At 62.5% G+C, this 55,752-nt stretch carries 55 protein-coding genes and 1 pseudogene (2 of these 56 only partly in view); 28 read left to right on the forward strand and 28 right to left on the reverse strand.

The genetic code is table 11. The features are described 5' to 3' along the window. Window positions 1-269: the beginning of a ribokinase gene (locus ASD01_RS21440; protein ID WP_060529095.1), read on the reverse strand. The gene continues 631 nt to the left of window position 1, outside the view; 269 of the gene's 900 nt are visible here — the first part of the coding sequence; it begins with the start codon at window positions 267-269; the stop codon falls past the left edge of the window. Window positions 270-294: 25 nt separating this feature from the next. On the opposite strand from ASD01_RS21440, the gene ASD01_RS21445 reads away from it, so the two are divergent. From ASD01_RS21445 to ASD01_RS21480, 8 genes and pseudogenes are all read left to right on the forward strand, one after another. Continuing rightward, on the forward strand, window positions 295-1,137 hold the full coding sequence (locus ASD01_RS21445) for a BtpA/SgcQ family protein (RefSeq protein WP_060529062.1): 843 nt from the start codon (window positions 295-297) through the stop codon (window positions 1,135-1,137). Between the two features lie 2 nt (window positions 1,138-1,139). Continuing rightward, window positions 1,140-1,787, forward strand: a complete 648-nt coding sequence (locus ASD01_RS21450) for a TenA family protein (RefSeq protein WP_060529061.1) — start codon at window positions 1,140-1,142, stop codon at window positions 1,785-1,787. A gap of 24 nt (window positions 1,788-1,811) precedes the next feature. Continuing rightward, window positions 1,812-3,062, forward strand: a complete 1,251-nt coding sequence (locus ASD01_RS21455; RefSeq protein ID WP_060529060.1) for a Zn-dependent hydrolase — start codon at window positions 1,812-1,814, stop codon at window positions 3,060-3,062. A 156-nt stretch (window positions 3,063-3,218) separates the two neighbouring features. After that, the gene (locus ASD01_RS21460) at window positions 3,219-3,749 is read left to right on the forward strand and encodes a sigma-70 family RNA polymerase sigma factor (RefSeq protein ID WP_060529059.1); all 531 of its coding nucleotides are present in this window, start codon (window positions 3,219-3,221) and stop codon (window positions 3,747-3,749) included. Beyond that, entirely contained in the window at window positions 3,742-4,503 is a 762-nt protein-coding gene (locus ASD01_RS21465; protein WP_060529058.1) for an anti-sigma factor family protein, read from the forward strand. Before ASD01_RS21460 ends, ASD01_RS21465 begins: the two co-directional genes overlap by 8 nt. Before the next feature lie 10 nt (window positions 4,504-4,513). Then, window positions 4,514-5,230 (forward strand): Bax inhibitor-1/YccA family protein, encoded by a 717-nt coding sequence (locus ASD01_RS21470; protein WP_034790478.1) that lies wholly within the window; start codon window positions 4,514-4,516, stop codon window positions 5,228-5,230. 27 nt (window positions 5,231-5,257) lie between these two features. Then, window positions 5,258-5,824: a DUF2076 domain-containing protein gene (locus ASD01_RS21475; protein ID WP_060529057.1), complete on the forward strand. Its 567-nt coding sequence runs from the start codon at window positions 5,258-5,260 to the stop codon at window positions 5,822-5,824. A gap of 401 nt (window positions 5,825-6,225) precedes the next feature. Then, window positions 6,226-7,107 (forward strand): annotated as a pseudogene (locus ASD01_RS21480) (TerC family protein); the annotation flags it as partial. A 43-nt stretch (window positions 7,108-7,150) separates the two neighbouring features. Here the strand turns inward: ASD01_RS21480 and ASD01_RS21485 are convergent. Continuing rightward, a complete protein-coding gene (locus tag ASD01_RS21485; protein WP_060521146.1) occupies window positions 7,151-8,164 on the reverse strand; it encodes a 2Fe-2S iron-sulfur cluster-binding protein in 1,014 nt (337 codons plus the stop codon). A 466-nt stretch (window positions 8,165-8,630) separates the two neighbouring features. Here ASD01_RS21485 and ASD01_RS21490 point away from each other — a divergent pair, with 466 nt between their 5' ends. The 3 genes from ASD01_RS21490 to ASD01_RS37300 all read left to right on the forward strand — a co-directional run bounded on the left by ASD01_RS21490 (window position 8,631) and on the right by ASD01_RS37300 (window position 13,597). After that, a complete protein-coding gene (locus tag ASD01_RS21490; protein WP_060529056.1) occupies window positions 8,631-9,893 on the forward strand; it encodes an efflux RND transporter periplasmic adaptor subunit in 1,263 nt (420 codons plus the stop codon). Further along, entirely contained in the window at window positions 9,890-13,069 is a 3,180-nt protein-coding gene (locus ASD01_RS21495; protein ID WP_060529055.1) for an efflux RND transporter permease subunit, read from the forward strand. The genes ASD01_RS21490 and ASD01_RS21495 overlap by 4 nt, the downstream gene beginning before the upstream one ends. Window positions 13,070-13,474: 405 nt before the next feature. Continuing rightward, entirely contained in the window at window positions 13,475-13,597 is a 123-nt protein-coding gene (locus tag ASD01_RS37300; protein ID WP_255380984.1) for a hypothetical protein, read from the forward strand. A gap of 53 nt (window positions 13,598-13,650) precedes the next feature. Here the strand turns inward: ASD01_RS37300 and ASD01_RS21500 are convergent, their stop codons facing one another. Both ASD01_RS21500 and ASD01_RS21505 read right to left on the reverse strand, forming a co-directional pair. Then, a complete protein-coding gene (locus ASD01_RS21500) occupies window positions 13,651-13,917 on the reverse strand; it encodes a hypothetical protein (protein WP_143106266.1) in 267 nt (88 codons plus the stop codon). A gap of 328 nt (window positions 13,918-14,245) precedes the next feature. Continuing rightward, the gene (locus ASD01_RS21505; protein WP_060529053.1) at window positions 14,246-15,136 is read right to left on the reverse strand and encodes a LysR family transcriptional regulator; all 891 of its coding nucleotides are present in this window, start codon (window positions 15,134-15,136) and stop codon (window positions 14,246-14,248) included. A gap of 98 nt (window positions 15,137-15,234) precedes the next feature. Here ASD01_RS21505 and ASD01_RS21510 point away from each other — a divergent pair, with 98 nt between their 5' ends. Then, window positions 15,235-15,984: a sulfite exporter TauE/SafE family protein gene (locus ASD01_RS21510; RefSeq protein ID WP_060529052.1), complete on the forward strand. Its 750-nt coding sequence runs from the start codon at window positions 15,235-15,237 to the stop codon at window positions 15,982-15,984. Between the two features lie 162 nt (window positions 15,985-16,146). Here the strand turns inward: ASD01_RS21510 and ASD01_RS21515 are convergent, their stop codons facing one another. Both ASD01_RS21515 and ASD01_RS21520 read right to left on the reverse strand, forming a co-directional pair. After that, a complete protein-coding gene (locus ASD01_RS21515; protein WP_060529051.1) occupies window positions 16,147-16,479 on the reverse strand; it encodes a DMT family transporter in 333 nt (110 codons plus the stop codon). 42 nt (window positions 16,480-16,521) lie between these two features. Then, window positions 16,522-17,445, reverse strand: coding sequence for a DMT family transporter (locus ASD01_RS21520; protein WP_060529050.1), 924 nt, complete (start codon window positions 17,443-17,445; stop codon window positions 16,522-16,524). A 392-nt stretch (window positions 17,446-17,837) separates the two neighbouring features. Here ASD01_RS21520 and ASD01_RS21525 point away from each other — a divergent pair, with 392 nt between their 5' ends. Further along, the gene (locus ASD01_RS21525) at window positions 17,838-18,755 is read left to right on the forward strand and encodes a LysR family transcriptional regulator (RefSeq protein ID WP_060529049.1); all 918 of its coding nucleotides are present in this window, start codon (window positions 17,838-17,840) and stop codon (window positions 18,753-18,755) included. A gap of 421 nt (window positions 18,756-19,176) precedes the next feature. Here the strand turns inward: ASD01_RS21525 and ASD01_RS21535 are convergent, their stop codons facing one another. From ASD01_RS21535 to nirK, 7 genes are all read right to left on the reverse strand, one after another. Further along, window positions 19,177-20,769: a TolC family protein gene (locus ASD01_RS21535; protein ID WP_082572820.1), complete on the reverse strand. Its 1,593-nt coding sequence runs from the start codon at window positions 20,767-20,769 to the stop codon at window positions 19,177-19,179. Next, window positions 20,766-22,826 carry an FUSC family protein gene (locus tag ASD01_RS21540; protein WP_060644369.1) on the reverse strand — a complete coding sequence of 687 codons (2,061 nt, stop codon included), beginning with the start codon at window positions 22,824-22,826 and terminating at the stop codon, window positions 20,766-20,768. The genes ASD01_RS21535 and ASD01_RS21540 overlap by 4 nt, the downstream gene beginning before the upstream one ends. Further along, window positions 22,804-23,868, reverse strand: coding sequence for a multidrug transporter subunit MdtN (gene mdtN / locus ASD01_RS21545; RefSeq protein WP_060529045.1), 1,065 nt, complete (start codon window positions 23,866-23,868; stop codon window positions 22,804-22,806). Before mdtN ends, ASD01_RS21540 begins: the two co-directional genes overlap by 23 nt. Next, window positions 23,865-24,179, reverse strand: a complete 315-nt coding sequence (locus ASD01_RS21550; protein ID WP_234824515.1) for a YtcA family lipoprotein — start codon at window positions 24,177-24,179, stop codon at window positions 23,865-23,867. Before ASD01_RS21550 ends, mdtN begins: the two co-directional genes overlap by 4 nt. 184 nt (window positions 24,180-24,363) lie before the next feature. Beyond that, complete coding sequence (locus tag ASD01_RS21555) at window positions 24,364-25,011, reverse strand: Crp/Fnr family transcriptional regulator (protein WP_082566519.1); 648 nt, start codon at window positions 25,009-25,011, stop codon at window positions 24,364-24,366. Window positions 25,012-25,186: 175 nt separating this feature from the next. Further along, on the reverse strand, window positions 25,187-26,104 hold the full coding sequence (locus tag ASD01_RS21560; RefSeq protein ID WP_060529043.1) for an SUMF1/EgtB/PvdO family nonheme iron enzyme: 918 nt from the start codon (window positions 26,102-26,104) through the stop codon (window positions 25,187-25,189). A gap of 102 nt (window positions 26,105-26,206) precedes the next feature. Next, a complete protein-coding gene (nirK, locus tag ASD01_RS21565; RefSeq protein WP_034790564.1) occupies window positions 26,207-27,343 on the reverse strand; it encodes a copper-containing nitrite reductase in 1,137 nt (378 codons plus the stop codon). 338 nt (window positions 27,344-27,681) lie between these two features. Here nirK and ASD01_RS21570 point away from each other — a divergent pair, with 338 nt between their 5' ends. Further along, entirely contained in the window at window positions 27,682-28,905 is a 1,224-nt protein-coding gene (locus tag ASD01_RS21570; RefSeq protein WP_060529042.1) for an NnrS family protein, read from the forward strand. Between the two features lie 68 nt (window positions 28,906-28,973). On the opposite strand, the gene ASD01_RS21575 is transcribed toward ASD01_RS21570, so the two are convergent. The 4 genes from ASD01_RS21575 to ASD01_RS21590 all read right to left on the reverse strand — a co-directional run bounded on the left by ASD01_RS21575 (window position 28,974) and on the right by ASD01_RS21590 (window position 31,591). Beyond that, the gene (locus tag ASD01_RS21575; RefSeq protein WP_034790566.1) at window positions 28,974-29,300 is read right to left on the reverse strand and encodes a metal-sulfur cluster assembly factor; all 327 of its coding nucleotides are present in this window, start codon (window positions 29,298-29,300) and stop codon (window positions 28,974-28,976) included. Then, window positions 29,287-29,817, reverse strand: coding sequence for a DUF2249 domain-containing protein (locus tag ASD01_RS21580; protein ID WP_034790568.1), 531 nt, complete (start codon window positions 29,815-29,817; stop codon window positions 29,287-29,289). Before ASD01_RS21580 ends, ASD01_RS21575 begins: the two co-directional genes overlap by 14 nt. Then, entirely contained in the window at window positions 29,798-31,177 is a 1,380-nt protein-coding gene (locus ASD01_RS21585) for a hypothetical protein (RefSeq protein WP_060529041.1), read from the reverse strand. The genes ASD01_RS21580 and ASD01_RS21585 overlap by 20 nt, the downstream gene beginning before the upstream one ends. A 135-nt stretch (window positions 31,178-31,312) precedes the next feature. After that, complete coding sequence (locus ASD01_RS21590; protein WP_034790571.1) at window positions 31,313-31,591, reverse strand: DUF2249 domain-containing protein; 279 nt, start codon at window positions 31,589-31,591, stop codon at window positions 31,313-31,315. A gap of 224 nt (window positions 31,592-31,815) precedes the next feature. Between ASD01_RS21590 and hemN the strand changes: the two genes are divergently transcribed. After that, window positions 31,816-33,168 (forward strand): oxygen-independent coproporphyrinogen III oxidase, encoded by a 1,353-nt coding sequence (gene hemN, locus ASD01_RS21595; RefSeq protein ID WP_060529040.1) that lies wholly within the window; start codon window positions 31,816-31,818, stop codon window positions 33,166-33,168. A gap of 472 nt (window positions 33,169-33,640) precedes the next feature. Here hemN and ASD01_RS21600 read toward each other — a convergent pair whose 3' ends face one another. The 6 genes from ASD01_RS21600 to ASD01_RS21625 form a co-directional block, all read right to left on the reverse strand. Next, a complete protein-coding gene (locus tag ASD01_RS21600) occupies window positions 33,641-35,542 on the reverse strand; it encodes a nitric oxide reductase activation protein NorD (protein WP_060521136.1) in 1,902 nt (633 codons plus the stop codon). An 8-nt stretch (window positions 35,543-35,550) separates the two neighbouring features. Beyond that, window positions 35,551-36,363, reverse strand: a complete 813-nt coding sequence (locus tag ASD01_RS21605; RefSeq protein ID WP_060521135.1) for a CbbQ/NirQ/NorQ/GpvN family protein — start codon at window positions 36,361-36,363, stop codon at window positions 35,551-35,553. A 65-nt stretch (window positions 36,364-36,428) separates the two neighbouring features. Continuing rightward, window positions 36,429-37,775, reverse strand: a complete 1,347-nt coding sequence (locus ASD01_RS21610) for a nitric-oxide reductase large subunit (protein WP_060529039.1) — start codon at window positions 37,773-37,775, stop codon at window positions 36,429-36,431. 24 nt (window positions 37,776-37,799) lie between these two features. Next, the gene (locus ASD01_RS21615) at window positions 37,800-38,252 is read right to left on the reverse strand and encodes a c-type cytochrome (RefSeq protein ID WP_060521133.1); all 453 of its coding nucleotides are present in this window, start codon (window positions 38,250-38,252) and stop codon (window positions 37,800-37,802) included. A 157-nt stretch (window positions 38,253-38,409) separates the two neighbouring features. Beyond that, window positions 38,410-38,688 (reverse strand): cytochrome C oxidase subunit IV family protein, encoded by a 279-nt coding sequence (locus tag ASD01_RS21620; protein WP_034790601.1) that lies wholly within the window; start codon window positions 38,686-38,688, stop codon window positions 38,410-38,412. A gap of 5 nt (window positions 38,689-38,693) precedes the next feature. Further along, window positions 38,694-39,251 carry a cytochrome c oxidase subunit 3 gene (locus ASD01_RS21625; protein ID WP_089044839.1) on the reverse strand — a complete coding sequence of 186 codons (558 nt, stop codon included), beginning with the start codon at window positions 39,249-39,251 and terminating at the stop codon, window positions 38,694-38,696. 122 nt (window positions 39,252-39,373) lie between these two features. Between ASD01_RS21625 and ASD01_RS36230 the strand changes: the two genes are divergently transcribed. The 3 genes from ASD01_RS36230 to ASD01_RS21635 all read left to right on the forward strand — a co-directional run bounded on the left by ASD01_RS36230 (window position 39,374) and on the right by ASD01_RS21635 (window position 40,736). Beyond that, window positions 39,374-39,529 carry a hypothetical protein gene (locus tag ASD01_RS36230; RefSeq protein WP_089044838.1) on the forward strand — a complete coding sequence of 52 codons (156 nt, stop codon included), beginning with the start codon at window positions 39,374-39,376 and terminating at the stop codon, window positions 39,527-39,529. A gap of 78 nt (window positions 39,530-39,607) precedes the next feature. Further along, entirely contained in the window at window positions 39,608-40,036 is a 429-nt protein-coding gene (locus ASD01_RS21630; protein ID WP_051659203.1) for a hemerythrin domain-containing protein, read from the forward strand. A 10-nt stretch (window positions 40,037-40,046) separates the two neighbouring features. After that, window positions 40,047-40,736: an NnrU family protein gene (locus ASD01_RS21635; protein WP_060529094.1), complete on the forward strand. Its 690-nt coding sequence runs from the start codon at window positions 40,047-40,049 to the stop codon at window positions 40,734-40,736. Window position 40,737: 1 nt separating this feature from the next. Here ASD01_RS21635 and ASD01_RS21640 read toward each other — a convergent pair whose 3' ends face one another. Further along, window positions 40,738-41,328 carry a UbiX family flavin prenyltransferase gene (locus ASD01_RS21640; RefSeq protein WP_060529038.1) on the reverse strand — a complete coding sequence of 197 codons (591 nt, stop codon included), beginning with the start codon at window positions 41,326-41,328 and terminating at the stop codon, window positions 40,738-40,740. Beyond that, complete coding sequence (locus ASD01_RS21645; RefSeq protein WP_060529037.1) at window positions 41,325-42,836, reverse strand: UbiD family decarboxylase; 1,512 nt, start codon at window positions 42,834-42,836, stop codon at window positions 41,325-41,327. The genes ASD01_RS21640 and ASD01_RS21645 overlap by 4 nt, the downstream gene beginning before the upstream one ends. A 115-nt stretch (window positions 42,837-42,951) precedes the next feature. Between ASD01_RS21645 and ubiT the strand changes: the two genes are divergently transcribed. From ubiT to ubiV, 3 genes are read left to right on the forward strand one after another with little or no spacing between them, the layout of a single operon-like run. Continuing rightward, window positions 42,952-43,470 (forward strand): ubiquinone anaerobic biosynthesis accessory factor UbiT, encoded by a 519-nt coding sequence (gene ubiT / locus ASD01_RS21650; protein ID WP_060529036.1) that lies wholly within the window; start codon window positions 42,952-42,954, stop codon window positions 43,468-43,470. After that, window positions 43,461-44,438 (forward strand): ubiquinone anaerobic biosynthesis protein UbiU, encoded by a 978-nt coding sequence (ubiU, locus tag ASD01_RS21655; RefSeq protein ID WP_060529035.1) that lies wholly within the window; start codon window positions 43,461-43,463, stop codon window positions 44,436-44,438. Before ubiT ends, ubiU begins: the two co-directional genes overlap by 10 nt. A 7-nt stretch (window positions 44,439-44,445) precedes the next feature. Continuing rightward, complete coding sequence (ubiV, locus tag ASD01_RS21660) at window positions 44,446-45,390, forward strand: ubiquinone anaerobic biosynthesis protein UbiV (protein WP_060529034.1); 945 nt, start codon at window positions 44,446-44,448, stop codon at window positions 45,388-45,390. A gap of 50 nt (window positions 45,391-45,440) precedes the next feature. Here the strand turns inward: ubiV and ASD01_RS21665 are convergent, their stop codons facing one another. Beyond that, window positions 45,441-46,052 carry an NUDIX domain-containing protein gene (locus ASD01_RS21665; RefSeq protein WP_060529033.1) on the reverse strand — a complete coding sequence of 204 codons (612 nt, stop codon included), beginning with the start codon at window positions 46,050-46,052 and terminating at the stop codon, window positions 45,441-45,443. Between the two features lie 192 nt (window positions 46,053-46,244). Continuing rightward, window positions 46,245-47,231, reverse strand: a complete 987-nt coding sequence (locus ASD01_RS21670) for a cyclase family protein (protein WP_060529093.1) — start codon at window positions 47,229-47,231, stop codon at window positions 46,245-46,247. Between the two features lie 116 nt (window positions 47,232-47,347). Between ASD01_RS21670 and ASD01_RS21675 the strand changes: the two genes are divergently transcribed. The 7 genes from ASD01_RS21675 (at window position 47,348) to ASD01_RS34880 (ending at window position 55,651) form a co-directional block, all read left to right on the forward strand. Then, a complete protein-coding gene (locus ASD01_RS21675; protein WP_060529032.1) occupies window positions 47,348-48,244 on the forward strand; it encodes a LysR family transcriptional regulator in 897 nt (298 codons plus the stop codon). A gap of 296 nt (window positions 48,245-48,540) precedes the next feature. Continuing rightward, window positions 48,541-49,743, forward strand: a complete 1,203-nt coding sequence (locus ASD01_RS21680) for an HlyD family secretion protein (protein ID WP_060529031.1) — start codon at window positions 48,541-48,543, stop codon at window positions 49,741-49,743. Window positions 49,744-49,813: 70 nt separating this feature from the next. Continuing rightward, window positions 49,814-51,406 (forward strand): DHA2 family efflux MFS transporter permease subunit, encoded by a 1,593-nt coding sequence (locus tag ASD01_RS21685; RefSeq protein ID WP_156623685.1) that lies wholly within the window; start codon window positions 49,814-49,816, stop codon window positions 51,404-51,406. Window positions 51,407-51,436: 30 nt separating this feature from the next. Then, window positions 51,437-51,898, forward strand: coding sequence for a MaoC family dehydratase (locus ASD01_RS21690; protein WP_060529029.1), 462 nt, complete (start codon window positions 51,437-51,439; stop codon window positions 51,896-51,898). Window positions 51,899-52,284: 386 nt separating this feature from the next. Then, entirely contained in the window at window positions 52,285-53,130 is an 846-nt protein-coding gene (locus ASD01_RS21695; protein ID WP_082572824.1) for a sulfotransferase domain-containing protein, read from the forward strand. Between the two features lie 241 nt (window positions 53,131-53,371). Next, on the forward strand, window positions 53,372-54,712 hold the full coding sequence (locus tag ASD01_RS21700; protein ID WP_060529027.1) for a lipopolysaccharide biosynthesis protein: 1,341 nt from the start codon (window positions 53,372-53,374) through the stop codon (window positions 54,710-54,712). Window positions 54,713-55,015: 303 nt separating this feature from the next. Then, window positions 55,016-55,651 (forward strand): DUF882 domain-containing protein, encoded by a 636-nt coding sequence (locus ASD01_RS34880; RefSeq protein ID WP_082572819.1) that lies wholly within the window; start codon window positions 55,016-55,018, stop codon window positions 55,649-55,651. A 90-nt stretch (window positions 55,652-55,741) separates the two neighbouring features. On the opposite strand, the gene istB is transcribed toward ASD01_RS34880, so the two are convergent. Beyond that, window positions 55,742-55,752, reverse strand: the end of a protein-coding gene (gene istB, locus ASD01_RS21705) for an IS21-like element helper ATPase IstB (protein ID WP_060644370.1). The gene runs 766 nt beyond the window's last position; the window shows 11 of its 777 coding nt (coding positions 767-777); its start codon lies off the right edge, out of view; the stop codon is at window positions 55,742-55,744.

Below are 55,752 nucleotides of genomic sequence, written 5' to 3' on the forward strand. Positions count from 1 at the left end.
GTGGACTTGCCGAGGACCGGCACAAGTCTGCTGACCACCGGTTCGCTTGCCAGATGCTGGCGGATCATGTCGGCGCGAAAGCCGTCGCCGAAGGCTGCGACAAGGCTCGTCGGCAGGCCGGTGCGGGCCATGACAACAGCCTGGTTCGCGCCCTTGCCACCGAGGTCCCGGGACCGCTGGCTACCGTGGATCGATGCGCCCGCGGCCGGCATTTCCGACACGGCGATGGTCTCGTCCACCGTCACATTACCGATTACGTAAGCGTGCATGAACATACCTTCGAAAGGGAGAGAAATGCAGGAAATATCTGACAAGTCCACAAGCGCCATAAGGGAAATATTTGGGACTGACAAGGTTCTGATCGGCATGATCCATTGCCCGGCCTTCCCCGGTGCGCCGCGCTATCGGGGTGCCGATATGTCTGTTATCTACGATGCCTGCATGCGTGACGCCGAGGCGTTGGTCGAGGGTGGCCTGCATGGCCTGATGATCGAAAATCATGGCGACGTGCCGTTCTCCAAGCCGGAAGATATCGGCCACGAAACGGCAGCCTTCATGTCGGTCGTCACCGACCGGATCGCGCGGGCGACAGGTGTGCCGCTCGGCATCAACGTCCTTGCCAATGCGCCGATCCCGGCCTTTGCCACAGCCATTGCGGGCGGCGCCAAGTTCATTCGCGTCAACCAGTGGGCCAACGCCTATGTCGCCAACGAAGGCTTCATGGAGGGGCGGGCCGCAGAAGCGATGCGCTACCGCTCATTGCTGCGTGCCGAGCACATCAAGGTCTTTGCCGACAGCCATGTGAAGCACGGCGCCCACGCCATCGTGGCCGACCGATCGATCCAGGAACTGACGCGCGACCTCGCCTTCTTCGACGCCGACGGTGTGATCGCCACCGGTCAGCGCACCGGCAATACGGCAACCATCGAGGAGATCGAGGAGATCGGCTCGGCGACGCACCTACCGCTTCTGGTCGGCTCGGGCGTGACCAAGGACAACATCGTCGAAATCCTCAAGCGCACCAACGGCGTGATCGTCGCCTCGTCTCTGAAGCAGGGCGGGGTCTGGTGGAACCCGGTCGATATCGAGCGGGTTAAGGCTTTCCGCGCCGCTGCCGAACCCGCGCTGGAGGCGTGACGATGGCGGCTGAAACGCTTTCGGAACAGATCCTGCGGGAAAACGCCACCGTCTTCGAAGCCATGGTGAACCATCGCTTCGTCGAGGACATCGTGATGGGGCGCCTGTCCCCGCAGGTTTTCGAACGCTATCTCGTCTATGAGGGGGCCTTCGTCGAAACCGCGATCTCGATCTTCGCCTTTGCGGCGGCGAAGGCCGAGACGATCGAACAGAAGCGCTGGCTGATTGCCGTTCTGGATGCGCTCGCCAACCAGCAGATCGCCTACTTCGAACGGATTTTTGCCGAACGCAATATCGATCCCGGCGCCTATGATCTCAATGTTGTCGAGGTCGATGCTTTCCGAACGGGTATGCTGGACATCGCCCGCAACGGCGGTTTCCTCGATACCGTCGCTGCCATGTTTGCGGCCGAGTGGATGTACTGGACCTGGTCGAAAAGGGCCGCCCGTTCATCGTTTGCCGATCCACATTTGAAGGAATGGGTCGAAATGCACGCCGATGATGAGTTTGCGGCTCAGGCGAAGTGGCTGAAGCAAGAACTCGACGTTGCCGGCGACGCGCTCGAGGCTTCCGAGCGCAAACGCCTGAGCGCTATCTTCGGGCGAGCGCAGCAACTGGAAATCGCCTTTCATGACGCAGCCTACGTCTGATCAAGGCGACATTTGGGAACGACCATGACCTCTCGCACCACAGTGGACGGCAAGCGCCTGCTCAAGCGTCTTGATGACTTCGCAAAAATCGGCGGGACGCCGGCCGGGGGCGTCAACCGGCAGGCTTTGTCGGTGGAAGATCGGGGCTCCCGCCGGCTGCTAGCGGAACTCGCGCTTGCGCGCGGTTTCCGCGTCTTCCAGGATCCGATGGCAAACCTGTTCATCCGGCGGGAGGGCCTTTTTCCCCAAAGGCCGCCGTTCGTGATCGGCAGCCACCTCGACAGCCAGCCGACCGGCGGGCGCTTTGACGGAGCGCTCGGCACCCTGGCGGCCTTTGAGGTGATGGAAAGTCTCGAAGATGCCGGCATCGAGACTGATTTTCCGCTTGAGGTCGTTGCCTGGACGAACGAGGAAGGAAGCCGCTTTGCCCCCGGCACGATGGGATCGATGGCGTTTGCCGCCGGTGCCATCCCCGAGGCCTGGTCCGATCTTCGCGGCCGCGACGGAGCGTTGTTCGTCGATGAGTTGGAGGCAACACTGAAAGCCCTGCCGGAAGCCGAAATGCGCCCGCTCGGCTTCCCGATCACCGGCTACCTTGAGCTTCATATCGAACAGGGCCCGTCGCTCGAACGGGAGAACATACCGGTTGGCATCGTCTATGGCATCCAGGGCACGCGGTGGCTGGAGGTCAGGATCGATGGGCAGGCAGCGCATGCGGGCACGACGGCGCTCGAATTCCGTCGCGACCCGATGGCCGCGGCCGTTACCGCGCTTGAACCACTGTATAGGAGCGCCATGCCGGGCGACCCGCGCGCACGCTTTACCGTCGGCCGCTTCGCAGTCGAACCAGGTTCGGTGAACTCGATTCCGGGGTCGGTCACGTTCACCGTCGATCTGCGCCACCCGGAGACCAACGCCATCGACGACCTGGAAGAGCGGGTCCGGCAGGCATGTGACAACGCCTCTAAAGCCAACGGTTGCCAGAGCACAACGCGGCAAATCTTCGACATGCCGCCGGCCCTCTTTTCAGACGACCTGCTCGCCTGCCTCGATCGCGCTGCCGCATCGCTCGGACTGAAGACCAAGCGTATGCTCTCCGGCGCCTTCCACGATGCCTTGTTCGTCAGTCGTGTCGCGCCGGCAGCCATGATCTTCGTGCCTTGCCGCGACGGGCTTAGCCACAACGAAGCGGAATATGTCGAGCCCGCGCATTCCATCGAAGGTGCCCGTATGCTGCTTGCCGCGACCCTCGAAGCGTTTGCTGCGAGCGCATAGAGCGCGGCGCGGGTGCGGCTCGCCGCCCCTATAGCCAGCGCAGGCGCGCTTCGGTGTTGCCAGCGGGCATGCACTCTGAAACTGCTGCATCCGGCTGAATGATATTTTTTTCGTCGACGATGGATGAGAAATCGCATCGGCTCCGTATATGCGGGTATGGAATCGAAAAAAGGCGCTTTCGACGTTATTGGGCAGCTGGCCGCGCTGCGGCGCTACGCGCGTTCGCTTGCGCGCAATTCGCCCGACGCAGAAGATCTCGTTCATGATGCCTTGGTGAGAGCCTACGAGCGGCGCTCGACGTTCCGGTCGGGAGCGAACCTTCGAAACTGGCTTTTCGCCATCGTTCGCAACGCCCATATCGACCGCGTACGATCGGCGATGTCGCGCGGCCAGCGTGACAGCCAGACGGCGCAGGAAGCCGTGTCATCCTACCCGGCCCACCAGGAACACAGCGTCCGGCTCGCTCAGGTTCGCGAGGCGTTCATGCTGCTGCCGGAGGAGCAGCGCGAAGCCCTACATCTGGTTGCTGTCGAAGATCTCTCCTACCAGGAGGCCGCCGACATACTCGACATCCCCGTCGGGACCTTGATGTCGCGCGTCTCCCGCGCACGAGCAGCGCTCAGAGATTTCGAAAGCGGACGGAGGAAGCCTAACCATCTGAAGCTTGTCGGAGGCGACAATGACTGACGTCGATACGATTACCGATGGCGATCTCGACGCCTACATCGACAATCAGCTCGACGCGACCGGTCGGCTGCGGGTCGAGACCTGGCTTGCCAGGAATCCGGATGCGGCGGCGCGCGTCATGGCCGACCTCGGCATGCGCACCACGCTCAAACTGGCGATGACGTCGGATGTCGTTGCCGGTCGTCCAGAGACGCGCGAGGCGGCCCGGCGCCTTTCTTCTGGGCTTGCGAATGCGCGCGTTTGGAACGCGCTGCAAAAGGTTGCGGCGGTCGGCTTGATGGTGTCGGTCGGGTGGATTGCCCATTCGGCGGTCGGCCCGAGCGAAGTCAATGCCTCGGCCCATCCGCCGGCTTTCGTGGAGCACGCCATCCGCGCCCATCAGACCTCGGTCGTCAGGGCTGGAATGCCGTCGCAGCCTGAGGTTCAGACCTATGACCGGGACGACATTCGTGCCGCGACCGCCATCGTCATGCCGGAGCTCCCGAAGGGCTGGAACGTCGTCGATGTCCAGGTGTTCCCCTCGGAATTCGGACCCAGCGTCGAGATGAGCGTCAAGACCGACGCGGGCACGGTCATTTCACTTTTCGCCGGCAGGCCCGGTCGTTTCGCGGTCGAACCCGTGAAGGATCTCAACCTTTCCAATGCCGAGGCTGCCTGGTGGCAGGTCGGCGAGGTTGCCTATGCCGTCGTTTCAAGCAAGCCGGGCATCGGCCTCAGCGACGAGGCCGAGCTTCTCAAGAACTCACTTTACTGAGGAAACCTTCATGTATCAGAACCAGAACCGCTTCGGCGGCATGAGTCAGGCTTCGGCCGCCGCCCTCGACGAGGGCCTTCGCCAGCACATGCTGCGCGTCTTCAACTATATGGGCCTCGGCCTCGTCGTGACGGGCCTTGTCGCCTTCATCGTCGGCACCACGCCGGCGCTTTACGTGCCGATCTTCTCCACGCCGCTGAAATGGGTGGTGATGCTGGCGCCGCTCGCCTTCGTCTTCTTCTTTTCCTTTAAGATGCATTCGATGTCGGCATCCTCGGCACAGATGACCTTCTGGGCCTTCTGCGCCGTTATGGGCCTGTCGCTCGCTTCCGTCTTCCTGGTCTTCACCGGCGCCAGCATCGCCCGCACCTTCTTCATCGCCGCCACCATGTTCGGAGCGACGAGCCTCTACGGCTATGTGACGAAACGGGACCTCGCGAAGTTCGGTTCGTTCATGATCATGGGTCTGATCGGCGTGATGATCGCCTCGATCGTCAACATCTTCCTCGGTTCCAGCGCCCTTCAGTTTGCCGTCTCGGTGATCGGCATCGTCGTCTTCGTCGGTCTGACCGCCTGGGACACGCAGAACATCAAGGAGCAGTATGCCGACAACTTCGACCAGGAATCCCAGCAGAAGCTGGCGGTCTTCGGCGCTCTCTCGCTCTACCTGAACTTCGTCAACATCTTCCAGCTGCTGCTGAATTTCACCGGCCAGCGCGAAGAGTAACAGTCGCCGATATCAAGGACATATCTTATGGATCGCAATGATCAGCAGGCCATAGACGGCCTGTTCTCCAAGCTCGCCCAGGCGGAGCGCCAATCCGCTCCGCGCGACGCGGAAGCCGACCGCTTCATTCAAGAGCGGATAGGCCAGCAGCCGGGCGCGCCCTATTACATGGCGCAGACGATCGTCGTACAGGAACAGGCACTGGAGGCGGCTCAACGCCGTATCGAAGAACTGGAAGCGCACACCGCACAAATCCAGCAGCGCGGCGGCTTCTTCTCCTCGATGTTCGGCAGCAACGCTGCTCCTCAGCGCCCGGCGCCACAACAGGCCGGGTATGGCCGTGCGGCCCCGAGCTCGCCATGGGGCAACCAGAGCCAGGCTTACGGCCAGCCGATGCAACAGCGCACCGGCGGCGGCTTCCTCGCGGGCGCCGCGCAGACCGCAATGGGCGTCGCCGGTGGCGTCCTGCTCGGCAATGCGATTGCCGGCATGTTGGGTGGTAACGAGGCCCAGGCCGCTCAACCAGCCGCCCCTGCCCCGGAGCCGGAAGCGCCCGTTGACGACATGGATTTCGGCGGCGACGAAGATATTTGACGCCGCTTTTGGCTTCCGGGGACCATCCCCCTCCCCCGGAAGCCAGCCTTCCCTCAGAGCCAACCCTTTCTCATGATCCCAGCTGCAACAAGCCCACCGCCTGTCCCCCATCCGGTCACGACGACCCGCCACCTTGTCGGTCGCGCAGGGTGGGCGGAGTTCGGCTTGCTGTTTGCCGCCCGCTCCATGGCCTATCCGACAAGGCGGACCACGCGGCATGCCTGACGACGCCGACCCTGACCAACGTTCATCAGACCCCTCAAGCGCGGCTCCGCTGAAGCGGTTTCGCGGTCACCTACTTTGCGCCCGCAACCGTCGACCAGACGGGCGGGCGACGCTTTTTCTTTTCCCATCAACAATAGAAGGATTGGCCTTGCCTTGAGGGCTGGCCTTTAAACCCAATGATGTTCGAATGGATGTCTGATCCGGCCGCCTGGGCGGGTCTCGCCACCCTCATCGTTCTCGAGATCGTGCTCGGTATCGACAACCTCGTCTTCATCGCCATCCTCGCGGACAAGCTTCCAGAGCATCAACGGGAAAGAGCCCGACTGATCGGCCTCGGACTGGCGCTGGGCATGCGTCTCGTCCTGCTTGCCTCGATCGCCTGGATCGTGACGCTGACCACTCCGTTGTTCACAGTGCTCGGCGCTGAGATCTCCGGCCGCGACCTGATCCTTCTGTTCGGCGGCCTGTTCCTTCTGTTCAAGGGGACGATGGAGCTGCACGAGCGCCTCGAGGGCCATGCCGGTCACAAGGAAGGCAAGGTGGAGCATGCGGTCTTCTGGCAGGTCCTCGTGCAGATCGTCGTCCTCGATGCCGTCTTCTCGCTGGACAGCGTCATCACCGCCGTCGGGATGGTTCAGCATCTCTCCGTGATGATGATCGCGGTCATTGTCGCCGTCGGCGTGATGCTGCTTGCGTCCAAACCACTGATGGCCTTCGTGTCGAAACACCCGACCGTCGTCATCCTCTGCCTCGGCTTCCTGATGATGATCGGCTTCTCCTTGATCGTCGAAGGGTTCGGTTTCCATATCCCCAAAGGCTACCTCTATGCGGCAATCGGCTTTTCGGTGCTGATCGAGGCCTTCAACCAGATCGGACGCCGCAACCGCGAACGCTTCATGACGACGGGTGACTTGCGCGAGCGTACGGCAAATGCCGTTCTCTCCCTCCTCGGTCGACGCAAGAGCGAGACGTCGCTCGGCGAAACGGCCGATGTCATCGCGGAGCGGGCGACGGAGGACGAACTGTTCACGCCCAGTTTCGCTGAGCTTCCGCCAGGCTGAGATGAAGCAGTTGCGCCGCCGATTTTGCGCCCGAGAGCGGCTATTCCGCCGGCTCGGGCGTGAAAAACACGTCGGCATGCATGTCTGAGCGGTTCAGGCCGCGCGCAAACGCAACCTCCATTGCCGCATCCACCATCGGCGGCGGGCCGGCGACATAGGCTTTCCATCCGTCGAGGTCAGACAGATCCTCGGCCACTGCCTCCGTCACGAATCCACGGCGGTATCCTGCCGAATCCGCCTCCGACAACACGGCCTGGAAGACGAGATTGGCGTGCCACTCGGCGAGCGCGCGAAAATGATCGACGAGGTAGAGATCACGCTCGCTGCGTGCGCCGAAGTAGAGATGGATCGGCTGCTTCAGGCCGTGGGCAAGGGCGGTTTCGACGATCGATTTGATGGGGGCGAGGCCGGAGCCGCCGGCGATGCACAGGATCGGGCCGGAGTGGTTCTCCCGCAGATAGGAGGATCCCATCGGGTATTCGAGGGTCACCTTGTCCCCGGCCTTCAGAGCGCCGTGCACATATTGCGAGGTCGCTCCGCCGACCACGTGGCGAATGTGGAACTCCACCCGGCCGTCGCCATGCCGGTTGGCCATGGAATAGCTGCGGGCGGGGACCCCGTCGAAACTCACCTGTGCATATTGTCCAGCGACGAAACGAGAGCTGCCCCCATCTTCCGCATCGATGCGCACCAGCTTGATGTCGTGCGTGAGGTCCTCCAGATGCGTAACGATGCCGCTTAGCCGTTGGGGCGTTTGGACGGCATCTTCTTCGCCGCCTCCGAGCCATGCCACGGCGGTGTCCGTTACCGGAAGCGCCCGGCAGGCAAGGATGAGACCGCCGGCTTTCTCCTCATCGGTGAGGGCGAAGGGCGAATGCTGGAGAAGCTCCACCTCGCCTTCGATCAGCCGAGACTTGCAAGCGCCGCACCGCCCGGATCTGCAGCCATGGGGGTAAGGAAGCTTGGCGGCGAGCGCAGCGTCGAGAATGGTCTGGTCGGCGTGCACTTCGAGGTTTGTTCGTGCCGATCGTATGTCTATGCGTTTGACGGTCATATCAAATGTTTCCTCACAGAGTTCGAATTCTCTCGCGGGCCGGTTCCTGACGGCGGCAAGCGAAAATGCCCGCAGGCTGCGGCTTCCAGCGCTGGTAAGGTCAAGGGATATCGGATCACCGCCGACGTTCTCAGTTTCGGAGATTGGAATGCGAGGCGAACCTGGACCGATCGCCTAGTGGGACTCTCGGCGCGACCACATGACGGTGGCGTGGCGCCAGCAAAGAGCACAGCTCAGTCGTGGTCGGCGGCCCCCGCCTGAGTGCCAGCCGCGGGGAATACACAAGACGAAAATCCATATTTGCCAATCTCTTATCGGCAGAACCTGACCATTCGTATCAGGGTGAGCGAAAGAAGTTTCAGGAGGTCTTGACCTTTCCATCGTTGGAAACCGCACCTTCGCGATGAACTGATCGCTGCCGTGGCCGCTCCGGCCGCAAGCGTGAACAAAATGAAGGTGAACGAGAATGAGTAAAAAGGCCGCCGCCCTGTTCCTAGCCGGTATCGCAACCGTTGGAGGGCTTGCGCTTGCCGACGGCGATGGAATGGGAACCTTCGCCAGCGGGCTTCTTGGGCTTGCCTCCTCGACCAGTGCGTCGGAGGCAGTCGCGGCGACCGGAACCACGGGTGCGCCCATGCCCAAGGTTCCGGTCGCCGAGGTCATCACGCGCGAGGTTGCGCCAGCCGTAGAGTTCACGGGCCACTTCGAGGCGGCAAAATCCGTTGAACTGCGTCCGCGTGTCGGCGGCGCCATCGACAGGGTGAGTGTTCCCGAAGGCGCTCTCGTCAAACCGGAACAGGTCCTGTTCCAGATAGATCCGCGACCGTTCCAAGTCGCCCTGGACGCCGCCAAGGCGCGGTTGAAACAGGCGATCGTTCTGCTCGATCACGCCGACATCGCGTTCCAGCGCGCCAAATCCCTGGCTCCGAACGGGACCGTGTCGCGCAAGACCTATGACGATGCCGAGGCAGTGCGGCGCCAACGGCAGGCCGAGGTCGAAATCGCCAAGGCGGCAGTGGCTGCGGCAGAGCTTGATCTCTCCTTCACGCGCGTCGCAGCCCCGATTGGCGGGCGGGTCGATCGTGTCCGGGTGACCGAGGGCAACCTTGTTTCAGGCGGCAATGCGGGTGCCGGCACGCTCCTCACCACCATCGTCTCGACGGACCCGCTCTACGTCTACTTCGACATCGACGAAGCGACGTTTCTCGATTTTGGCGGGCGAGCGCGTCCTGACAAGGGAGAAGGCGGAACCGAGAAGTTGCCGGTCGGGATTGGCCTCATGACGGATGCCGGTTTCCCCCATGCCGGTGTGCTCGACTTCATCAGCAACCAGGTCGAACGCAGCACCGGCACGATCCGGGCCCGCGCGATCGTCCGGAATCCGGATGGACTGCTGGCCCCGGGCCTCTTTGCTCGGGTGAACCTTGTGACGGCCCAGCCAGCCCGCACCGTTCTGATCGACGATCAGGCGATCGGTACCGACCAGGGTCGCCGCTATGTGCTGACGCTGGGCTCGGGGAACAAGGCCGAGTACCGGCCGATCGAACTCGGTCCGATGATCGACGGCTTGCGTGTCGTCGCAAGCGGTCTCAGGCCGGGTGAGAAGATCATTCTCAAGGGTCTCGTGCGCCCTGGTATGGAGGTTGACCCGCAGACGGTTTCGATGGTGTCGGGCGAGGCGGCCGAAGGTGACTTAGCGGCCGCCGCTTCGCAGGAGGCGCGTCGATGAACATTCCACGCTTTTTTGTCGACCGCCCCATCTTTGCGGTCGTTCTCTCCGTATTGATGCTGATCGGCGGTGGCCTGACCCTCCTAAAGCTGCCGCTCAGCGAATATCCCCAGGTGACGCCGCCGACCGTGCAGGTGACCGCAAGCTATCCGGGTGCCAGCCCCGAAGTGATCGCCGAAACGGTGGCGGCTCCGCTGGAGCAGGTGATCAACGGCGTCGAGAACATGCTCTACATGAGCTCGCAGGCCGCAACCGACGGGCGCATGACGCTGACGGTGACCTTTCAGCAGGGCACCGATCCCGACATGGCGCAGATCCAGGTTCAGAACCGGGTTTCGCGCGCGCTTCCGCGTCTGCCGCAGGAAGTTCAGCGCATCGGTGTCGTGACGCAGAAGACCTCGCCCGACATCCTGATGGTCGTGCATCTGGTTTCGCCCGATGACCGCTACGATCCTCTCTACCTATCGAACTTCGCGACGCTGCAGGTCCGCGACCAGCTCGCGCGCCTGTCGGGTGTGGGTGACGTGCTCGTCTGGGGAGCCGGCGAATACTCCATGCGGGTCTGGCTCGATCCGGCCAAGGTCGCGGCGCGCGGATTGACCGCTTCCGACGTGGTTGCTGCAATCCAGGAGCAGAACGCTCAGGTGGCCGCCGGCTCCGTCGGCCAGCAACCGGATGCCTCGGCAGCGCTGCAGGTCACGGTCAACACGCTCGGCAGGCTATCCAACGAAGAGCAGTTCGGCGCCATCGTCGTCAAGACCGGCGCCGATGGCCAGGTCACCCGGCTGCGCGACATTGCCCGCATCGAGTTGGGCGCCGACTCCTATGCGCTGCGCAGTCTTCTTGACGGCAAGCCGGCGCTGGCGCTGCAGATCATCCAAAGCCCCGGCGCCAACGCGCTCGACGTGGCGAGCTCCATTCGCGCCACGATGGAAGACCTGCAGAAAGGCTTTCCTGAGGGCATAGAGTATCGCATCGCCTACGATCCCACCGTCTTCGTGAAGGCCTCGCTGGAGGCCGTGGTGATGACGCTACTTGAAGCGATCGTGCTGGTCGTCATCGTGGTCGTGCTTTTTCTTCAGACCTGGCGCGCGTCGATCATCCCGCTGGTTGCCGTGCCGATCTCCTTGGTCGGCACATTCGCGCTGATGTACATGTTCGGCTTTTCGCTCAACACGCTGTCGCTGTTCGGCCTGGTGCTCTCGATCGGGATCGTGGTCGACGACGCGATCGTCGTCGTAGAAAACGTCGAGCGTCACATCGCGCTTGGCGAAACGCCGAAGGAAGCGGCGCGCAAGGCCATGGACGAGGTGACCGGGCCGATCATAGCGATCACGTCCGTGCTCTCGGCCGTGTTCATTCCGTCAGCGTTCCTATCCGGCCTGCAAGGCGAGTTCTATCGTCAGTTCGCCTTGACGATCGCAATCTCGACGATCCTGTCCGCGGTCAACTCCCTCACCCTTTCCCCGGCACTTGCAGGCGTGCTTCTGAAGCCACACCACGGCGAAGTGAAGCGCGATCTCCTGACGCGCGTGATAGACGGCCTGTTCGGCTGGTTCTTCCGGCTCTTCAACCGGTTCTTCGAGCGCGCTTCGAACGCCTATGTCTGGTCCGTGCGCCGCGCCGTCAGGTTCAGCGCACTCGTCCTTCTCGTTTACGCCGGCCTGGTCGCCACGACATGGCTGGGCTTCCAGACCGTGCCGAACGGCTTTGTCCCGGCGCAGGACAAATACTACCTGGTCGGCATCGCCCAATTGCCGACGGGAGCCTCGCTTGACCGGACCGAGGCGGTCGTCAAGAGGATGTCGGAGATAGCCCTCGCGGAACCGGGCGTCGAAAGCGTCGTCGCTTTTCCGGGGCTTTCGGTCAACGGCATGGTCAATATTCCCAATGCCGCTGTCATCTTCACGATGTTGAAGCCCTTCGACGAACGGAAGGATCCCTCCTTGTCCGCATTCGCGATCGCAGGTCGCCTGATGGGTAAGTTCAGCCAGATACCCGACGGTTTTGCCGGCATCTTCCCGCCGCCGCCCGTCCCGGGTCTCGGTACGACCGGCGGTTTCAAGTTCCAGGTCGAGGACAGGGCCGGTCTCGGCTTTGCGGCGCTCGCCGAAGCGCAGGGCGCGATCATGGGCAAGGCGATGCAGACGCCGGAGCTTGCCGGCATGCTTGCAAGCTTTCAGGTGAATGCGCCGCAGGTGCAGGTGGACATCGACCGGGTGAAAGCCAAGTCTCAAGGGGTGCCGCTCAACACCATCTTCGAAACGCTGCAGGTCAACCTCGGTTCTCTCTACGCCAACGATTTCAACCGCTTCGGCCGGACCTATCGCGTGGTGGTCCAGGCAGACGCGCCATTCCGCATGCAGCCGGAAGACATTGGCCGGCTGAAGGTGCGCAACGCGGCGGGCGCGATGATACCTTTGTCGGCGCTGTTGACGGTCAAGCACAGTTCGGGACCGGATCGCGTCATGCATTACAACAGCTTCCCGTCGGCCGATATCAGCGGCGGCCCGGCGCCCGGCTATTCGTTCGGCCAAGCAACCGCAGCCATAGAACGGATTGCGGCGGAGACGCTGCCACCCGGCATGACCTTCGAATGGACGGATCTCGCCTATCAGGAAAAGCAGGCCGGAAACACGGCGATGTACATTTTCCCTCTGTCTGTCCTGCTGGCGTTTCTCATTCTCGCCGCCCAGTACAACAGCTGGTCTTTGCCGTTCGCCGTGTTGCTGATCGCGCCTATGGCGCTGCTTTCCGCAATCGCAGGCGTCTGGTTTACGGGCGGAGACAACAACATCTTCACGCAGATTGGCTTTGTTGTTCTCGTGGGGCTCGCGGCCAAGAATGCGATCCTGATCGTCGAGTTCGCGCGAGCGAAAGAGGATGAAGGCGCCGACCCTCTGTCCGCCGTGCTCGAGGCGGCCCGCCTTCGGCTCAGACCGATCCTGATGACGTCGCTTGCCTTTATCGCAGGCGTCGTTCCGCTGGTGATTGCAACAGGTGCAGGCGCAGAGATGCGCCACGTCATGGGCATCGCCGTCTTTGCCGGCATGCTCGGCGTTACCTTGTTCGGCCTCGTATTGACACCGGTGTTCTATGTCCTGGTGCGGAAGTTGGCGATCCGGCGGGAAAAAGGCCGAATCCCTGAAGGGGCGTCGCTGGCACAGCGAGCCTAAACCAACCATAACCATCGCACGCGGTCATGTCGGGAAGCCAGATGGCCACGTGCGATGCCTCCCGTCCGAAGGCAAATCCGATCGGCCTGGCGAACTGAGCGCAAGTGCAAATAGTCGTCAGGTTTGCCGGCTAGGGCGCACCTGGTTTCCAGTCGCAAACCGCAGGGCTCACGCAAACGTGCAAGGACGTGACCGGCAAAGGATTGCATCGGGTCGAAACCCTGCTAACACCCGGCTCCTCAAGCACCGCGTTGGAAGATCAGCAAGCGGTCGACGTCGGAATTTCGAGTGGGCGCTGCTTTGCCTGGCGCTCTTCGTTGATCCCGACCGAGCTGTCTCCCATATGCGACGAGCCCGGCCTCTCCTCCCGGCGGGCTCGACAACAACGACCCAGGAAGAATAAAAATGAACAATAATGGACGCCTATCGGGCAACTCCTTCGCTGCGCATAACCTGCGCGATCGCCTGGCGGCCGACGGTCTAGCCTATCTTGTCGCGCTGATGCCCGTATTCCTGTTGCTCTGCTAAGCTCGACTGCCGCGTTTCAGGACGCCTGTCGTGGACGCGCTCCGTTCGCGGCCTCAAAGCCACCTTCGGCGCAAGAAAGATCCCCATTCGGCTTCAATTCTCAGCTTTCGGAGGCGATCGCCGCTTGTGACGTGCGCGGCGTAGGAATTGGTAAAGGTGACGAGCAGGATGCGCGCCATCTTCGGATCCCCTTCGGTTCGCTCAAGTTTGTCGGCGATCTCTCGGTAGAGAGCTTCGCTCGACGTGGGCTCGGCGATACGCCGTTCCGCCATCTCTAGCATCCGTTCGACAAAGGCGAGATCGATCACATAGGCCGGCATCGATTTTCCGATCATGATGATGCCCCGCTGCCTGCAGAAGAGGTCCGGCATGGTGTCTCGTGCGTTGGAACGCACGGGCGGTCCGTCTGAGAGAAGGTGGGAGTCCGGGGCGTGTCCTGTCCTGTTCGGAAAAGTATCATGCTCCATCTCCTTCTCACGCTATAGGCCCGGAAAGGATCGGGCCGAACGATATCCCTATGGGAGCCCAACCGCCAAAGGCGCGAAGAGTTCCAAGGGAAAATCAATCTTTGCGATCAAAGGCCGCCTTCGCGCGACGACGCCAAACGCATGGAACGGAGCGCGTGAGGCTACCGGCGCGTTTCTAAGGTCAATGCGAACCGCTCGAGCCCAGATGCTCGAACAGGTCTCGCGCCGGCGGGGACAGTTCCTCTTCCGCGCGCACGCATACGGACAGCCGCCGCGTCGCCCAGTCATCAGCAAGGCGCACGAACGCGGTCTTGGCAGATCTGCCGCCGCGCCGTGCCGCCGTCTCCGGCATGATGGCAAGGCCGACACCCGCCGAAACCATGTGACACATGCCTTCGAAGCTACGCATGCGCGAGCGCATCTTCAGCGTCAGCCCCAATCTCCGAGCTTGTGCATCGATATGGCTCTGCAATGCGCCATCTGCCAAGCCGACGAAAGGCTGGTCCGCAATGTCGGCGAAGAGTGCTCGCCTGCGTGCCGCGAATACGTGATCGCGTGGGATGACGACGACGAGCCGGTCGACGGCAAAGGGACGCAGTTGCAGGCCGCCAGTATCGACCGCGTCCGAAAGAATGCCGATCTCCACGAGGTCGGCGGCGACGGCTCTCGCAATCTCGATGCTTTGCCGTTCCTTCAGATCGACGTCGATCCGCGGATGCGCCGTCATCCAGGCGCCGAGCCGCTGTGGCAGAAACTCTGTGAGTGCGGCCGTGTTCACCGCAAGCCGGATTGTTGCTCGAAGGCCATCGGCGTGTTCACCAAGCTCGCCGCGCATCCGCGCCATCTGGCGCAGGATCAGCCGGGCGTGATGCGCGAGCGCTTCTCCGGCCGGTGTCGGCTGCACCCCGCGGCGACCACGTTCGAGCAGTTTGACTTTGCCGATCATCTCCAGGTCGCGCAGACGTTCACTTGCCGCCGGCAACGAAAGCCCGGCATCCGCAGCACCATGGGTCATGCTGCCGGCATCCACCACGGCAAGAAACAGACGAAGGTCGATAAGATCGAAACGCATGCAAAGGAGGCTAACGGAAAAACAGCCTTCGGACCAGCCGAAGTCTGACTGCGGATGATCCGCATTGTGCCCATGCGGGTATACGCTATGCCGATGGCATGCTCGATCTTGCTCCGTCCCTCGTCGTTGCGATTGCCGCAACTTTCTTCGCCGCCGGCATCCTCAAGGGCGTCACCGGCATGGGATTGCCGACCCTGGCGATGGGCGTGCTCGGTACGCTCATCTCTCCACTTGCGGCCGCCAGCCTGTTGATTGCCCCGTCCTTCGTGACAAATGTCTGGCAGCTTCTCGCGGGCCCGAGCTTCGGCGCGCTTGCGCTCCGGCTTTGGCCGATGATGCTGGCGGTCGTTCTTGGCACGCTCAGCGGTTCTTCGGTGCTTGCCGGTGGCAGCACCGCGCTCACGACGGGCGCACTTGGTGCGGCCCTCTTTCTCTACGCCGCCTTCACGCTCTTTGCGCGCCAGCTTCGCGTTCCGGCGAAGTGGGAGCCGTGGCTGTCTCCCGTGGTCGGCGCGGCAACCGGGATCGTCACGGGCGCAACCGGCGTCTTCGTCATCCCGGCCGTGCCCTATCTGCAGGCGCTAGGTCTTGAACGGGACGAACTGGTGCAGGCGCTCGGCCTCTCCTTCACCGTCTCCACAGTCGCCCTCACCGCCGGGCTCGTCTGGCGGGGCGCTTTCGAGGCCGACAATCTGCTCTTCTCCGGCCTCGCGATTGCGCCGTCGCTCGCTGGCATGTGGGCGGGGCAAGTCGTTCGCAACCGTGTCGACCCGCCCGTATTCCGGCGCTGGTTCCTCATCAGTCTGCTCGTCCTCGGCGCCGAAATGCTTGCGCGGCCGCTTCTGTAAAGGCGATTGCCTATCTAGTGGGGCGGCGAACTGTCGTGACGAGATGCTGGCGCCGTACCATACACGATGCCGGTCGGCCGGCTGACGTTCTCAAGAACTTTGTTAAGGAACATCGATCAATATATTGAAGAAACTATGTTTTAATGCCGACACCGGCGGAATTCAGGCCGGCACGACCTTCAGCGCGATGACGCCGCCGGCGATCACCAGCATTGCGGTTGCCCGCGAGACTGTGATGGTTTCTCCGAAGAGCAGCACACCGCAGAGCACGGAACCGACGGCGCCGATGCCGGTCCAGACCGCGTAGGCTGTTCCGAGCGGCAAGGTCTTGAGCGCCTGAGTGAGCAGGGACAGAAAGATCACCAAGGCAACGATCGAGACCAGCGTCCAGGACAGGCGGCTGTAACCGTTCGAGAACTTGGTGCTGACGGCCCAGGCGACGTCTGCAACGCCGGATAGAACGAGGTAGATCCAGGCAAGCGATGTGGATGACATGGCAATTCTCCGGCGTTCGGCAGATCGCGATCGGTTGCGGCTTCAGACGAGTTTAATAACGGCGACACCGGCCAACAGCAGCACCACGCCGCCCAGGCGTAGCCCCGACACGGACCTCTGCGGCAGACGGAACCAGCCATAGCGATCGACGAAGACGCTTGCGACCTGCTGGCCGGCCACGGTGAGACCAACCGCCGCGGCCGCACCAATCGCTGGGATTGCGGTAAAGACCGTGGTGACATAGGTCGCTCCGGCGAAACCACCGAGCCAACCCCACCAGGGCATCGTCTGCACGCCGGTGATGTTGGGACGGGATGTCTTTTGCCCGGCGAGCACCAGAAGCATCACCGCGGCCATGGCGAGCGTGGCGACGAGAAACGAGATCGCACCCACCGCGAACGGCGCACCCCCGAGATCATGGCGCAGGAGCGCATTGACGGCGCCCTGGACCGGGAGCACGGCCCCTGCCATCAGCGCAAGGGCAATCCAGCCAAGCCGGTCGGCTTTAACATTGTCTTTTCCGCCTTGCCCGAACACCACCATAGCAACCCCGAGGAGCACGACGAGCGTGCCAACGGCGGCCCCGACCCGCAGTCCCGTCGGCGGAACGCCCAGCAGGCCGAAACTATCGAGCGTCAGGGAGGCCAGCATCTGTCCGGCGATGAACAATCCGACGGAAACGACGGCGCCAAGGCGGGGGAAGAGAACGATGGTCGAGACGACATAGACGGCTGAGGCGGTGCCTCCGACGAGATGCCACCACTTGACCGCGGGGATTGCACCAAGCGCGGCGATTGTTCCCGTCAGGAGGGTGACGAGAAGCAGCAGACCGGTACCAATCGCGAGCTGAAGTGTGGTCGCCGCAAAAGGCGATCCGACAGCTTTGGAAAGTTGTGCGTTGGCACCCGCCTGGACAGCGAGCAGACCACCCGCAAACAAGGCCAATGGGACGAACAGGGTCTCCATGAAGGGACCTCCTTGACGAGAGTGAGTTGAAAATGGAGGAAGGGTTGGTCAGGTGGACGCGCTCTGGTGCGCCCGGACCTGAGGAAGGTGCGGGACGGTCGAGTGATCACTCGTCTCAGGCACCAGATCGCTGAAGAATGGGATCATCTTGCGTCGCTCCACCGATCGGCCCATCCGATCGTGACACCATCTTTAGACGGTGCTCGGTTGCAGAGCGATCTGTCGTTTCGCCTACTGCCTCTGCATATTTGCACAGCCGCTTCAATGACGGTACCACAGCGAATAAGGCGTTTGACCGTGGAGCTTGATTGCGCAGAGCGATTGACAATACGCGGTGATAGCGGTGCAAATTCGCTCATCCGATGAACAACCTGTCTTAGGTTTGCCCAATCATGCACAGCCATCACCGTATCGACTGGGAAGACCTCCGCTTCGTTCTGGCAGTCGCAGAGGCGAACTCCCTTGCTGCTGCTGCCCGGGCGCTTGGCGTCAATCACACAACAGTGTTAAGGCGTGTCGGGTCGTTCGAACAGAAGCTCGGGGTCCGGCTGTTTGACCGCCTCCCGTCCGGCTACATGCTCACCGCCGGCGGCGAGGAGCTGCTAGCCGTGGCCCGGCAGATGGCTGAAACGGTCACGGAGCTCGAGCGCCGCTTGACGGGTCAGGATCTGCGGCTCGAGGGTAGCCTGCGGATTACCACCACGGATACGCTGATGGCGTCCATCCTGCCGTCGATCCTGGCGGATTTCCGTCAACGCCATCCCGGCGTCCTGCTCGAGGTCAGCACCTCGAATGCGCTCGCAAACCTCTCGCATCGCGACGCGGACGTTGCCATCCGCCCCGCGGTCGATTCACCGGATGCATTGGTCGGTCGCCGGATCGCGAAGGTCGCTTTCGCCGTCTATGCGGCGCCGTCCTATCTCGACGTGCGGGAGCTGACAGCCGCCACGCTGGACATTGCACGGGAGCACTGGATCGGGCTTGGCGACGCGCTTGCGTCCACGAGCGTGGCACGATGGATGCGCGCGACGCTCGTGGCACCCGCGGTCTTGCGTTGCGATTCGCTGGTCACGGCCCGCGAGGCGGCAAAGGCCGGCATCGGTCTTGCGGCCCTGCCCTGTTATCTCGGAGACACGACGCCCGGTCTCATCCGCATCGGCCCACCGGTCGCCGATATGACGAGAGAGCTTTGGCTTCTCACACACGAGGATCTGCGGCGCACGGCCCGCGTCAGCGCCTTCACCGAATTTGTTCGCCAGGCGCTCGCGAAACATCGGCCGCTCCTCGAAGGCAACAAGCCCTCAACTTAGAAGTTCCCCCGGGAACGGCCAATGCGGACGGAGCGCTTAAGATCGCTTTAAATCCAGGTGATCAGGGACACGTCAGATGCCAAGCTCAGTTTGCGAAACCTATCCCGGAATATGCGAAAAAAGCCGCCTGAAGTATCCGCGGCCACCCCGCCTCCTGCGTGCTGCCAACCAGAACCTCCGAGGTGCGCCACGGCCGATATCGTTCGCGCCGGTAGCCATTTCACTGACCGTTGAAAGCGAAAGCGCTTCGGCAATCCGGATCGGATCGGCTATCTCGATGCTGGGATTGGTCGTTCTTGCCGCGTACGCCGGGACGACGGCCGTTGCAGGCATTCTTGCCGGCGGATTCGATGGACTGTTGATCGAGGCGTCGTCGAACCTCTGGTGAGTTCGGCACTGGGCGACCCGTCGCCTCAGGCCGTCAGAAGCGATTGACCGCATTGCGGTTCGTCAACGTTCCCGTTGCAAAAGCAAGGCTTGCCGCGGCGACAAGCGTGTCGCTGTAGGCGGTCGCCTTTGCGACTTTCGCCTGGAGCAACGCCGTCTGCGCGATGCTGACATCGGTGATCGTGCCCAGGCCCTGCTTGTAGTAGTCGACCGCAGCATCGTAGGTCGTCTGAGCGGCCGTCGTCAGCTCGCTTGCGGCCGCATAGCCGGCCAGGCTGGTGCGCAGCAGATCATAGGCGACGACGACTTCCCGCGCCGCACTGTTTTGCAACTGCGCCATCTCCTGCTCGGCAGCGCCGACCTGCGCCATCGCCGACTGCAACCGCGCGTCGCGCAGCCCGCCATCGTAAATCGGGAAGCTCAGGCCGATCATCAGGTTGGCGTTCGGCTGGTTGACGCGGATCGTCGAGCGCTGGTCGAAACGGGTGTCTTCGACGCTGAGCGAGCCGATATTGCGGTTCACGTTGCCCACCAGCGCGACCTTCGGCATGAACTCCGCGCGGGCGGCCGCAATACCGTTCTTGTCGGCCTGCAGGCGGGCAAAAGCCGCCTGCACATCCGGGCGACGCTGGAGCGATGTCGCAATCAGCCGGTTGAGGTCCTCGGGCACAGCCTTCGGCAGAGCACGATTGCTGCCGTCGGCGATTCGGATCTCGAGCGTTGGCGAGACCCCGACCGCTTCGAGAAGCGTCATATAGGCATTGCGCTCGTGCCCTTGCGATTGGGTCAGGTTGAAGCGCGCCTGCGCCACTTGCTGGTTTGCCTGCGCGACTTCGATCGATGTGGCGATGCCGCGACCCATGCGCGCCTTGGCGGCTGCCTGGACAAGCTCGGCATTCTGCACCGTCTGGCGGGCGATCTTCAGCTGAACACGCGCCGCCGTCAGGACGAAATAGGCGTTGGAAACATCGAAGATCAGCTTCTGGTGCGTACCGTTGAAGGTCACGTTTGCAGCAAACGCCAATTGCGTTGCCGCCTCTCTCCCCGCATCCCGCCCGCCGAAATCGAGAAGCAGCCACTTGACCGTAAGGGATGGAATGAACTGCGCGCCAGTTGTCGTCAGCGTGCCCGGGGCGATCGGTATGGGACCGCCGATGCCGGGCGCAGTCGCCGACGTCTGCTCAAGACCGGCGAGTACATCGGCCGTCAGGAGAGGCAGGTACACCGCTTCGGTGATGCCGACGGCAATCGCCGCCTGCCGGGCGCGCTGCCAGGCGGCACGCGTGATCGGATTGGTTCGCTGGGCAATATCGACCAGTTCCGGCAAGCTGTAATCGTGTTTCGGATCGATCGACGGCGTCGCGATCGTAATCGGGATCTCAGGGTTCGGCGCGAGAGAGAAATCCGGCGCGCCGGCACTCACCTTCGAGGCGTCCTTGGTGCCCGCTCCCGAAACGGCCGGCCGGTCGGCGCTCGGTGGCGCCAGATCATCGAGTGCCGCGGACGTGCAGGCTGCCGGGATCGACAATGCGCCAAGGAGAAGAGAGCCTTGGGCAGCACGGCACATGCTTCGGCAAAGGGCGATCACCCCTACCGAAACCCACCTCGCCCCCGCAGAAACCATCATTCCAAGGCATCCCCCGCTGCCAGCCGCCGAACCACAGTCTCGATCTTCTCGTAGAGTGCAAGCCTCCAGGCGAGCTCGTCGCGAATTCGCCGGGGAAAACCTCCGGCATGCATGCTTGCCTTCCGGGCGCGGGCGAGACGCGCTTTCAGCCGCCGAAGCGCCAGGGCCAGATCCGCACTGGGCTTCGGCCGGTGCCATGCCTCTAATCCCTCGGCCTGATCGTTCAGCCATTGCGCCACCGCGTGTTCATAGCCGAGAACCGCGCGCTTCAGCGGCGCCGGCGCGCCCCGCAACGGACCGAAGGCCCGGTCGTGTTCGCGCAATTCGACGATGGGGGCGGCCAGTTCCTGCAGGCTGAGGGCAATGCGCTCCGTCGTCCGGGCATCGATGTCTCCCCGTCGCACGTTTGCAGGCTCGAAACGTAGCAGTTCACTCTGGCGCAATGCGCCAGAGACACCGCTGATCAGGTCGGCATAGTCGCCGGTGGGGCCGCCGCGACGCGCTAACAGATCGGCAAGCGTGGCACCGCTCGTGGCAAGGCTCTTGCGTATTCCCTGCCCGATGCCGACCGGCCAGATCGTCGAGAAAACGACCGAAACGACGATGTTGCCGAAGACGATGCCGATGATGCGATCCCGCGCCTCGTTGAGATCCAGACTCGGGCCGAAGCCGTGCAGCACGACGAGAAAAAAGCAGAGCGCCATCTGCCAGCCGATATAGGAAATGCGCTCCGAGCCGACGGAGATCCATGCCGCAATGAGGCTGACCGCACCGACAAGAAAGGCGAGCTGGCCGATATCCGTCATGTGCGGCACGAGCCAGATCGTCGAGCCAATCGCCACGGCGCCGCCAAGGAGGCAGCCCGTCAGCCGCAGTGCCAGCTTGTGCATGGTCTCGCCCGTCGTTCCAAGCGCTACCATGAAACAGGTGATCAGGGCGGTGTGGATCGCAAACCAATCGAGGGCCGTGTAGGTGATGTAGGTGATCATCACCGCAAGCAGAGCCTTCAGCGCGAACTGCGTGTAGAGCGGATTGCTGAAAGCATCCGGCAGAAAGAACCCTTCCTTATGCGCATCTGACACCGGCCCGGGCGGGTCTGCCCCCGATAAGATATCGACGATCCTTTCGACCTGATGCGCCGGGAGGGCATCACCGGCTTCAAAGGCGCGAAAATCGGGTGAGCTTAGCAGCGTCTGTTCCGGCGGCTTCCGCCTGCGGATCGCTTCGGCAATGCGGCGAAGAACCTCCGGCGCCGCAGCGTTTTCCCGCGGCCTTCGTTCATCAAGCGATAGGGCGAGTGCCAGCGTCAGCAAATCATAGGACGCGTCCGTCGCCGCCTGCATGCGCGGCACGTCGTGCTTGTCCATCAACGCCAGAAGCTTTGAGAACCCGGCATATTTCTTGAGCTCGCCATTGCCTTCGGCCAGCAACGTCGCAGCCACGCGTTTCGCCGCGTGGTCTCCACTGGACAGGAGCTGGCCCGCCACCTCCAACCGCTCGGCGATCGCCGAGCGTAGCCGTCGCGCCGGGCTGTGGCCGGTGATGAGATGGATCGCGATCAGGTAGACCACCGGGAAGAACACGACCACCCACATCCAAGCGAGCCCTCGGATCAGCAGTTCCGGGATCGGCACGATATCGTAGAGCGTCATGACGAAGGCAAAGACCATGGCGACCGTACCGATCGGCGGCCCGGCACGGCTTGCCTGCGTCAGGTACATGCCGCCGAAGGTAAAAAAGGCGACAAGTGCCAGGCGCAGTGCCGGTTCGTCCGCCACCACCATCAGGCAGACGATGGCCAGCAGAATTCCGATCGTCGCCCCGACAAGCAAGCCGATGGCGATCAGGATGCCGGAGCCGGCATCAGCTCTGAACGCGAAGAAGACGAGATAACAGGAGATCGCCGCTTCGGGGACCCGCAGCGCCATCGCCGTTACAGCAACCAGCGTGGTGGCCAGCGCCATGCGCAGGGAAAGGTCCAGCCGGCCCGGATAGGGTTGCAATTCGTCCCAGAGGATCGACGTGTAGCGGACGCTACTTCGCGGCTGGAACAGCATCGGCGTCGTTATGCGCGGGCCCGATGACGACGACGGCGGAGGCGCCGACGCGCATCAGGTCCTCCGGCGGATTTTCAAGCCGCACATGCACGGGAAAGCGCTTGGCGACCCTCACCCAATTCAGCGAGTTGGAAACGATCGGTATGCCGAGGATCGTGGCGGAGTCTTCCGAACGCACGCCCCAGCCGACACCCTCGACCGTGCCGGAAATACGGCGCTCCGGATCCGCCATCACGAAGACATCGGCGCGGCTGCCGATGGCGATCGCCTTGAGATCTGTTTCGCGGAAGAAAGCGACGGTTTCCCATTCGGCGGTATCGATCAGAGTGAACAGCGTTTCGGCGGGAACCACGACCTTGCCGACCGTCGTGCGCAAGCCGACGATCTTGCCGTCGAAGGGCGCCCGCACGACGGTGTTCTCCAGGTCCCGCTCGGTAAGTGCTACCGTCGCGCGTGCGACATCCGCCTGGGCTTTACGGGTGTCGAGGGTACCGATCACCCGGTTGGCTCCGTGGGCCGACTGCAACGCCTGAGCAAGGCTGACTTCGGCGTCTTTGACGGCGGTTCGCGCCTCGTCAACTTGCTGCGCCGTCACGAAGCGCTTCGGCAAGAGCGGCTCCAGCCGTTCCTGTGTCTGGCGCGCAAGCAAGACATTGTTCTGAGCACGGGCAATCTGCCGGTCCGCAACGTCGGCATTGGCGCGCTCGAGATCGAGATTGCGCTCTCCCTGCGCCACTTCCGACTGCGTCGCCTTCAGTTCGGCCTGCGCCTGTTCGAGACGCAGGCGATAGGGTTCCGGATCGAGGCGGAAGAGCACGTCGCCCTTCTTCACGCTCGCATTGTTACGCACCTCGACGGAGATTATCCGGCCCGGGACGCTCGCGGCGATCGCAACCGTCGGCGCATCGATTTCAGCGACGTCCGTGCGCGGGCTGCGATCGACCTGCCAGAAGGTAAAATAGACTGCAACGGCCGCACTGGCGATGATGAGCGGGCCGAGAGTGCGTGCAACTGCACGCCGGAAGACGTCACCGGCACTCAATGCGGCGCTCCGCCAAAGGCCAGAAACCAGTAGACGATGCTGGTGGTGAGCGCGAGCGAAAGGTAGACGAGAAGCGGCACGGGCAGGTGTTCGTCGATACCGGCGTGGACGAGGATCAGCCTTGCGACAACCGTGGTGACGATACCAAGCCCGGCACAAAGCAGCCAGGCTGGAAAGTAGGACCCAAACACCACGATCGAAGGGGCAAGCGGATCCCGGGCACACCCCGCGGCCGTCAGCATCCCCACCGATAAAAGTGCGCGCCCGATCGTCCACCGCCGGCGGCCGGCACGCATGCTAAGTCGAACCACACCATCCCCCGTGTCATGGCCATTGTCATGCAATTGCCGATACTGGTGAATTACGCGAGCCGATTCAACCATTCATGGACCTGCATCACCAGGGTTCGAGAAACGACCGGTCGTTGAGGGGCTGGTGATCTGTCGTTCTTGGGACGGACGGCCTCGCCCCATGTAGAGGCAATCAAGGGTCGGGCTAGTTGTCGGCGCGCTCCGCCAGGCGCCGCAGCCCGGGAATGTCCTTCAGCGTCAGCTTCTGCCGTCCGCCGACGACCAGACCCTGCCCCTCCCAGGCGCTGAGGATGCGCGAAACCGTGTGCAGCGTTGTCCCGGTCATCTCGGCGATATCCTGGCGTGAGATCGGAAAGTCGATGCGGATGCCGCCGCTTTCGGGTTTACCAGCCTGTTCGGCGAGCCGGAGCACCGTGTGCGCGACGCGGCGCTCGACCTCTTCGGTCGACATCTCGCGGATACGGGTATGCGCCTCGTCGAGCCGCTGGCCGATGGTGTGGAGGGCATTGACCGCAAGGTGAGGATTTTTCTCGACGAAGATGTTCCAGAGCTCCGTCGGCCAGGCGAGAACCAGGCTTTCGGTCGCCGCCGTTGCGGTGCCCGGATAGTCGCTGCGCTGGAGCGCTCGGGCAAAACCGAAGAGATCGCCGGGATTGACGACCCGCACGATGATCTGCTGCCCGTCCTTGGTGACCTGGGTCACCTTCAGCCGGCCATTCAGCAGCAGGAAGAAGAAATCGGCCGTCGCCCCCTGTTCGAACACGGCTTCGTTCTGCGGCACGCGCCGCACCGTGGCGCGCGTCAGCAGCGTGTCCAGTTCCGGGTCGCTCATCTTCTGAAACAGGGGAAGCGATTTGACGAGTGTGCGATCGAGTGCAGCCACGTTGGCCCTATATCCTGCCGATTTGAAATTGCCTTTGCTCTAGCATAGTGCCGGGTCCTGCAAAAGGACCCGGCATTTATGCCCGAGCGACGGTTTTCCCAGCAATTTCATCGGCCGTCTCATCTCAGCCCGCACCGTGGAGCCGCCGTTCAAAGGTATAGAGGTAGCCCGAATACCAGCGGCCGTCGCGCACGAGCCGGAAACCGAGATTATCGGGCGGCACGCCGACGGCGCAGCCGCCGCTTTTCGGATCCCGGATGAAGAAGCTCATCGACGCCCGGTGCTTGCCGTTGACGACAAAGATGCCGCAAGCGGGAGCCTCCTTCAGCACCTCGCCGTCGTCGCCGAGGGTGACGCGGCGGTGGCAGGTCTCGGTCCATTCCCAGACATTGCCGTCGAGATCGGCAACCCCATACTCGTTCTCACCGAAGGCGCCCGTGGGCAGAGGCATCGGGTTCTTCGCCCTCTGCCGGCTGGATTCGCGCTCGTAGTCCGCAAGCCAGCGCAGCGCCGGATTGTCCTTGGTGCCGTCGATCCCCAGCGCATCGTCGGGGAATTTGGACCCGGCGGCAAACGCCCATTGCTGGTCGGTCGGAAGGCGCCAGACCTCGCCGGTCTTCTTGGTCAGCCATGCCGCATAGTCGGTCGCGTCCGTGTAGTTGACCCCGGTCATCGGCACACCCGACAGGCCGGCGCCATGGCCGCCCTCCGGCTGCTGGCAGCCGCCATCGGCGACGCAGCGCTCGTAGTCGTCGCGCGTCACCTGATACTTCATGATCTCGAGCGGCTGCTTGATAGCTGCCACCACGATCGGCGCGTCGACGGCAAAACCGTTCTTCAGGAAGTGTCCCTCCGCCCGATAGCTCATCTGTCGCGGCGCGATCGTCACGGTCACCGGCGGCCTGATCGACGGATCGATGCCGTCCTTGAGATCGTCGAACAGCCCCACCTTCGCCGAAAGTACGCCGCCGATTGCCGCCAAAAGGACGACCGGTGCTGCTAGCGAGAGGAGCGAAACCGCAGTTTTCTTGGTGGTGGGCATGGAAGGTCTCCGGGGGAAGTGGCACGCGCCGGCAAGCGCGTGCCTTTGTTCGCGCGTGGGGTCGCTGTGAGCGCGGCCCCACGATCATCCGCTGTCACCCGGCTACATCGACGCCGGCTTGACGACCGATGTCATCAGGTCGTCGTTCCATTCGCCGGTCACCTTGAAGTGGCCGGCGGCACCCAGCTCGAACGCCTCGATCAGGTTGTGGTTGACGTAGGCGTACACACCCGGCTGGCGGAAGGTGTAGAAGGCAGCGCCGGCGGTTCCGCCCGGAATGAGCCAGGTTTCCTGGTCGAGATCCGGCGGGTTGCGGAACTTGCCGGTCGCCCAGACATAGTCACCATGCCCGCCGATCAGGTGCGGCCGCGTATCGCGGTTGGCCTGCGAATGGACGACGAGCACACGCTCGCCCACGGCCGCAGTCAAAGCATGGTCGCCGGTCAGCGCGCCGACCGCACCGTTGAAGACGATGTGGGTCGGGGTCAGCGTGCGCATCGCCTTGACAGCATCTTCATAGGCTTCGCCGGGGGTTTCGTACTTCTTGTAGTTCCCGGCCTCGTCCTTCGGCACGTAGAAGTCCTGCTCGCCGACATAGTAGATCTTGTCGTACGTCAGCGGCTGGCCCTTCTCGTCCTTCAGTCCGTCGCGCGGCAGCACCATGATGGCGCCGTTCATGCCCGATGTGACGTGCCAGGGCACCATGCCCTCCGGCGCGCAATGGTAGACGAAGACTCCGGGCTTGGTCGCCTTGAAACGAAGCGTGGTTTCCTCGCCCGGGTTCACTTGGGTCAGCGCCCCGCCGCCGAGCGCACCGGTTGCGGCGTGAAAGTCGATGTTGTGCAGCAACGTGTTGGTGTCAGGGTTGATCAGCCGCAGTTCGACATAGTCGTTCTCATGCACCACCATCAGCGGACCAGGCACCGAACCGTTGAAGGTCATCGCGTGGATCTCGGTGCCCTCGCGGTCGATCACCAGCTTCTTTTCCTCGATCGTCATGGTGAACTCGACGACGCGCGGTCCGGTCTTGGCGACCTGGTCATGGGCGTGCACGAAAGGCGGCTTGACGAGGTCGACCTTCACGCGAGGCAGGGTCGAGATATCGACGGGGGCAGCACCGGCTGCCGCGGCAGCGCCAGCGGCATGCGCCTGAGCGGTGTGGAGAAGCGGCGCAACCGCGCCCGCCAGGGCAGCGCCGGCAAGCATCGTCCGGCGGGTCATCTGAAGTTGTTCAGTCATCTTGCTCTCCTTCGGCGCGTTCCAGCGGCCGGGATTGGCCTTCTGCGAAACGCACCTGTATTCAACGAGTTAGGGTGGGCGGCGCCGACTTGGGCGGCCTCACCTCCGGTCTCGACCACCGGTCCCCCAGCAGTCACTAGAGAAGTAGAACCACAGACGAATCTCGTCTTTGTCTTGGAACAAATCGTTGGGAGGAGATCGCTTTTCTTTACGCCTTGCGACGTCGGTGGTCCGACCGGGCAGCGATACTTGCGTTTTCGCAAAGAGGGCCTTCGAACCCATTGATAGATCAAGCCTCATCCGCAAGTCCGCAAGGACGCACGACGAGGACCACGACCATGTTGGACAGATTGATAAGACCGAAACCGAGCGGCGGCATTCCGCGCGGACTCTCGACCACCGGCCCGGTGCTCTTCTCCTATGGCTTTCGGCCGTTCTTCCTCGCAGCCGCCCTCTGGGCGATCGGCGCCATGGCGCTGTGGATCGCCGCACTGATTCTCGGATTAGACCTAGCCGGCGACTACGGTGCCGCCCATTGGCACGCGCATGAGATGCTGTTTGGCTTTTCCTCCGCCGTTCTCGGCGGCTTTCTGTTGACGGCGATCCCGAACTGGACGGGAAGGCTGCCGGTTTCCGGCCGACCGCTCGCTGCCCTCTTCGGGCTCTGGGTCATTGGTCGGGTTGCTCTCCTGTCGAGTGGTATCATCGGCTTACCCGTCGCAGCCGCTGTCGAGGCGCTGTTTCTGCCGGTGCTGTTGCTGATCTGCGCGCGCGAGGTGATCGTCGGTCGCAAGTGGAAGGACCTCAAGGTGATCGGCGGGCTCATAATTTTGTCGGCCGCCAATATCTGGTTCCACCTCTCGGTCCTCGGCAATCTCGATGTCGACGCCGCAGCGCGGCTGGCGATCGGGGCCTACACGATGCTGATCATGATCGTCGGCGGACGCATCGTGCCGAGCTTCACTCGCAACTGGCTGAACAAGGTTGGCCGCACCGATTTCCCCGTGCCCTACAACAGGTTCGACACCGCGGCGATCCTGATCGGCGTTGCAGCGCTCGGTGCCTGGACCTTCGCGCCCGTTCACATCGTCACCGCAGCGATTGCGGTGATCGCGTGCGCCTTTCATACGGTACGGTTGCTGCGCTGGCACGGATCACCGACCTGGCCGGAGAAGCTGCTCTTCGTTCTGCACGCGGCTTACGCCTTCGTGCCGCTCGGCTTCCTGGCGATATCGGCCGGCGCGATCGAGCTCCTCAGCGACTACCCGGTCATGCATGTGCTGACCGTCGGCGTGATCGCCTTCATGATGCTCGCCGTGATGACGCGCGCCACTCGCGGCCATACCGGGCGGCCGCTGGTGGGATCGGCACTCACCAGCGCCTCCTATGTCGCGATCGCGGGCGCCGCGCTAATCCGGCCGCTCGCCGAGGTGCTGCCGGAGCATTATCATCACCTGATCGCGCTCTCGGGTGTATTGTGGATCGCGGCCTTTGTGCTGTTCACGCTCGAATACGGACCGATGCTGGTGCGCGAGCGCCGCTCGCCGCGCGCCTCACCCTGACCGCACGTCGATACCCAACGCAAAAGGCGCCGCAGATGCGGCGCCTTTTCTTTTCTAGAAGGCTGGTCCTAGAAGATGCTGCCGTGGCCAAGTTCCAACGCGCCGTCGGCGATCATGTCAGGCGTCCACGGCGGCTCGTACGTCAGCCGGACCTCGGCATATTCGACACCCGGCACATACCAGACGCAGTTCTGCACCGCTTCCTTGAGGAAGGCGGTCGCCGGGCAGCCCTTGATCGTCGTCGTCATGGTGACGCGGGCAATGCCGCCCTCCTGAACGTCGATGTCATAGATCAGGCCGAGATCGACGACGTTCTTGCCCATTTCGGGGTCGATGATGATGCGCAAGGCATCGCGGATCCTCGCCTCGAGGTCCAGGGTTTCAGGCGCCGACATGGGAGCGCCTCCCACCGATGCGGATGAGGATCCGGTAGGTCTCGCCGGTCGCATCGAAATTGCCGGCCCATTTGTGGCCGCGCTTGGCGAGCTCCGGATAAAGGAACAGCGGTTCGCGCGCGAGCAAGGCGAACAGAACCTCGCCTTCGGCCATCTTCTCGGCCGCTGCCAGAATGCGCACCATAGGCTCCGGCGGATCGAGCTCCGTCAGGTCGAGCTGGCGGCTCGGGTCGGGCCAGGCGTCGAGATCCGTTTCGCTGACCGAAAGCCTGATCCCCTCGACCTCGCCTTCGGGCGTAAACAGAACCTCCCAGTCGCCATTGTCGAGCGGGCGGTCCTGATGGGTGAAGCCGCGACCCGCCATGACGCTGAAGAGCGGAACGGGCCGGAAGGTCGCGATCAGCTTCAGCGCCTGGCCCGGCGCCAGGCTGTCGACTGCATTCATGATGGCCTGGAACGGGTCGCTGCCGCCGCGCAAGTGCGGTCGGACGTCGAGTTCATAAGGATCTTGGCTCATGGGAACCTCCGTGAGGAAAAGATGGCAGAAACAGGCCTGGTCGAACAAGTCCATCAGGCAATCGAAGTTCGGCCGGAACGTTGATCAGTCGCCGTGTTCGCACGAACTCCAGGATGAGCGCATTGACGGCAATCAACTGGCCGAGGCTTGCAAAACGAAAAATAGGCGCGCTGCCGATCAGGAGGGCGAGCGAGCCAACCGCGACCGTCAGATAAAAGAGCCGGAACCAGCGAAGGGCGGACGTTTCGCTGACGAGGTCCTGGACCCTCGGGGTCGGCATGCGCCCAAGCGCCGGCCCGTAACATTCGAGCCAGGTCATGAACGGCACGATCTTGTAGAGCTGGGCGAGCCCCATGCCCGTCAGCCATCCAAAGGTGGCGAGATAAATAACGGCGCCGATAGCCTCATCAAGGCGGCCGGCCGAGAGCAGCGCGACGAAGAGTATAGCCGCGGCGACCAGTGACACGAAGGCGCCGATGCTGGCGCGGCTGTTGAGTTCGATCGCCTTGCGCCGGCGCTCCCGATAGATACGCAGGATATCGCCGACATAGATCGCGACCACGGCCGCGCCGGAACCGACGGCAAGGAGGAAAAGCGGCGAGCGACCAACGGTGCCCACGAGAATGACGGGCACTGCGGCCGCCAGAACGCTGAGGCAAAAGGCACCAAGCATGAAGACAACACGGCTGCTTGTCCGCTCTTTGTCTGGCGACAGCATGAACATGGTCAAAAGTCGATAGCTGACGCCCATGGTGGTGAAGCTCAACCAGCCGCAGAGGCCGAGGGAGGCATGAAGCGAGAGACCATCGACGGTGAGGTCGATCGCGCCCGCCGCGTCGATCAGGCCCGAGAGCACGCCAGCATAGACGCCGCCGAGCAGCATCGTGCCGAAGAGAGCGGCAAGGCCGACCGCGACGAAGCGGGCCGGTAGTGGCAGGGGGCGTGCATGCCAAAGCGTGACCGCGAAGGAAAAGCCCAGCACCGAAAAGCCAACAATCGAGAAAGCGGCGCCAAGAGGAAGCAGCGTCACGGGAACATCGATCGCACCGGAAAGACCGACGAAGCCGAGGGTCAGGGTGGTGATGCCGCCAATAAGTATCAGGAGCGCCGGCAGGGCGACGCTCGGCAAGGACAGCGGCTGGCCGACGAGAACAGGCACGAATTGCAGCAATGCGCCGGTCATCAGCAGGCTTAGCCAACCGAGAGCGACAATATGGACGAGCGCCAGCGTTTCAGGCGCCTCAAGGGCTAAGACCGGATAACCAAAGCCGAGAACCATCATGGTCTCGCCAAGGACGAGGAAAATCAGCGCGGCCGCGAAATAGGACATGGTCCAGCGGGATAGCGTGGCTGCGAACATGGTGGTTCAACCCTTGGATCACGATGGCTCTGGTCGAGCCGAACAAGCGTGATCGATTCTGCTAAGTGGGAGCGGGATGAGAGCGGAAAATGACGCACGCTTTTTCTCACCCCGCTCTTGAAGGACACCAGGGGCTCAGTGCCCGCCGCAGCAGCAGTCACAGCCGGAGGACTGTTGCCGACCGATCTCGACTCGCCATACCTCCGGCCCCTGCTCGAGGTATTCCCAGGTGAATTCGCCCGGATAGCGGGTTTCCAGCTGGTAGTGCAGTGGACGCGGATCGTGGTCGTTAACGATGATGAAGGCGCCACCCTCGGCAAGCGCGTTCAACATGCCGAAGATTTTCGGATGGCGTTCTACCGGCGGGATCGTCCGCACATCGATAAAGGGCTTGTCGGTCTCTGCAATGGTCATGGTTGTCCGCTTCTGAGCGCCGTGGTTTGATGATGATCCGGGAAGCGCCGGCGCACACGCCCCGGATTTCCGCAACCTAGCGACAGCGCCGCCGCGACATTTTGTCGAAGCGCAAACAAATCTCGCTTTGGCCTCGACCAACCCCATCCTTGACTTTTCGCAAAGAGGTGCCTGCCGGCGCGGCCTACAAAAGCTGTATCCATCGCCACCCAGATGAGGACGAAATGTTAGCTTCCGCGCTCCTGAAATACGGTGAAATGCGCCTGCCGCGCTACACGAGTTACCCGACTGCACCGCGCTTTGCCGCTGATGTCGACGATCACACCTACGGCGACTGGCTGAAGGCGATCCCCGAGGGGCAGAACGTGTCGCTCTACCTGCACATCCCCTTCTGTCGTTCCATGTGCTGGTACTGTGGCTGCCACACGACGATCACCAAGAAGGACGACCCGATCCTCGACTATCTCGATGTACTCCGAGACGAGATCCGCATGGTCGCCGATACCATTGGCCAGCCGCTTCCGGTCTCGGAGGTACATTTTGGCGGCGGCACGCCGACGATCATCGAGCCAAGTGAATTCCTTGCGCTGATGACGTTGATGGGCGAGCGCTTCGCGCTGTCACCATCGGCCAATGTCGCCGTCGAGATCGATCCGCGCCGGCTGACGCTTGCCATGGCCGAGGCACTCGGCGAAGGCGGCGTTAGGCGTGCCAGCCTCGGCGTGCAGAGCTTCGATCCCGTCGTGCAGAAGGCGATCAACCGCATCCAGAGCGAGAAGCAGACGGCCGAAGCCGTCGACCATCTGCGCGGCGCGGGCATCGGTGGCATCAATTTCGACCTGATCTACGGCCTGCCGCATCAGACGGTGCGCTCCTGCGTCGAGACGGTCGAAGCGGCCGCGGCGATGCGACCGGAACGGTTCGCGGTTTTCGGTTACGCCCATGTGCCGAGCTTCAAGAAGCACCAGCGCATGATCGACGAGAACGCGCTGCCCGACAGTGCCGCCCGCGCCGAACAGGCGATGGCGATCAGCGAAGCGTTGGTCAAAGCCGGCTACCGCCAGATCGGCCTCGATCATTTTGCGCTTCCTGACGACGATCTCGTCACCGCCCAGGAGGCTGGGCAGCTCCGCCGCAACTTCCAGGGCTATACGACCGACACTTGCGAAACGCTGATCGGTTTCGGCGCCTCGGCAATCGGCCGCTCGCGCGACGGTTATGTCCAGAACGAGGTGCCCCCCGGCGTCTATGCAAGCCGCATCGCATCGGGACGGCTCGCAACCACCAAGGGCTACCGACTGACCGACGAGGACCGTTTGCGCGCCGCGATCATCGAGCGGCTGATGTGCGATTTCAGCGCGGATATGTCCGCAATCGCCGCAGCGCATGGCCGGGACTGGCAATCGTTCGTCGACAGCAATAGCAAACTGGCCGAACTGCGAAAGGATAGCGTGATCGATATCGCTGATGGCGTCATCACTGTGCATCCCGAGCACCGCTTCGTCATCCGCGCGGTGGCGGCGGCCTTCGATGCCTATATCGACGAGCCCCAGAGGGTGCACAGCAAGGCGGCTTGAGTGCGCTGATCGCCGGGAAGGTTTGATATTGCGAGCCTTCCCGGCGCAATCACGCCGGCAAAGCGTCATCCGTCTCTTCCGTCATGCTCGGGCACGACCCGAGCACTTCGTTGTTTTGTGCCACGAAATACGTTCGGATGCGCCTTGGATCCTCGCCTCAAGGGTGACGATGACGAAGTTTGCGGCAACTGCGCTCACTGAAAACGAGCCGTTTCCAAGCTTGTCGCCGGCAGCCATCGCTGGCAGCTCAGCGATACACTTTGGCAAAACTGCCCATCCAACACGTCATGCCCGGCTTTTTCCGAGCATCGAGACCCAGCCTCCTCCCCCGAGAATAGCCGCGAGCGGATCGGCAAATCCGTCCCGAATGGCCGCGAAACGGCGCACGCGCGGCTGGCAAACGGCTTCCGTTGAATCAAAGAGGCCCGGCGGTTGCCGGGCCTCTTGCTTCTCTCTCGACTTGGGGACCGCCCTACCCCACCAGATTGCGGTAGATCGCCGGCAGTGCCGCCGGCAGCCGCGAGATGTTGCCGACTACGGAATAGCCGTTCTGGCCGAACATGGCGGGCACGTAGGACTTCGCCTCCCGGTCGACCGTGACAGCGAAGGTGTTTATGCCACTGCGCCGTGCCTCCGTGACCGCGCGACGGCTGTCCTCGAGCGCAAAACGCCCCTCGTAGTGATCGATATCGTTGGGCTTGCCATCGGTCAGAACAAGCAAGAGCTTCTTGCGGTTCGGCTGCCGACGAAGCTCGGCCGAGGCATGCCGGATCGCGGCACCGATGCGGGTATAGTAGCCGGGCTTTAGTGCGGCAATGCGCGCTTCGACCAGCGGCCCCATAGCCTCGTTGAAGGCCTTCACGGTTTCCACCCGCACCCAGTCACGCCGCCTTGAGGTGAAGGTCAGGATCGAGTGGTTGTCGCCGCAGGCCGACAGCCCGTGCGCAAGGATGAGCAAAGCTTCTTTTTCCACGTCGAGCACCCGCCGGTTGTCTGACCAGGAATCGGTCGACAGCGACACGTCGACGAGGATCGTCACCGCCAGGTCATGCACCTGCGGCCGACTCATCAGATGGATGCGGTCGCTGCCCTGGCCGCCGGCGGCGAGATCGGTGCGGGCACGCACGACCGCGTCGAGATCGAGATCGGCGCCGTCAAGTTGTGCACGCAGCATCTCGTGCCGCGGGCGCAGCACTTCGAACTGGCGCCGCACCCGGCGGATCAAGCTCCGGCTTTCCTCGGTCAGTTCGCTCCGCTCTTCCTGGGCGGAAGCCGGCATCGCCAGCACGCGGCAATGGTCCTTGAGGTACTGACCGGTCCGGTAGTTCCATTCGGGATAGGTCAGCTCGGCCGTCAGCGGCGTCGGATCGACGGCTTCCGGCGGCAGATCGAGATCGAAGCGGAATCGCGCCGAGGGCCGTCCCTTGCGCTCGCCGAGCGTCATGTCGTCGAGTTCCTCGGCAGCCTTGCTGTCGTGGTCGTCGCTGTCGTCGCCGGGACGGTCGACGTTGACCATCTCGGCCATGGCCAGGATCTTCTCGAAGCGATTGAGGATGAACGGGCTGCGTTCGCCCTTGCGGTTCTCCGGGTTTTCGCGCACCGCCACGTGGCGCTCAACCTCGACACCCTCACTCTGGGTGCCCGCTGTCGCGGCCACATCTTCGTCACGCACGGTCGTGGTTTCGCCCCGCAACAGCGTGTCCGGCCATAGCGGCATCGGCAGCATCGGCAGGTAGCCGGGCGGCGCACGATGTGGGAAGATCACCGGCAGCGTCGTATCTGCCTCGCCTGTGGCCCTGCGCAACAGCCGCAGGATGCGGTTTTCAAGATGCTGCTCGATCGACGGCAGAGCGCCCCGCTTCCGCTCGGCAAGGGTCGCCTCGGCCAGACGCCGATAGCGCCGCCTAAGGCCTGGGAACCGTTGGAAGACGTCCTCGACCGTCTCCAGCGCGCGCGATATCAGCGCCAGGTCACGACGGAGCGGATCGGTCTCGCTGACGGGGTCGACCGGCATCGTCGCCATATAGGCGACGAGCCAGTGATAGAGATCCCGGTTCAGGTCTTTCGTCGGAAAAATGTCGATCTCGCCCGGCAGCATCAAGGACGCGTGGTCGCGCGCCGGCTGGACGAGTTTCTCTTCGCCAAGTCCCATGCGCTGCCGCCACCGCAAGCGATGGGTCGACGTGCGCCCGCGGGCGGGCACGATCTGCACCGCTGGCTCGCCGCCATGTCCGCGAAAGCAAACGCCGAGCACCGGCAGCATGTCGGCGAGCTTCACCGCCTCCTCCGGATAACGCCGCCAGGTTCTGGTGTTGCCGACGAAACGGTGCCAGGCTCGTCCGACGGTTTCTTCGAGCTCGAGGAAATCAAGCATGGCTCACCTCAGGCGATCAGAGAACCGGCCACTTCGAGAAGTGCTGAGCGCACATCCGGTTCGTCGGTCAGAGGCTCGATCATCGCGGCCCGCACCGCATCCTTCACCGGCATTCCGGCATCAATCAGCGAGGCGCAATAGACGAGCAGCCGGGTCGACACGCCTTCTTCGAGATCATGCCCTTTCAGAGCGCGCAGGCGCTGCGCGAGGTTGACGAGCGGCGCCACCTGGCTCTCCAGCAGTCCGCTCTCTTGCGAAACGACTGAAATCTCGGCGTTGCGCGGCAGGAAATCGAACTCGATCGCCACGAAGCGCTGACGGGTGCTCGGCTTCAGGCTCTTCAAAAGGTTCTGGTAGCCGGGATTGTAGGACACGATCAGCATGAAGCTCGACGGTGCTTCGAGCAGTTCGCCGGTCCGTTCAAGCGGTAACATGCGGCGGTCGTCGGTCAGTGGATGCAGGACGACGGCCACGTCCTTCCGGGCTTCCACGATCTCGTCGAGATAGCAGACGCCGCCGTTGCGCACGGCCCGGGTCAGGGGGCCGTCGACCCAGACGGTGTCGCCACCCTTGAGCAGATAGCGACCGGTAAGGTCGGCGGCAGCCAGATCGTCATGGCAGGAAACGGTCGAAAGCGGCAGGCCGAGCTTCGCTGCCATGTGGCTGACGAAGCGGGTCTTGCCGCATCCTGTTGGTCCCTTCAAGAGCAGCGGCAGCTGGCGCACCCAGGCGCTTTCGAACAACGCGCATTCATTGCCGGAGGGGCTATAGGCGGGGATATCGAGCGCCGCGCGACTGACGGCAGATTGGACAGGGCTCATGGCAAGTCTCCATGCTTGGAATTCTTGGGGAGATGCCGGCGCGGCGAGCCGCGCCGGCTGGTCGGTTATTCAGCGGGTTGGACGACACCGGCGAGGTTCTCGCTGCGCTCGCGCCCGGGCACCAGAACGGCCCAGATGAACATCAGCGCCGAGATCAGGACGACGGCACCGGAACCGAGGCGGATCCAGTAGAACAGCGCCAGCTGGTCCTGGACGTCCATGTAGCTTTCGCCGAGCACGCGCTGCAGATGCGCCTGGAGAACACCGGCAAAGGTCAGCGCGAAGGTCATGACCGACATGGCGGTGCACATGATCCAGAAGCTCACCATCGACAGCCACTGGTTATACGGCGCACGGCCGCGGATCTCCGGGATGGCATAGGCCATGACCGCGAGGTTCAGCATCACGTAGGCGCCGAAGAAGGCGAGGTGTCCATGGGCCGCGGTCACCTGGGTGCCGTGGGTATAGTAGTTCACCGAAGACAGCGTGTGCAGGAAGCCCCAGACGCCAGCGCCGAAGAAGGCCATGACCGAGCAGCCGATCGACCAGAGGAGGGCTGCGCGGTTCGGATGCTTGCGGCCGGCCTTCCAGGTCATCACGAAGGTGAAGACCACCATGGTGAAGAAGGGGGCCACTTCCAGCGTCGAGAACAGCGAACCGATCCACTGCCAGTAGCCCGGCGCGCCGATCCAGTAGTAGTGGTGGCCCGTGCCGAGGATGCCGGAGAAGAGCGCCAGGCCGACGATGACATAGAGCCATTTTTCGACGACCTCACGGTCGATGCCGTTGAGCTTGATCATCAGGAAGGCGAGCACCGATGCCATGATCAGTTCCCAGACGCCTTCGACCCAGAGATGGACGACGTACCACCAGTACATCTTGTCGAGCGCCAGGTTGATCGGATTGTAGAAAGCGAAGAGGAAGAAGATCGCGACACCCCAAAGCCCGAAGATCAGGATGTTGGTGACGGTCGTCTTGCGGCCTTTCAACACCGTCAGCGTGATGTTGTAGAGGAACATCAGCGCGACGATGACGATACCGACCTTAATCGCGAAGGGCTGCTCGAGGAACTCACGCCCCTCGTGGATGTGCATGAGGTAGCCGACGACGGCAATGGCAGCGGCGATCAGGAAGATCCAGAACTGCGCGATGGCGATCTTCGTGCTGTAGAGCTCGGTTTCTGCCTCTTCCGGCAGCAGGTAGTAGGTCGCGCCCATGAAGCCCATGAGCAGCCAGACGATCAGCGCGTTGGTGTGGACCATGCGCACGATGTTGAAGGGCAGCAGCTCGGAGAGCGTGTTGGGCAGGACGTAGATGGTGCCGGCAAGCACGCCGAACAGCACCTGGGCGAGAAACAGGCCAAGCGCTCCGTAGAAATAGAGCATCGCGACCTTTTGGGTTTGGTATTTCATGGTGTCACACTCCACTCGGTTCGCTTAACCTGCCTCGTTCGGCGGCCAGTTCTGGGTCTTGATGCGGCTCGTCCATTCGAGGAAGTCAGCGAGGTCGTTGAGTTCCTGTTCGGTGAGATTGAACTGCGGCATCTGCCGCCGTCCCTCGATGCCGGTCGGCTGGGCAGCCATCCAGGCCTTAAGCGTATCGCGGGCGCCATCCGGATCGGCCTCGCCGCCGAATCGCTTCCAGACGTTGCCGAGCTCAGGCGCGAAATAGGCGCCCTCGCCGAGAAGCGTGTGGCAGTTGATACAGGAGTTCTTTTCCCAGACGTGTTTGCCGCGGGCGACCGCATCGGTCAGCGTCGACTCATCCGTCGAAGTCGTCCGCATGTAATAGTGGCTGTGGGCGGTCAGCCCGACGAAGATTGCGAAGAAAAAGAAGGACCCGCCGTAAAAGACGTTACGGGCCCCGGTTTTGGTGAGGCGTTCTGCCATCACGTGGTCCTTTCGATTTCAGTTGGCCGCTGAGAGTGCGGCCGGCTGATCTGATCCCTCCCCGTGCGGCGCAGCCGGCAACAATCGGGGCGACCTCATGTCTAGGGAAATCGGCGGCGGCTTCTTTGCGTTTCGGCAAACAAGTCCGCGGCTAGCCTCAGCTGATGAAAGCAGTGCTCAGGACCAGCTTCGCTGCAGCGACGAGGACGAGTGCTGCGGGCCAGATCAAAAGGCCAAGACGAAGGGCCGACGGCGCCTGCCGGAGCCCCATGAAATCGAGCGCGACGAACCGGCTTTTGACGATGGCGAGCCCGAGCAACACGACGATGACGAGGGTGGCCGGCCCGGCGACCGCCATCAGCGCCATGCCCGACATCACGGCTACGGCAAGCAGCAGCCAGGTCTTGAACAATTGTCTGGGATTGCGATCGGTCATGGCACTCACACGAGATAGACGAGCGGGAACATCACGATCCAGACCAGATCGATCACGTGCCAGAGCGTGGTGATAAGCTCGACATTGCCGGGTTTCGGTCGCCAGGCAACGATGATGAGCACGAAGGCACCGAAGACGACGTGCAGCAGATGGAAGCCCGTGACGAGAAAATAGAGCTCGAAGAAGGAGCCGAACTGAGGATCGCCGGCAACGCCGGCCTCGGCGCTATATTCGAAGAGCTTGATCCCCACGAAGGCGAAGCCGAAAAGTGCTGCATTCACCAGCGCCCGCCGACGCTGCTTAAGCGATGCACTCGGCCTCGTCGCCAAGGCCGCCTGCCAGCCGCTTGTCAAAAGAACAAGCGTGTTGATACCGGCAAGCAGCGGATCGAGATGCGAGCGGGCGGCGGCAAACGCGTCCGGCTGGAGAAGACCCACAATCAGGAAGCCGACAAGCAGAATACCGAACGCGGCAAGTTCACTCCAGACGAGCACCCAGAGCAGCAAGGCGTCCGTCGTATCCTCTTCCACCGTTGCGGCAATCGGATGACTGCGGGCATCCATGTCAGCGCCTCCGTTCAAAAAACATCGTTCGAGCTAGGCGCGAGCGCGCACCCTGTCTTTGCGATTGAGCAAAGAAGCCGGCAGGGGGCGGGGCTATTGGCTGACAACAAAGGAGCCTTCCGATGACAGACGCACAGATCGGCCTTTCCGTCGCCACCCCCATCATCATCGTCTTCGCCCTCGTGCTCTATCGCATGGGCGTGCTTCAGCGCGGCGCGACGCTGTCGGCGATCCTCTCCTCCGTTGCGATCGCCATCGTTCTGTTTCTCGATCGCTGATCTGCAGACTTTGAGAAATGTCAAAGAGGATCATTGCCGTCGGGTGTAGTTCGAACCAACACTCAACGGAGCAGATCGATGCAGCAGCAATTTTCAGAACATCACGAGCTGGGGCAGGCTTACCGCGAGCTTTTATCCCTGTGTGATCGCCTCGAGACGCTGGCCGATTCCATCCCGCGCCGCATCGACCTGACGAGCTGCCGCGTGATCCTGACGGAGCTGCCGGAAAAGCTCAGGCGCGTCCACGCGCTGGAGGAAATGATCCTGTTTCCAGCAGTCGAAATTCAGCGGGCAGACGACGGCCGTTACGCCTTGATCGCACGGCTGCGCGCCGAGCATGACCAGGACGATCGGGCAGCCGTCGAGCTGGTACGTGTGCTGAAGGCGGTTCTCGACAACAGGCCATCGCTCAGCTGGGATGCGATCGGCTACATGCTGCGGGGCTTCTTCGAAACTGTTCGCCGCCATGTCGCAACGGAGCGCCTGCTTCTCTGGCGCCATGCGTGAGACAACCGATATGACCTATTTTCTCCTCGCCTTCGCCGTCTTCCTGCTGCTCCATCTGGTGCCGGCCTGGCCGGCGTTACGCCAGGGCCTGATCGACCGGCTCGGTCGCTCGACCTATTTCGCGGTGTATTCGCTTCTTTCCGTGCTTGCTCTCGGCTTCGTCTTTCACGCGGCCCTTCAGCTCGATTTCATCCCGCTTTGGGAACCGGCGGCCTGGCAGGCCTGGGTAACCTTCGTGCTGGCGCCACTCGGCATCTTTCTCGTGCTGGCTGGCCTCTTCAGCGAAAACGCGCTGTCGATCTCCATCTATCAGGGAAACGAGCGGCCCGGCGCCATCGTAACGATCACCCGTCACCCGGTGCTCTGGGGCTTCCTGCTCTGGGCCGCCGGTCACATCGTGCCCAATGGCGACTTGCGCGCGCTGGTTCTTTTCGGCGGTTTCGCACTGTTTTCCGCCGGTGGCTTCTTCATGCTTGAAAAGCGTGCCCGCCGGCGTTTGGGTGACAACTGGCAAGCGGCCTCGAAGGGCACGTCAGTCTGGCCCTTTGCGGCCATCATTCGAGGCGAAACCCGTTTGCGCGCCGATCCCGTGATGATCATCGCCGCCTTTGCCACCGTCGCGATTGCCGTGTGGCTGCTGCTTGGCGGTCACGAGGTCCTGTTCGGCGCCGATCCGCTGCTTCAGGCCACCGTCTCCTAGATCACGATGATTTTTGGTCCTCACCCTGCCAGGCCATAGCCTGCGGGGTGATCGGCAGTGCCAGCAGGTCGATCGCTCGGGCCGCCAGATGGTCGACGATGGCCGAGACGCTCTCAGGCCGATGATAGAAGGCCGGCACCGGCGGCATGATAATCGCCCCCATTTCCGTGACGGTGCACATATTGCGCAGGTGACCGAGATGCAGCGGTGTCTCGCGTGCCATCAGCACCAGCCTGCGCCGCTCCTTCAGATGCACGTCGGCTGCCCGTACCACGAGGTTATCGGCCATGCCGGCAGAGATCGCCGCAAGTGAGCGCATGGAGCACGGCGCGACGATCATGCCGGCCGTCGAAAACGATCCGCTCGCAATCGCCGCGCCGATATCGGCGTGGTCATAGGTCCGCGCGGCCAGACGCAGCAGGGATGGAAGAGCGCCTGCGCCGACCTCATGCGCGAGCGTGCGGTGCGCCGCCGGCGACAGAACCAGATGCAGCTCGACGCTTTCGATTTCGCTGAGCCGCTCCGCGATGCGCACCGCAATCGCAGCACCCGAAGCCCCGGTGACACCGAGGACGATCTTCAACCGGTTCATCGGGTCAGCCCTCCAAGCCCGAGACCGGCCCAGATCGCATCGACCTGACCCACGACCTCCGGCGACATTTCGAGCACCCGCCCCCATTCACGGTCGGTCTCGGCGCCGATCTTGTTGGTGGCGTCGAGCCCGAGCTTGCCACCGAGGCCGGAGCGTGGCGACGCGAAGTCGAGATAGTCGATCGGCGTGCCCTCGATCACGGTCACGTCGCGGCTGGCATCGAAGCGGGTCGCAAGAGCCCACATTACGTCGGACCAGTTGCGCACGTCGATATCCGGGTCGACGGCGATGATCAGCTTGGTGTAGCTGAACTGCGGCAAGACAGACCAAAGCCCCATCATCACGCGCTTGGCCTGACCGGGATAACGCTTGTCGATCGCGACGACCATGGCTCTGTAGGAGCAGGCCTCCGGCGGCAACCAGAGATCGGATATCTCCGGAAACTGCTTGCGAACCAGTGGCACGAACAGCCTGTTCATCGCCTCTCCGAGCCGCGAAGGCTCGTCCGGCGGTCGGCCGGTATAGGTGGAAAGATAGAGCGGATTCCGACGCATGGTGATCGCCGACAGACGCATGACCGGGAACGGCTCCACCGAATTGTAATAGCCGGTATGGTCGCCATAGGGGCCCTCCTCCGCGGTCTCGCTCGCCGAGACCGTACCCTCGATCACGATCTCCGCATTGGCCGGCACTGAAAGTGGCACGGTCTTCGCCTTCACGAGTTGCGTCCTGCCGCGTCGAAGCAGGCCTGAGAAATTCAGCTCGCTCAGTCCGTCCGGCAGCGGCATGACCGCAGAAAGGATCGTCGCTGGGTCGGCACCGATGACGACCGCGATCGGCATGTCCTGACCCAGGCGTTGCCAGAGACGCTGGTGGCGGGCGCCGCCGCGGTGGGCGAGCCAGCGCACGATGGCGCGATCGGGCCCCAGCACCTGCATGCGATAGATCCCGACATTGACATCGAACGGATCATCCGGCGCGCGCGTGATCACCAGTGGCCAGGTAATCAGCGGCGCCGGCTCTCCCGGCCAGCACCATTGAACCGGCAGGCGCCCAAGGTCGATTTCCTGATCGCGCCAGACGACCTCCTGACACAGCGCACGCGTTACCTTTCGTGGCCGCATATACATCGCCGATCGGAGCAGAGGCAGCCGATCCCAGGCGTCGCGCAGCGACTGCGGCGCTCTCGGATCGCGCAGCTCCGCAAGTTCACCCGCAAGCGCATCGAGCCCGCCCGGCGCCAGGCCGAAACCACGCTCGATCCGGCGTTCCGACCCGAAGAGATTGGTCAGAAGCGGGATCGGTTGTGCGGCGCCTGTCGCATCGACCGGCCGCTCGAAGAGAAGCGCCGGCCCGTCGGCGGCAAGCACGCGGCGGTGGATTTCGGTCACCTCATGCACCAGCGAAACCGGTCGCGAAATCCGCTTCAAATCGCCTTCGCGCTCGAGCGCGTCGATAAAATCCTGAAGCGTTGCAAAGCCCTTTGACGGGCGAAAGGTCCTGTTCATGGAGCCTGTTTGTGGCGGCGAATGGTCCTTGTCTTTGACGTGGCGCAAACAACGACCGGCAGCAGGCGACTAGCATGCGCCGCATCGTTCGATTCCGACGCTCCACAGGTAGCAAATGACACTTCCGCTCGCGATCACCGCCCCCCTTAGCTTCGTTCCCATCATCGCCATCGAAAGCGTGGTGCAGCGCGTCTTTGCCCGCGTGATCGCGAGCCATCCGGGCCTCTTCGACCGTCTCGCGGATCATGCAGCCAAGCGCTACGCCTTCCAGCCGTCTGACCTGCCGATCGGCTTCCTTGTCGAACCGGCCGTGCCGCGCATCTCCGTACATCGCAAGGAGCGCGCGCCGGTTTCCGATGCCTGCATGGAAGGCGAGCTCGTACTGCTCTTGGCGCTGCTCGAGGGCCGCATCGACGGCGACGCCGTGTTCTTCTCGCGCGATCTTGCCGTCAGCGGCGACATGGAGGCGATGCTGGCGCTGCGCAACGCACTCGACGATTGCGAGATCGACCTTCCAAGCGATCTCGCTGAGATGGCCGGACCGCTGGCGCCGCTCGTGCGTCGCGCGGGAGAACAGATCCGCGAACGGGCGCTTGGCCGCGTTCTCAAGGAGGAGGCTCCCCAATGGAACTGATCTGCCCCGCCGGCACACCCGCTGCCTTCCGCGAAGCCGTCGATGCCGGCGCCGACGCGGTCTATTGCGGCTTTCGCGACGAGACGAACGCCCGCAATTTTCCGGGGTTGAACTTCTCACGCGACGAACTCCGAACGGCAATTGGCTATGCCAAACAGCGCAGGGTGATGACCTTCGTTGCGATCAACACCTTCATGCGCGCCGGCCAGGAGACGCTGTGGCATCAGGCGGTGGATGACGCCGTGGCGCTTGGTGCCGATGCCGTCATCCTCGCCGATTTCGGCCTGATGGCTTATACGGTGGAACGCCATCCGCAGCAGCGGCTGCACGTTTCCGTCCAGGCCTCGGCCTCGAATGCCGACGCCGTGCGCTTCCTCGTCGAGACCTTCGCGGCAAAACGCGTTGTGTTGCCGCGCACCCTGACGATCGCCGACATCGCTCGCCTTGCCAAACAGATCGATTGCGAGATCGAGGTCTTTGCCTTCGGCGGCCTCTGTGTCATGGCCGAGGGGCGCTGTTCGCTTTCTTCCTACGCCACCGGCAAGTCGCCCAACATGAACGGTGTCTGCTCGCCCGCAAGCCACGTGCGCTATCGCCAGGACGGACGCGAGCTGGTGTCTGAGCTCGGCGATTACACTATCAACCGCTTCCCGGCGGGCGAAGCCGCTGGCTATCCGACGCTCTGCAAGGGGCGCTTCGACATTGCGGAGGACCGCGGCTACGCCTTCGAGGACCCGGTTTCACTCGACGTCATGGACCATATCGATGCCCTGCGCAGCGCCGGCGTCAGCGCGCTGAAGATCGAGGGCCGGCAGCGCGGCAAAGCCTATGTCGCCGAGGTCGTGTCAGTGATGCGGCGGGCACTGACCGCCAGCGCCACCGAGCGGCCCGCATTGGTGTCGCGGCTGAAGGCGCTCAGCGAAGGCCAGAAGACGACAACAGGCGCCTACGAAAAGCGCTGGAGGTAATCGGCCCATGACCATATCGACAAGCCCATCCAAGCCCGTCCTGAGCCTCGGCCCGGTCTACTATCTCTGGGATGGCCCCAAATGGCGCGATTTTTATTTCCGCATTGCCGACGAAGCGCCGATCGCCCACGTCACGATCGGCGAGGCCGTCTGCTCGAAGCGGCTGCATTTCATCGAGCCCTTTGTCGGCGAGGTCATCGAACGGCTGGAGAATGCCGGCAAGCAAGTAAGCCTCGCCTCGCTCGCGCTGGTGACGCTGGAACGTGAAAGCCAGTTGGTGCGCGGGCTTGTGCGTGACAGCGCCCATCCGATCGAGGTCAATGACCTATCCGCGCTGCACCTGCTTGCCGGCAAGCCGCATTCGATCGGGCCGCTGGTCAACGTCTATAACGGCGCGACCGCCCGGCTCTTGGGGTCGAGGGGCGCGACGAGCATCTGTCTGCCGCCTGAACTGCCGATGACGTCGGTGCGCGGCATTATCGAGGAAAGTCCGGGGGTCGACTTCGAGGTCTTCGCGTTCGGCCGCGTACCGCTGGCGATTTCGGCGCGTTGCGCCCATGCCCGCTCCAAGGGGCTGATCAAGGACAATTGCCAGTTCATCTGCGGCGAAGACCCTGACGGCCTGACCGTCGAGACCCTCGACAGCCAGCCTTTTCTGGCGCTGAACGGCGTACAGACCATGTCGCACACCTGCCAGGCGCTGCTGCAGGAACTGCCGGAGCTTGCCGCCGGCGGCGTTTCCCGCATTCGGCTGTCGCCGCAGGATTGCGACATGGCGGCCGTGGCCCGCATCTTCGACGATGTCATCGCCGGGCGATGCTCACCACGTGAAGCACAGGCGGATCTTGGTGGCGTTTACCCAAACAGGCCGTTTTCCAATGGTTTCCACCACCGTCAGACAGGAGCGGCATGGATATCCGCAGACGCTGCTGCAAGGGCAAGGGCAAGGTAGTCGGTTACTGGGAGGTGTCCCGACCGCCGGTTCGGGCGACCGCCATCGCTTCAGCCTGCCGGGACCCCAATGGGCATTGAGCTGGAGAACAGGTTCAAGGCGGCGTACTGCAGAAGCATGATCGTCTTGCCATCGCGGATGGCGCCAGAGCGGATCATGGCAAGCGCCTCGTCTATGCCAAGTTCGAGAACTGCGATATCCTCGCCTTCGTCTTTGTTGCCGCCGCCTTGCGATGTGCGGTCGCCGGGCTGGTACTCGCCAACGAAGAAATGCAGGCGCTCGGTCACCGAGCCTGGGCTCATGAAGGCGTCGAACACCTGTCGCACGTCGTGCACGCGAAAGCCCGTCTCCTCCTCCGTTTCCGCGCGGATGCGCGCTTCCGGTTCGGCGTTGTCGAGCAGTCCCGCCGGGGCCTCGACGAGCAGATCGTCATGGCCGTTAACAAAGGCTGGGTAGCGAAACTGTCGGGTCAGGATCACGGTGCGGCGGACCGGATCGTAGAGCAGGATCGTCGCGCCGTTGCCGCGATCGTAGGTTTCCCGTGATTGCCGCTGCCAGCTCCCGTCGCCGCGCAGAAAGGAAAAGGTGGTCTTCTTCAGGACGTACCAATCATCCGAGAGAATAGTGACGTCTTCCACTTGAATTCGGTGTGCAATGCTCATGCGCCCTCCATTGATAATGGCTGTCATGCGGTCGTGCAATTTCGTGCATTTGTGTGCAATGTCAAGATTTTTCGTGTACGGACGTCGCAATACGGCAGGGATATCGGGCGGTGTTTGTTGCGGAAACGGCGAGTGCCGCGGGGGCAATCCCGCGGCACACGGGTCAGCCGATTATGGCCTAACGGCATCTGCCTATCGCAACGGGAAGGCGACCGGCCGGATCGGAGCTGCGTCGCCGCCGCGGAACTTCAAGGACGCACCAACGAAGGCGAACTCGTAGACCCTGTCCTTGGACAGTTGTTCGAGATTGATGAGCTCGATGATCGGAGCGCCTTGCTGCGCGAGCAGGTAGGTATGAACGGGAATGTAGTTGTTTCCCGTTTCGGCCGGGAAGGCTTCGAAGCTCAGGTTATCGGCGCCCACCACCATGGCGCCGCCGTCCTCGACGAGGAACTGTGCCGCGTCGATGCTGAGGCCGGGAGGGTTGCTCGTATAGGCGGACTTGTCTTCGTAGTTCTGCATGCGACCCGTGCGGATCAAGGCGACATCGCCCTCCGCCAGCGTCACGCCCTGGCTTTTCAGCGCGTCTTCGAGATCCTTGCGCGTGATCCGGTAGTTGTCGGGCAGCATCTGCATGCCTTTGGCTGCCGCGACGTCGATCATCACGCCGCGCGCGACGATCGGCGGCAGTTTTTCGGCGCCGGTGACCGTCCAGCCCTGATCTCCAAGGTGGTCGGCGGCGGCATAGCCATTCCAGATCTTGCTGTTCAGGCCGAAGTGATTGAGCGCGTCGATGTGCGTGCCCATGTGCGCATACATCGAAACCGCCGAGCCGGTGTAGCTGACATGGGCGTTCATCTCCTTGCCGACCTTCATCGGATCGGAGACCAGAGTGCCATTCGGCGTGTGCGTCATCCACATCTGGTAGGGTGGGTCGCCGGCCGCCTCCCAGCTGGGCATGCCGATGAAATACTCGACCGCGAGGTCGTAGGACTTGCTTCCCTCGATCCGCGACAAAATGGCGGCCCGGGATTCCGGCGTGATGAGGTTGAGGCGCCCGATCTCGTCCTTCGGCCCCCACGGGCTCTTGCCGACCTCCTGCGCGAAGGCCGCGCCGCCGACGAGGCTGACGACAAGAGAAGCGATCAAGACACGCTCCAGGACTGCGGTGTTGAACATGATGAACTCCTTTTTCTGATCTTCCAACGACATCAGGAAGCTGGGCTCACCTTATTGCTGGCGCTGCAGCGCATAATCAGCGATGAATTGAAAACATAATTTACTTTGGAGAAAATATGGATCTGCTTTCCGCCATGCGTTCGTTCCGGCGCGTCATCGAACTTCAGAGCTTCAACAAGGCGGCGGAGGAGCTAGGACAGTCGAACGCGTCGATCAGCAAGCAGGTCCGGCAACTGGAAGAACGGCTCGGGGCCGTGCTCATCGTGCGCACGACCCGGCGCATGAGCCTGTCGGAAAACGGACGCGCCTATTTTTCCGAATGCTGCCGGCTTCTCGACGAGCTCGATCATCTGGAGCGCACCACCTCCGGCGAGGCAGGCGAGATCAACGGCCGGCTCCGGCTCAATGCGCCTCTCTCCTTCGGATTGACCGTGCTTGCGCCGATGCTCGCGCGCTTCATGACACTTCATCCGCAATTGAAGGTCGACATGACGCTCGACGACCACGTGCTCGACGTCGTTTCGGAAGGCTTTGACGTTTCCATCCGGGTGCGCGCGGCTCTGACGGATTCATCGCTGATCGCCCGGCGGCTCGGCGACATTGGCCAAGTCATCTGCGCCGCCCCGGCCTATCTCGCAGACAATGGCACGCCCGCGACCGTTGCCGATCTCAAGAGTCACCATTGCCTCACCTATCGCCTGGCCGACCAGCCCGGCAGCTGGAGGCTGGAAGGGCCTGACGGCGCCGTCATGATCGACCTGCCGGCACGTTTCGTCGCCGACAACAGCCTGATGCTCAGCGAAATGATTCAGGCGGGCATCGGCATTGGCGTGTTGCCCTCCTTCATCGCCACGCCGTTGCTTGCCGAGGGCAAGCTCTGCCAGGTGCTGCCTGGTCACAAGCTCGCCGAACGCGGCATCTACGCGGTCTATCCTACCAATCGGCTGTTGCTGCCGAAGGTGAAGGCCTTCACCGAGTTTCTGGCAAGCGAGATGCGACAGGCCGGGCTTTAAGGGCTCGGCGTGACAATACCTCAGAACCGAGTCGTGAGGTTCACGCGGAATATGCGCCCCGGTAGCCGCATTGAGATAGCGGTCATGTTCGGCCAACTGAAGATGGCGCGGGCGCCGTCGATCCCGAACGCCTCGTAATCATGTTACCTGGGTGACAGCTCAGATTATGGAACGGCCAAACTTTCCAAATTCGTTTGACAGCAATCGGCGGCGCGAATATTTTGGAAAGTATAACGTTTCCTTATTTGGCCAACCGTTCATTTCGACGCGCGCCGCACCGGTGAAAGGAACCGGAAATGAGCCAGCAGTCATTCAGCATCGAAAATGCCCAGCCCGTGGAACCGATGGAGTCCGTGCCCGGCGTGGAGGCACAGCGGACGCTGCCTGTCATCCCGACTGTGAACGCCACGAACGCTATCGGAACCCGCAGGCGCTGGCTTCGCAATGTGCTTTTCGCATCCGTTGCCATCGCCGCCGTCGCCGGCGCCACCGATTTCGGTTGGGCTTACTGGACGACGGGTCGCTTCGAGGTGTCGACCGACGACGCCTATGTGAAGGCCGATAGCACGACCATTGCCCCGAAGGTCTCGGGCCATATCGCCGAGGTACTGGTCACCGACAACCAGCAGGTCAAGGCCGGACAGGTTCTCGCCCGCATCGACGATCGCGACTTCACGGTCAGCCTCGAACAGACCAGGGCCGGCGTCGAAGCCGCCGAGGCCAATATCGCAAACAAGCAATCGGCTCTCATCGCACAGCAATCCGTGATCGATTCGGCCAAGGCGACGGTCGAGGCCGACAAGGCGGATCAGACATTCGCCGAGCAGGACGACAGGCGCTATTCGGAGCTCGCAAGGCAAGGCTTCGGCACCCTGCAGAACGCGCAACAGGCGGCCTCACGCATTGCCGCTGCAAGGGCCGCGGTGACGCGCGACACGGCAGCGCTCGCAAGCGCGGTCAAGCAGCTCGACGTGATCAAAGCCGAAGTCGCACAGGCAAAGGCCGCGCTCGACAGCGCGAAAGCGGCCGAGCATCAGGCCGAGCTCAACCTATCCTACACCGCGCTCGCAGCACCGATCGACGGCGTGATCGGCAACCGCACCTTGCGCGTCGGCCAATATGTGCAGGCCGGAACGCAGCTGATGGCAGTCGTTCCCACGCACGCGGCCTACATCGTTGCCAACTACAAGGAAACACAGCTTGCCGATGTCGTTCCCGGCCAGACCGTGGCGATAGAGGTGGACACCTTCCCGGGCCAGGTCTTCGAGGGCCACGTCGACAGCATCTCGCCGGCAAGCGGCCAGGAATTTGCGCTGCTGCCGCCCGACAATGCGACGGGAAACTTCACCAAGGTGGTGCAGCGCATCCCCGTCAAGATCGTGATCAATCGCGACAGTCCGCTCGACGTGGTGCTGCGGCCCGGCATGTCCGTCTACCCGACGATCGACACCCGAACCGCAGGAACGGCGGTGGCCGCCGTGTCGGCAAGCATAAACTGAAGGACGCTCAGGCGCCGTTCCCAGCTTTGAGGGCTGGCAGGAGGATGCAATGTCCACCACCACGATGCCCATGTTTTCACCCGGCGTGCGTGAGCCCGCAGCAACGTCGCCCGACAAGGCAAGTACGACGGCCTGGATTTCCGTTCTTGCAGGCCTGATCGGCGCCTTCATGGCGATCCTCAACATCCAGATTACCAACGCCTCGCTGCTCGATATCGAAGGCGGCATCGGTACCGGCGTCGACAACGGCGCCTGGATATCGACCTCGTATCTCATCGGCGAAATCGTCGTGATCCCGCTCACCGACTATTTGAGCCGCGTCTTCTCGTTCCGGCGCTATATGCTGACGAACGCCATCCTGTTTCCGCTGTTTTCGGCGGCCTGTGCGTTTGCCCATGATCTAGGCTCGATGATTGCGCTGCGCGGTCTGCAGGGTTTTGCCGGCGGCGTGCTCATTCCGATGGCCTTCACCATGGTGTTGACCCGCCTGCCCAAAGCGCAGCAGCCGCTCGGCCTGGCGCTGTTTGCGCTCTCGGTCACCTTCGCCCCGGCGATTGGCCCGACGATCGGCGGCTATCTCACCGAGAATTATGGCTGGCAGTCGATCTTCTTCGTCAACGCCCCGCCGAGCCTGGTGATGGTAATTGCGCTCTACTTCACCCTTGAGAAGAAGCCGATGCAATTGTCCCTGCTCAAGGAGGGCGATTGGGCCGGCATTATTACCATGGCCATCGGCCTTTCGGCGCTACAGACGGTTTTGGAGGAAGGCAACAAGGACGACTGGTTCCAATCGCCGTTCATCGTCAAGCTCGCTTTGACGGCGGCCGTGTTCCTGATCGCCTTCATCATCATAGAGCTCAAGGTCGAAAAGCCACTGGTGCAATTACGCCTGCTCAAGCAGCGCAATTTCGGGGTCGGCGTTCTCGTCAACGTGCTTGTCGGCGTCGCCCTGTTCGGCACGGTCTACATCCTGCCGCAGTATCTCGGCCAGGTGCAGCGCTACAATGCCGAGCAGATTGGCCTCGTGCTTGCCTGGACCGGGCTGCCGCAGCTTCTCATCATCCCGCTCGTGCCGGCGCTGATGAAGCGGTTCGACGTGCGCTACATCGGTTTCGTCGGCATAAGCATCTTCGGGGCCAGCTGTTTCATGAACACGACGCTGTCGCTGGACAGTGCCGGCGACCAGTTCTTCATCCCGAATATCGTACGCGCCATCGGTCAGGCGCTGGTGCTGACGCCGATCACGGTGATCACCACCGCCCGTATCGCTCCAAGCGATGCGGCAGCCGCCTCGGGCCTGTCGAACATGCTGCGCAATCTCGGCGGCGCCGTCGGCACGGCCACTCTTGCGACGGTGCTGACCAAGCGTGAGCAGTTTCACTCGAACATCATCGGCCAGTCGGTGACTGTCTATCGCGACGAAGTCCGCGACCGGATCGGCGATCTGACGCGGCATTTCATGGCGCATGGCGTCACCGATGCCGCCGTCGCACAGCACAAGGCGATCGCCGTGATCGGTGCTACGGTTCGCCGGCAGGCGCTGATCCTCGGTTTCAGTGATACCTTCGCGGTGATCGGGATCGTGCTGGCGCTTGCAGCCATCGCGCTGCTCTTTACCCGAAAGATCCAACTCGGCGGCGCCGGCGCGGGTGGCGCACACTAATTTGAAGATACGATGGAGGGAGGAAGGCCCATGCAAGGTTCCAGACCGGGTAGTCTCTATCTGGAGGATCTTCACGTCGGACAGCGCTTTACCAGCGCGACGCATACGGTCGACGAGGCGCAGATCAAGACTTTTGCCGCACAGTTCGACCCGCAGCCGTTTCATCTGGACGAGGCGGCCGCCAGTGACACGCTCTTCAAGGGCCTGGCCGCAAGCGGGTGGCACACGGCGGCGATCACGATGCGGCTGAACGTGGAGACCGGCCTGCCTTTCGCCGGTGGCCTCATCGGCGCGGGCGGAGACATCACTTGGCCGGCCCCGACGCGGCCCGGCGATACCCTGCATGTCGAAAGCGAGGTGGTCGAGATCATTCCCTCGCGCTCGAAACCCGACCGCGGCATCGCCGTCGTCGTCAGCCAGACGATCAACCAGCGCAACGAGGTCGTGCAGATCCTCAAGGCGAAGCTCGTCGTCGTGCGAAAGCCGAACTGAAGCGACTGTCTGGATTTTCTGTTGTCACGGTCGTATTTTCTCAACCGATGCCGCGCTCAGCCCGGCAACATACAGAGCAGGCTGCGCAAGCAAGCCTCAAATGACAAGAATGATCTATGCCACCGAACAAACGAGCGTTACTTGAGCGGTCCATTTGCTTTGTTGCCCTCTGGTGTCTTTTCCTGCTTGTCGGGGCGGCAGCTTTTCGGCGCCCGTGACGGTCCAGCCCTGGTCTCCGAGCTGACCGATCGTCGCATAGCCATTCCGTTGTGATTTCCCGTCGCATTCAATTCTAGAACCGCAGCTAGATTCCCGATCGCTGTTGAAGTACATTCTGTTTTAGCCGCTGCGGGGACGGTCTTCAGCGCGCGATCAGGGGGATGCGGATGAGCAGCATTCTGAAGCGTGTTGCCAGGCGAATACGCAAGCGTATGAGCCTAACCTCTCATGCGATATCGGCGGACGCTTTTCTGATTTCCTACCCGAAATCAGGAAGGACTTGGTTTCGCTTCCTCCTGTCTCAATACTTCGCTGGGGTCGCCGGCGAAGGCGAAGCCGTAAATCTTCACAACATGTTTTCGATTATCCCCAACTATGATCTCGATGGGATAAGAGGCATTCCCGCATTTCGCTTCGAAAATGGTCAGATCCCGAAAATCTTGGTCAGCCATCTCGAGTACCGAACGAGCCATTTCCTCATGCGTCCAGCAATCTTGATGATCAGGGACCCTCGCGACGTGCTGGTATCAGCCTACTTTCATGCGACGCGACACAAGCATCGCTTCGACGGTAATATTGACGCGTTTATTGAAGATGCCATCCAAGGTGCTCCTAGCCTGATAGATTACCTTAACGGCTGGGCGAGCGGCTTGCAGCGCCGGAGGCACCATATTCTCAGCTACGAGGACCTTTCTGCAGATCCAAGCCGCCACACGCGCAACGTTCTTCAGTTTCTAGGTTGCACGGTCGATGACGTCAACCTCGAAAAGGCGGTGCGTGCGGCGCAGTTTGATGCGATGCAAAGCCGCGAGCGCGTTGAGGGAATACCCGCTCACGATTACGACCGCAGCGATGACGAAAGCCTGCGCATGCGTCGAGGAAAAGCGCATGGGTTTATGGATTATCTAAGCGCGAAACAGGCGGAGCGTATTCTCCAACTATGTCGATTACGGCTTTCACCGGGTGCAAAAGACCTGGTTTCCCATTCAGGCCTCGACTTGCGCTCGACTTGATCGCGCGGGTACATTTATAGGCGCTGTCACGATGCTCCAAATCGCATCACTGCGAGTATATATTCGGATGCCGCGCTACTCTGGAGAATGATCTCATGATTTCGGCGCCTGATGACACCATAGTACAACTACGAATTTATAGATTATTGCATTTGTGAATATCCTAGCGGATTACTGCTAACGGCTTACCGAAAATTTTTGTCGCTCGCCAGCATGGCTGGTATTGCACTCTGGAACGCGCGTGACCATCCGCAAGAAACTCCGACGCGCCAGGCAGGCGTTCAAAGAAGTCTTAAGTAAAGAAAGGAGCCTAAAGGATAGGCTGCAGGCGGTTGCGCATCTGCTGGCCGGCAACTTCCTTGGCTCAATAGTAGGGCTCGCCGGTTTCGCTTTGACCGCACGGGCGCTCGGCCCGGCCGACTACGGCACCTTGGCGCTATGCTTTGCCTTCACCCGAGCGGTCGAGCGACTTGTCAGCTTTCAGTCCTGGCAGCCGCTCATCAAGTTCGGAGCCGAAGCGAAGGAGGCCGGGCGCGACGGTGATCTGCGAGCAATCCTGAAGTTCGGGTTGCTGCTTGATGTGGCAGCTGCAATCGCAGCCTGCCTCATAGCGATCATGCTGGTTCTTTTCGCTGCTCCTTTCATGGGCGTTTCGGAGCAAATCAAGGGATTGGCTTTTGTCTATTGCTTTGTCCTGCCTTTCCAGATTTCCGGCATGCCGACCGCCGTCCTCAGGCTGTTCGGTAGGTACGCGTCACTTGCCTATGGCCAGGTAATATCCAGCCTCTTGCGTGTCGCCCTTTGTTTTCTCGGCTATATTGCCGGGGCGGGACTCTTCGAGTTCGCATTGATCTGGATGGCCACACAGATCTTGAACTCCATCTCGCTGGTTGCCTTTTGTCTCCTTGCCCTCAAACGCGAAGGCCTGCTTTCCGGGCTGGCATCGGTCTCGCTGGCGCGGCTCCGAACGCGCTTTCCCGGGCTGTGGCGTTTCGCGATCTCGGCGAATGTGTCGCTTACCATTCGCGCCAGCGCCAATGAGCTCGACACGCTGCTTGTTGGCTATCTCGCCGATCCGACTTCAGCCGGAATGTTTCATATCGCCAAGCGTCTCGGCCGACTTGCACAACAGGCTGGGGTGCAGGTCCAGGCCGTCCTCTATCCTGAGCTCGCTCGTGTGTGGGTCTCAGGCGTCCATTCCGAGTTCCGTCGCGCGGTGTCGCAGACGCAATGGCTACTTCTTGCATTTGGCGTCGCGATGATCATCGGTTTCTACCTTGGCATTGAACCGGTGTTGAAATGGACGGCGGGGCCACAATTCGCCGGCGCCGCACCCCTTGTGATGGTTCAGTCCATTGCAGTAACCCTTACGCTGGTCGGGGCCGTCTTTCGTTCGGCGCTTCTGGCGATGGGTGAGGAGAACAAGATCCTCTCGAGCGTACTCGTCGCGGTTGTCGGATTCTACGCCACGGCATTGATTTTTATCCCACAATTAGGTGCTATGGGAGCCAATATCGCCCATATCGTCATGTCAGTTATCTGGCTGCTGGGAATGTACGTCGCTTATCGCCGGCGCGCTTAGGAGAATACGTCCCGTCTCGGTTGTATACCGCCCTCAATCGGGATCGTGGTGCGTCTCCGGCGGCGCGATGTGCCGTCGGCCGGTCTGGCCTCATCTGTGCGCCGGCCGGCAAGACCGGGTCCGGCAGAAGGAACCTCATTTGCCGGCCGGCGCTTAGGTCGGCCTAGCGCTTGGGTCGGCCATGCGCAGTGTTTGCCCCGGTACGCGAAGCGATTGCCCGGCAAATCCTCGGCACTCGCATCCCAATGCCGCCGCCCCGCAACTCCTTCAGACACTTCAAGGCGCCGCAACGAGCCGGCCCGCATGTTTGCTCGTCTGCTTGATCTCGTCTGGGAAGGCTATCTGCCCAACGGCGCGACATACTACATAGATGTCGTCTCCGCCTACCGGTCGCCGACCACCGACAACATGCTCCGCGGACGTTCGCGCATTTCCGGTGTCGCCAAAAACGGCCAGCATACGCTCGGCACCGCGATGCACTTCTTCCTCCAAGGGACACCAAACTGGCGGCATTGCAGATGCAGGTCGGCGGCGTTGGTTACCATCCCACATCGGGCGCGCCCTTTCGTCCATCTCCGATGTGGGGCTAGTGCGCGCGTGACCGCGCATGTCGCGCCAGGAATTGGTCGAGATCTTCCCGAATGGCAAGACTTTGCATGTTCCGGCCGACGTGAAGCCGCTTCCGGAATACAATGTCTCCACGACACTACGAGCGTGGGTGAGTTCGACCTCCTTTGCGGCCGCAAGTTTAACCGGTCCGTCGCGTTCGAACGATTATCAGCCTCCTCTGCGCTTGCGACAGCGTCACTTCCAACGGCGAAAAGCCAGGCTCTGGTAGGACCCGACAGGCAAACGGCCCGTCAACCCGGCGCCGAACAACCGGCGTCCTCAGACCTTGCCATTGCCGTTCCACTCTCGACACTCTGCGGATTTCGCTAGATCGGGACAGTCATTTCAGCAAGTCGCGGACAAGCGTTTCTCTAAGTCGCGGACAACGGGTGCGATCGAATTCCGGTTGCCTGGTTGCTGTTACGGGTGAT

This window comes from Ensifer sp. Root423 (assembly GCF_001426275.1).
In the GTDB taxonomy this organism is placed as follows: Bacteria; Pseudomonadota; Alphaproteobacteria; order Rhizobiales; family Rhizobiaceae; genus Ensifer; species Ensifer adhaerens.

Bases quoted from the DNA above. Each gene is read 5' to 3' on its own strand.
- ubiU (WP_060529035.1), top strand. From the start codon at position 43,461: ATGGAACTGATCTGCCCCGCCGGCACACCCGCTGCCTTCCGCGAAGCC.
- ASD01_RS21520 (WP_060529050.1), bottom strand. From the start codon at position 17,445: ATGGAGACCCTGTTCGTCCCATTGGCCTTGTTTGCGGGTGGTCTGCTC.
- ASD01_RS21695 (WP_082572824.1), top strand. From the start codon at position 52,285: ATGAGCAGCATTCTGAAGCGTGTTGCCAGGCGAATACGCAAGCGTATG.
- ASD01_RS21600 (WP_060521136.1), bottom strand. From the start codon at position 35,542: ATGCTTGATTTCCTCGAGCTCGAAGAAACCGTCGGACGAGCCTGGCAC.
- ASD01_RS21470 (WP_034790478.1), top strand. From the start codon at position 4,514: ATGTATCAGAACCAGAACCGCTTCGGCGGCATGAGTCAGGCTTCGGCC.
- ASD01_RS21585 (WP_060529041.1), bottom strand. From the start codon at position 31,177: ATGTTCGCAGCCACGCTATCCCGCTGGACCATGTCCTATTTCGCGGCC.
- ASD01_RS37300 (WP_255380984.1), top strand. From the start codon at position 13,475: ATGAACAATAATGGACGCCTATCGGGCAACTCCTTCGCTGCGCATAAC.
- ASD01_RS21560 (WP_060529043.1), bottom strand. From the start codon at position 26,104: ATGCCCACCACCAAGAAAACTGCGGTTTCGCTCCTCTCGCTAGCAGCA.
- hemN (WP_060529040.1), top strand. From the start codon at position 31,816: ATGTTAGCTTCCGCGCTCCTGAAATACGGTGAAATGCGCCTGCCGCGC.
- ASD01_RS21500 (WP_143106266.1), bottom strand. From the start codon at position 13,917: ATGCCGGCCTATGTGATCGATCTCGCCTTTGTCGAACGGATGCTAGAG.
- ASD01_RS21620 (WP_034790601.1), bottom strand. From the start codon at position 38,688: ATGACCGATCGCAATCCCAGACAATTGTTCAAGACCTGGCTGCTGCTT.
- nirK (WP_034790564.1), bottom strand. From the start codon at position 27,343: ATGACTGAACAACTTCAGATGACCCGCCGGACGATGCTTGCCGGCGCT.
- ASD01_RS21610 (WP_060529039.1), bottom strand. From the start codon at position 37,775: ATGAAATACCAAACCCAAAAGGTCGCGATGCTCTATTTCTACGGAGCG.
- ASD01_RS21625 (WP_089044839.1), bottom strand. From the start codon at position 39,251: ATGGATGCCCGCAGTCATCCGATTGCCGCAACGGTGGAAGAGGATACG.
- ASD01_RS21680 (WP_060529031.1), top strand. From the start codon at position 48,541: ATGAGCCAGCAGTCATTCAGCATCGAAAATGCCCAGCCCGTGGAACCG.
- ASD01_RS21615 (WP_060521133.1), bottom strand. From the start codon at position 38,252: ATGGCAGAACGCCTCACCAAAACCGGGGCCCGTAACGTCTTTTACGGC.
- ASD01_RS21670 (WP_060529093.1), bottom strand. From the start codon at position 47,231: ATGTTCAACACCGCAGTCCTGGAGCGTGTCTTGATCGCTTCTCTTGTC.
- ubiV (WP_060529034.1), top strand. From the start codon at position 44,446: ATGACCATATCGACAAGCCCATCCAAGCCCGTCCTGAGCCTCGGCCCG.
- ASD01_RS21635 (WP_060529094.1), top strand. From the start codon at position 40,047: ATGACCTATTTTCTCCTCGCCTTCGCCGTCTTCCTGCTGCTCCATCTG.
- ASD01_RS21570 (WP_060529042.1), top strand. From the start codon at position 27,682: ATGTTGGACAGATTGATAAGACCGAAACCGAGCGGCGGCATTCCGCGC.
- ASD01_RS21555 (WP_082566519.1), bottom strand. From the start codon at position 25,011: ATGAGCGACCCGGAACTGGACACGCTGCTGACGCGCGCCACGGTGCGG.
- ASD01_RS21485 (WP_060521146.1), bottom strand. From the start codon at position 8,164: ATGACCGTCAAACGCATAGACATACGATCGGCACGAACAAACCTCGAA.
- ASD01_RS21645 (WP_060529037.1), bottom strand. From the start codon at position 42,836: ATGAACAGGACCTTTCGCCCGTCAAAGGGCTTTGCAACGCTTCAGGAT.
- ASD01_RS21540 (WP_060644369.1), bottom strand. From the start codon at position 22,826: ATGCTGTTCCAGCCGCGAAGTAGCGTCCGCTACACGTCGATCCTCTGG.
- ASD01_RS21475 (WP_060529057.1), top strand. From the start codon at position 5,258: ATGGATCGCAATGATCAGCAGGCCATAGACGGCCTGTTCTCCAAGCTC.
- ASD01_RS21495 (WP_060529055.1), top strand. From the start codon at position 9,890: ATGAACATTCCACGCTTTTTTGTCGACCGCCCCATCTTTGCGGTCGTT.
- ASD01_RS21490 (WP_060529056.1), top strand. From the start codon at position 8,631: ATGAGTAAAAAGGCCGCCGCCCTGTTCCTAGCCGGTATCGCAACCGTT.
- ASD01_RS21640 (WP_060529038.1), bottom strand. From the start codon at position 41,328: ATGAACCGGTTGAAGATCGTCCTCGGTGTCACCGGGGCTTCGGGTGCT.
- ASD01_RS21535 (WP_082572820.1), bottom strand. From the start codon at position 20,769: ATGATGGTTTCTGCGGGGGCGAGGTGGGTTTCGGTAGGGGTGATCGCC.
- ASD01_RS21515 (WP_060529051.1), bottom strand. From the start codon at position 16,479: ATGTCATCCACATCGCTTGCCTGGATCTACCTCGTTCTATCCGGCGTT.
- ASD01_RS21455 (WP_060529060.1), top strand. From the start codon at position 1,812: ATGACCTCTCGCACCACAGTGGACGGCAAGCGCCTGCTCAAGCGTCTT.
- ASD01_RS21580 (WP_034790568.1), bottom strand. From the start codon at position 29,817: ATGAGCCAAGATCCTTATGAACTCGACGTCCGACCGCACTTGCGCGGC.
- ASD01_RS21575 (WP_034790566.1), bottom strand. From the start codon at position 29,300: ATGTCGGCGCCTGAAACCCTGGACCTCGAGGCGAGGATCCGCGATGCC.
- ASD01_RS21590 (WP_034790571.1), bottom strand. From the start codon at position 31,591: ATGACCATTGCAGAGACCGACAAGCCCTTTATCGATGTGCGGACGATC.
- ASD01_RS21510 (WP_060529052.1), top strand. From the start codon at position 15,235: ATGCTCGATCTTGCTCCGTCCCTCGTCGTTGCGATTGCCGCAACTTTC.
- ASD01_RS21685 (WP_156623685.1), top strand. From the start codon at position 49,814: ATGTTTTCACCCGGCGTGCGTGAGCCCGCAGCAACGTCGCCCGACAAG.
- ASD01_RS21465 (WP_060529058.1), top strand. From the start codon at position 3,742: ATGACTGACGTCGATACGATTACCGATGGCGATCTCGACGCCTACATC.
- ASD01_RS21690 (WP_060529029.1), top strand. From the start codon at position 51,437: ATGCAAGGTTCCAGACCGGGTAGTCTCTATCTGGAGGATCTTCACGTC.
- ASD01_RS21665 (WP_060529033.1), bottom strand. From the start codon at position 46,052: ATGAGCATTGCACACCGAATTCAAGTGGAAGACGTCACTATTCTCTCG.
- ASD01_RS21505 (WP_060529053.1), bottom strand. From the start codon at position 15,136: ATGCGTTTCGATCTTATCGACCTTCGTCTGTTTCTTGCCGTGGTGGAT.
- ASD01_RS21675 (WP_060529032.1), top strand. From the start codon at position 47,348: ATGGATCTGCTTTCCGCCATGCGTTCGTTCCGGCGCGTCATCGAACTT.
- ASD01_RS34880 (WP_082572819.1), top strand. From the start codon at position 55,016: ATGTTTGCTCGTCTGCTTGATCTCGTCTGGGAAGGCTATCTGCCCAAC.
- ASD01_RS36230 (WP_089044838.1), top strand. From the start codon at position 39,374: ATGACAGACGCACAGATCGGCCTTTCCGTCGCCACCCCCATCATCATC.
- ASD01_RS21445 (WP_060529062.1), top strand. From the start codon at position 295: ATGCAGGAAATATCTGACAAGTCCACAAGCGCCATAAGGGAAATATTT.
- ASD01_RS21630 (WP_051659203.1), top strand. From the start codon at position 39,608: ATGCAGCAGCAATTTTCAGAACATCACGAGCTGGGGCAGGCTTACCGC.
- ASD01_RS21450 (WP_060529061.1), top strand. From the start codon at position 1,140: ATGGCGGCTGAAACGCTTTCGGAACAGATCCTGCGGGAAAACGCCACC.
- ASD01_RS21525 (WP_060529049.1), top strand. From the start codon at position 17,838: ATGCACAGCCATCACCGTATCGACTGGGAAGACCTCCGCTTCGTTCTG.
- ASD01_RS21605 (WP_060521135.1), bottom strand. From the start codon at position 36,363: ATGAGCCCTGTCCAATCTGCCGTCAGTCGCGCGGCGCTCGATATCCCC.
- ASD01_RS21460 (WP_060529059.1), top strand. From the start codon at position 3,219: ATGGAATCGAAAAAAGGCGCTTTCGACGTTATTGGGCAGCTGGCCGCG.
- ubiT (WP_060529036.1), top strand. From the start codon at position 42,952: ATGACACTTCCGCTCGCGATCACCGCCCCCCTTAGCTTCGTTCCCATC.